The sequence below is a fragment of the Methanomassiliicoccales archaeon genome, assembly GCA_035527755.1.
Taxonomy (GTDB): domain Archaea; phylum Thermoplasmatota; class Thermoplasmata; order Methanomassiliicoccales; family UBA472; genus UBA472.
The window spans coordinates 55,741-113,411 of record DATKZX010000008.1; the positions used below are offsets into that span (position 1 = coordinate 55,741).

The window sequence follows — 57,671 nt, forward strand, 5'->3', positions numbered from 1 at the left end:
CTTTCTAGGCCAAGTCCTTAATAATTACTGGGGCAATAATAGCTGGAGATAACAATGGTGGACCTTAACATAATAGAGGCGGGGCTAGTGGTCGGGGGGCTTGTAGCCATAGCCAGCGCTTGGTATGGGCGGAAGGAGAGCTCCTCCTGGGACGAGGTGCTCATGTTCCTGGGTTTCATAGTGGGCGCGGCCATGATCGCCATAGGTGTCCTGGCCTGGAGCGCTGGGGAGTATGATTTCTCCACCAGGTTCATCTTGATATTCCTGGGGTTGTCCCTTTTCCTAAGGGCCATTAAGGGGATAAAGCTGGCAGCATTGATCGCCCTGATCGTCGGCGGTGCCGTTGGTTATGGACTTTATTGGTTGTCCATGGCATACGAACTGGAGTTCCTCAGCACCACCGTCATATTGGTCATAGCGTTCGTCGTGCTGATCATCGTCTACGTGATCTTCAAGTTCGCCGAGGACCTGATGGACATGGGCGGGTTCATATTGGGCTTCCGTCCACTGCAGTTCGTAATGGGACTGGCCGCATTGGTTGAGGCCACCCTATTGCTGGCCAATTACTCCATCTGGTACTTCCTAGGCTGACCTCCGGCACCATAAACCTTTAAAACGGGGAGTGTTATTGCGGACCGTTCGGGCCCGTGGCTTAGCATGGATATAGCACTGGCCTTCTAATCCCTGATAACAGGGGAGAAGTAAGTCAGTGGTCCCGGGTTCGAATCCCGGCGGGCCCGCCACACGTAGAAAAGGTTATTAAATACCCATTGAATCAGGGCTCCTAGTCTGGTGGATTCAGATGAAACGAAGTTCACGCGCCTGGAAGAAGAAGGGCAAGCAGCGCTGGAAGTGGCGCAAGAAGAAAATGAGAAGACGAAAGCGGGCCCAGAAGATGCGCAAGCGCTAAATCTGACTTGTGGGGGTATGGGGTAACACGGTATCCTCGCGGGCTCCAGTTAATATGGAGTGATTGCTAACGGGTTTGCTGATCCGGTGATGAATAACTGGAGCGATGACCTGTTAATTCGCGTGGGGTAGCTCCCCACGTAGTGGAAACCCGCTGATCTGGGTTCAAATCCCGGTGCCCCCACCTAATCCTTTTCGTCTTCAATCATATTCCTGGTCTTAGGACCAGTGAAACCTCATTTTTCTGATCATTCGTAGAAATGAATCGAAACTCTCGTCAGAATTTTTTGACAAATGAAATCATAATATCAAAAATCGTAACAATAATTGAAACATTAAATAAGACCGGGATAATCCTGGCGCATTCTAAGGTGCACTACATGATCATCGGTTTACGGGCGAGGAGTTGAATTCCGATGATACGATGTCTGTACGTCGACGACGATTCTTTTCTCCTGGAGGTCGCCAAGGAGTTCCTGGAGATCGAGGGGGATATTAAGGTCGAGGTTGTTTGTTCTGCAAAGGATGCCTTAAAGATGATGTCGGGTAACACTTACGACGCAATTATCTCCGACTATCAGATGCCAGATATGGATGGTATCAACTTCCTCAAACAAGTACGGGGATCAGAAGACGGAGTGCCCTTCATCCTGTTCACAGGACGCGGTCGAGAGGAAGTGGTCATCGAGGCTCTGAAGAACGGGGCCGATCACTATATCAAGAAAGGCGGGGACCCACTGTCCCAATATGCCGAATTGGCCAATCTGGTGCGGCAAACAGTGCGCCGAAAGGAGGCCGAAGAGTCCATTCGTTTCAACGCCTCACGTTTCAGGGCGCTCATAGAGAACACCCGTGACCTGGTGACCATCATAGACTGGTCTGGCTACATCATTTATTCCAGCCCGTCCACTCGGAAGGCCCTCGGATACACCACTGAGGAATTCAAGGGGAGCAGCATTTTCAGCTACTTGCACCCAGACGACCGTCACATGGAAAATATATTCATGTACAGTGCCCAGAAGGACCAGTGCGGTCTACCTGCAGAGTTTCGTCTGCGAGCAAAGGATGGTGCATACCGCTGGTTCCAGGGCAGCGCCAGCGGGTATCTGGAGGAGAAGAATATTGGGCAGGTCATACTTTATGCCTGGTTCATAGACGAAAGGAAGAGCTTGGAGTTAGAACTTATCGCTAAAGACCAAGCCTACGAGAACCTTATGGAACAGATTGATGAGATGGTGTTCCGATTGGACGAGATAGGACGTTTCATATCGGTAAACCAGGCAGTTTGCCGTTTCTTTGGAAGGACAAAGGAGGAGCTAATAGGTGTCCACGCTACTGATATCGCTTCCTCTGGAGGACAGGATGCCATATTCTCCGTCATAAGGGAAAAATTTAGTGGACAGCACGCAAAATCCCGGCACGAGTACTCGGTGATCAACGCTCTAGGGGAGAAGGCGATGATCGAGGTGACCTCATGGGTGATCATCTCCAAAGGGTTGAAAGGAATATTGGGGGTAGCCGCTCCCATGAATAAGACGACCGAGTGATGCAGGTCCGATCATCAATTAAATATGGATTAATCGATATCGAGCTGTGATCATGCGCAAGGACGATCCATTGTTCGTCTATGTGGTCAATCAGACCATGCATTGGTTCATTATCGGACTCACCCTGCCGATCATTATCCTGTATATGATCAGCAAGGGCCTGGACCTGTTCCAGGCCGGTCTGGTCCTGTCTGTCTACTCGGGAACCGTCATTCTCTTGGAACTGCCTACTGGAGGGTTGGGCGACGCCATCGGTCGAAAACGGGTCTACATGTACTCTCTCGCCATGTCCCTCGTATCCGGGGTGGTGCTGTTATTTGCCAGCGGACTACTTTGGTTCGTTCTAGGTTTTGTTTTCTATGGAGTGGCCCGAGCCCTGTCATCAGGTTCAATGGACGCATGGTTCGTCGACGAGTTCGGGAAGACGAAACCTGCGGGAGATCTTCAGACGGCCTTGGCCAAGGCCAACATCTTCATTCCACTGGGGATCGGGGCCGGCTCGCTCATAGGTGGTCTTCTACCCATGTTGACCTCGGACCTCGCAGAGAATGTAAGTTGGATGAACCGTTATTCCGTGAACCTTCTGCTGTTGATCGTTATGGTGCTGGTGCAGATGGGTCTGACGATCACATTGGTCCGGGAGACGACCTTAAAGGAGGGGGGTAGAAGCCTTTTACAGGGATTCAAAACGCTTCCCCAGGTCCTGTCCGATGCCCTGGCCTTCGGCATACGGGATCGTTTCACACTGGTGCTGATGATCTCATCCCTCTTCATGGGCTTCGGCCTTCTTTCTGTGGAACTTCTTTGGCAGCCACAAGTACTCGGTCTCATGGGAGATCCCACTGAAACGTGGATATTCGGGGTCCTGGCCGCAGGATATTTCTTCGCCTCGGCCTTGGGAAACATGGTGGCTACCCGGCTCGTTCCCTGGTTCGGCCGGGACCATCTCCTGTTATTGACCATCGTCCGAGCGGTCTCCGGCGCGACCCTGGTGATCCTGGCCTGGCAGCAAGGCTTGCTGGAGTTCGCCATAGTATATCTTCTTCTATACCTGATATTCGGTGTAGCTAGCTCTCCCCATGCCGCGGTGTTCAATGCCAGGATACCCAGTGAAAGGAGGTCCACTCTGATGTCCTTCGAGTCCCTGATGCTTCAGAGCGGCGGTATGCTAGGTTCTTTATTCATCGGCACCTGGGCCAAGTTGGCGGGCATTTCATCCGCCTGGACAGTGGCCGGGTTGATACTACTGCTCTCATCGTTGACTTACGGCTACCTTTATTGGGTCGGTAAAAAAGCAAAGGGCCGATCGATGCAGTTAATGACGAGATGAGAGGGACCATTGCCTCCTGGGAAATGCGGAGAACCCTGATTTCCAAGTACGTTTCGATCATTGGTCCAAGTTCATCCCATTAGAACGACTTCTTTTACTGGAATGGAAAATGTCTCGGAGAAACCTATTAAATCAATAGTGTTCATGCCACTTTGAAAGGAGAATTCCTTTGGGTAAGAAGAAGGTGTCTAATAACCAGGTGAGGGGTATCTCCCGTAAAAGAATGGATATTCTGGTCACCATGTCGGAGAGGGAGGCATTAGCTGGGAACATGGTCAGGGCTAAACGCTACATGGAGCTGGCCAGACGCATATCCGGGCGGAACAAAGTGCCCATGCCTCTCCGGGCAATGTACTGTCACCGATGTTTTACGCCTTTAGTCGCCGGTATCAATTGCCGGGTGCGATTAAGGGAAAAGAAAGTATGCACGCACTGTTTAGAGTGCGATTCGATCAAGCGGATCCCGTACATTCGGGAGATCAAGGAGAGAAGGACATGCCGCCAAGAACAATAAGGGAAGTAAAGAGGGTGGGGCATGGGTTGCGACCCACCGTGCACGTAGGCAAGGAAGGGATTACCGATACTCTTATCGATGAAATAGTGAAACAGATAAAAGGACGCAAGGTGGTCAAGATCAAGCTCCTCCCCAGTGTGGAGGAGGACCGCAAGGTGGTGGCCATAGAGCTCGCCGATCGCTCCCATTCGGAGTTGATCGATGTCATCGGCCACACCATCCTATTATGCGACCGTCGCTATCTGCAAGGCAAGGGAGACACCAAGCTTACAGAGTGATATTATGTTGGACGCCAACGTTATTAGGGGCGACCCTGAGGCCATCCGAAACATGCTTCGCAGCCGTAACTACGGCGACGAAGTGCTGGACCGATTCTTGGAGATCGACGCTAGTTGGAGGGTCAAGGTGGAAGAAGGCAATCGCCTCAGGAAGATGAGGAACGAAGCTTCTTTACGCATCTCCAAGCTCAGCGGGGCGGAGAAGACGGAAGCGGTGATGGAAATGAAGGTAGTCTCCTCTCGCATTAGCGAGCTGGATGCCATCATAGCTGAACTGGAAGAGCAGAAGAACGAATCCATACTGCTTTTTCCCAACATTCCTCATATCTCAGTACCGATTGGCGACAGTTACGAGAAGAACATCGTGGTGTCCGAGAACGGGAAGGAAAGAAAATTCGATTTCCCGCTGAAGGACCACATAGCACTAGGCGAGGATCTGGACATTATAGATTTTCAGAGAGGAGTGAAGATCGCTGGTAGCGGCTTCTTCGTCCTGAAAGGGGACGGAGCTCGCATGGAACGGGCGCTGATCAATTACATGCTGGACCTGCATCACGGGCAAGGATACACCGAGATCTTTCCTCCGGTGATGGTCAATCGGGCCGCGGTCATCGGAACTGGTCAGTACCCCAAGATGAAGGACGACATGTATTGGTGCGAGAGGGACGATCTTTGGCTAAACCCGACCGCCGAGGTCCCGGTCACCAACATGCTGCAGGACGATATTCTGGCAAAGGGTGACCTCCCCATCTATTACACCGCTTATCTGCCCTCTTTCCGCAGGGAGGCCGGCCGACACGCGGAGATGAAGGGAATGATCCGGGTACATGAGTTCAACAAGGTGGAGTTGGTCAAGTTCGTTCTACCCGATGGTTCCTACCAAGAACTGGAAAGCCTGGTGAACGACGCACAGGACGTACTGCGCGGATTGGAGCTTCCCTTCCGTACTTTGCTGCTATGCACCGGGGACATGGGTTTCGCTTCGGCCAAGACCTACGACCTAGAGGCGTACGCTCCAGGGACCGGTAGCTGGTTGGAGGTATCCTCATGCAGTTGCTTCACTGATTTCCAGGCCCGCCGTGCTCGGATCAAGTACCGGCCGGAACAGCATCTGAAGAGCGAGTTCGTACACACCCTCAACGGTTCCGGACTGGCATTGCCTCGAACCATGGTGTCTATAATGGAGAACTATCAGGACCGCGCAGGCCACATACGTATCCCAGATGTGTTAAGGCCTTACATGCAAGGGCAAGAAATAATAGAATAGAAGAGTAAACGGTTTAAAAACGGCTGGTAGCCGTCTTACTTTTTCGCCTTTTTGGGCGCAGCCTTCGCGGGCTTCTCTTCTGCTTCCGCCTCTTCCTCAACCTCTTCGCCCTCTACTTCCTCTCCTTCTTCCGTCTCTTCATATCCTAGGAAGTCAAAGAGATCCTCTTCTAGGCCCTTCAACACTTCAACGGCCTCTTCCTGTTCGCCTTCCTCAAGAAGGTCGATGACCAGGGTTACCTGGTCTAAGAAATCCTCCAGGGTGCAGTCGAGCTCCTCAATTAGATCGTTCAGGCTAACCATGTTTATTACCTCAAAATCCAATATCATTTGCCCCTAGATAAGACATGGGGTATCATACTTAGACAACGGGCGATGCTGGGACCTCCTATCGAACCATAAAATCACACATCCAGGTACTCTCCCGACGAGTTTTTTCTAGTCCATTCGTCATCATTCCCGGGACATCATCGATCATGTGACCATCTCGTGAACGCTCGCTCTGCATATCCAAATGTCAACCATACTTGTCGATGGCACCTGTAACATGGGCAGAGCGTAACCGGGGACTCCGCATATGGCAACTCCTCCTTGCAACCCCCAACCAGCGCTTCTTTCACCGAACAATACGTTCAAGGAGGCCAGATTCGCCTGGATGGATGTGACGTATTGCACCTCCAAATTCAACCCGGGAACTGAAACAATATCCGGCAGACCCACCGAACAGAAAGTGGATATGCCGACCCAGATATCATCATTTGATGGGGGTTCGATACCCACGACCCGAAAGGGGTTCCCGAATCCGTGGATCAAAGATGCGGTGGAACGGCCAAGACGTTCCAACATCTCTCCCAAGGTGCCGCAATGCACTGAAAGGTCCATGCGCAGTCCCGTCTTCATCGCCGATGTATAATCGTTCACGCTCACCTCCACAAACAGGCCCATTTCCACTTCCCTTTCCAATATGTCGGCGGCCAAACGTTCTATGATGTGCAGAACGGTGCTCGATAGCGTATCAGCGAGGGTCTCCATGGACGGTTCCCCGGAAGAAAGCTGGGATATCGATTCGGTCACTGCTGAAACGAAAGCCTGTTCAAACGTGGTGAGGTCGAGGCGTGTGAACGGGTCCTTGCCGTTACTACGACCCTCCGTACCTTCCCGGAACTCCCAGCGGTCGGTACCGTCCTGAGTTCTCTGCCAGGTACGCTCATCGTTCCAATAGTCCGTGGCGAACGGAGTGCTATCGATCCTTCGTCCGTTTTGGTCCCGAAGGACGATGCTTTCCTCCGCTGGGAAACCGTTGGCTTGATTGTCCAGGGCCTGACCCTTGAAATAGTATACAAATCGGCCGTGGGGGGCGAGGACCGCATCCCCTATAGACCCCAATGCCTGTGCCCCGTGGGATGTCTGGAGGGTCCATCCTGCTAGATTGATCATCTCATCGGTCGGGTTGTACAGTTCCACCCATTCTCTCCCGTAGTCCTCCCCCATTGGATTGAGTTCATACTCGTTGATGACCGGTGAGTCACACCTTCCATCTAGCATTTTCACATACACTCCCGCATCCACGCTCCCTTTTAATCCTGGTAAGGGAAGCGGTATGTTGGACAGAAGAGCGCTCACGCCCGGGATGTCCGAAAGTGCAAAGGACAGTTCTTGATAGCTAACGATCTCAGGCATTGTCAGCTCAATACAGGCGCCCCTCACGATACCCCTGACCTCCACCATGTGACGAAAGACGTCCATGAACGGGTCCAGCACAATATGTACGGACCAATCTTCGGCGTTCAGGGAGGCGTTGCTTAGGAAACCGAACCCGAACGATCCTTTGATCAGACGGGAGGTGACGGAAATAGAACATTCCCCCACTCGATAAGAGAGGGAGAAAGAGGCAGGGATGCTAACATCTTGGAAGGCCATATCCGTGGGATCGGTCCTGATGACCAGGTCGAGCCCGAACAAATTAAGGCGGCATGTCCGTTCACCCAAGAGACCGGCTGCGGCCTCGACCGCATTGGCCGTTGGACCGAGGACCACAGCGCGGACGAACTGCTGCACCTTTTCAACCAGTTCCTGAAGATAATTTGATAGAGCATCAAGAATTTTTGTCCCCATGTCCAATAGACGTTTCACCGCGTTCTCGAGAAGGCGATATACCTTTTGCAGCCCAGAGGACACCGCTTCGATCCCGTCCAATAGCGGCCGGAATATCTTTTCCAAGATCGTGGCAACGTCACCGATGAGCGTGTTGGTATTTTGGTAATGCACACCTAACAATGGTTGCCCGGAAAGGATGGAGATCGTTTGATAAATCGTCAGAGGGACCTGTCCCTCGAGGGTCAGTGGCATGCTCGCCCCGAGATCACCACCGGGGGATAGTTTGATGCCGACATTGCCTGAGCAAACCAGTCCCCAGACTGACTGGAACGAGGCCCATTTCTTCTCTAGCAGGTTGGTGTCATGAGACTGGGGGAACGATCCTTCCTGGCCGACGTATGAAACCGGGTCGGTAAGGAGAACGGTCGGTCGGGTCCCCACATCTTCGAACGATAGATATTCCATTTCCACATCCAGGGTCTCCTGGTAAGAACGCCCCATCTCATCGGTCAAATCGAAATGATCATCGCGAGGGATGGGCACCTCCATGAAATCATCCCTCATCCCCATTCCTTTTGATATCTCGTTCATCAGTGATCGGACATCATCCGAGATAATCATTCCCAGTCCGATCAATGGGTCGCCCATGGCCACAATGATGTCGACCATAAAGGAGGACCGATGGCCGGATATTGTCGACCTATAGCTCATCCCGTTCAGGAAATTATCCGTCAGGGAAGCGGCATTAAGTTCATAGGCATCGACGATACGATCCATCATCGACCAGCCTTCATCCAGGAAAATGGCCTGTTCGATCGAATGGAAATTCTCTTCCCATGGAAGGTCCAGCCCAGGATTCGACGATCGCATTTCCGTCAACAACTGTCCTGCAACCGATCTCGCCACATCATCCAACGAGGAATCACGGTCCAGTATCTCGTACTTCCTTTCAAGGAATAGTGATTTGGTAGCCTCTGCCAGGTGATCGACCGTATCGACCTGTTGTTCCCCCGCTCCAATGGCTGGCCTCAGCCACTCATCCTTTCGCTCCAATGCGTCCAGAAGTACGGAACGGATCTCATCCAGAAAGGTCATGCCATCCGTCGGGTCCAGGATGAGACTGTCCGGTGGTAGGTACATGTTGCGGGAAACGCTCTCCGCTATGATCATCAATCTCTCCCGCATGGAATCGATCAGCTCCTTGGTGCTCTTCTCATATTGTTCGCGGAAGTCGCCCCATCCATCCCAATCGAGCACGTCCACAGTTGGGAAATCCATCGAAACCATGCCCTGCACCGGTAGTATCACCGACTGACCGTCTGCGGTGATCAGCTCCAGGTTGCGCGTGGGAACGATTATCCGATCATCCGGGATACCGGCGTTCAAGTAACGGTAAAGAGTGTCCGGCAGACCTGCGATCTCGAACTTGCCCTTTATCCAATCTTTGTACTGGTCCTCCAATAGGTCGGTACCACTGATCCATTCTATGATGTCGTTCAAACCGAATTCGAACGCTTCTTCCACATCCTCCAATATGTTCGCGGCGTCGACCAATTGGAGGTATTCCATCCATCTCAAGATCGTTCGGTCCATGGATGCATATATGGTCTGAGAGAAGACGGCGCCCCAATCAAGCTCGTCGCAACCATACAATCCTAAGAATAGGTCAACGGGGTCGATCGCCCCTCCCATTTCCATATACCCTCTCACATGATCCCAGGACGCTTGGGGGGACATGTGGTCGGTGAAGATCTCCAAACAAGGGTCAGCTGTTCTGAAGATCTGGTATTGTAATATTACCAAACCTAGGTTCAGGGCGTTCAACACATCCCTTTCGGTCACCATATCATCAATCCCCTGGCCTATTGATGAACAGGCGGTGCCCCAACCCTGTAGGGAGCGATAAGTGGCCAGAGAATCCAACATGCCACGGGCCATACAGGTCAGGTCTCCCAGACCGTTGCCGACCGTGGAATCGAAGGCGGCCATACGATCCTTCAGCAAAGGCCATGGCACCTTAACATCATTAGAGGCCGGAAAAACCCTGGTCAGGTTACCATCATTGGTCGATACTTTCACTTCGAAATTCCCGTTCAAACCGACATAGGCCGGAACAAACTCTCCCTGCCAACCCTCTCCGAGATCGACACAGTTAGACAAGGAAAGGCGGAGGAATGAGAGTCGAATATCGCTGATATTTACCTCGATCCTATAATTGCCCCGTTCCTGTGGATACACTCCATGGGCCGATCTATCCAGTTCTGATATGAATCCCGACCTCATCTTACACTCGTTCGTTGTGTCGCCAGAACATGAACGGACCACCGCTTGGAATGCCAACATGTCGATCTTTACCTTGGCCGATAGGGAGAGATCGTTCATCTCCTCCAGCTCTTCCACAGTCAGATCCACATTCTCCGACCGATCGTTCAGGTCTGACATTGCCAAGGCTGATAAACTGGAAAGGACCACCAATACGATAGCTATCATGGAGAATGGTAATTGCCCTCGGCGGTCTCGGGAGAGCTTTCTATCTGTGTATCGGACGAGCATCGACATTGCCAATGCCCAGGGACATAAAAATGAACAGAACTACAATCAGATTACGCCTAGTTCTCCTCTTTGACCATGTACAAGAAGTTCTCCAAATGGGCGGCTAGGAGCGGATTGTCCGAGAAGCCGCACAGGTCCAGCTCGTCCGAGGCGATCATGGCCCGGGTGCTGTCGGAAATGACATCTGTGGCTATCAACGACTTTCGGCGGAATACCTCGGTCGCCTCCGGTACTTTGATCGAGGGTACGGTGATTATGGTCACACGCACACCCCGTTTGACCGCGTCCTTGAATCGGTTGGAAAGTTCATTTCGGATATCATGCATCTTGGGGGAGGATATCACGAATGTTTTTTTGGACGATTCGAGCAGCTCCCCGATCTTGCTCAACACCTTCTTCTTACCGTGAATGGTATAGACCAGTTCCGGGGTCCCTCTTTCACTTAGCAAGCCTTTCACGGTGTTCAATTTATTGAAAATGCCATTCAGGTCGTTCATCGCCCGGGCGCGTATCTCCTCCAATGGTACGGGGTGATATATGGTCGGTCGACCCCCGGTCTCCTCCACGAATTTCTTTTCCCTTAGCGATAGTAATGCTTTGTATGCGGAGGTGCGTGGTATCATGGCCAACTCCGCGATGTCCTCAGCGGTCCCATGACTTTTGAGTATCAGTGCAACGTAGATGCGAGATTCATAGTTACTTAACCCAATATTCCCAAGAGCGGCGGCGATTTGGGTATATTCTTTCTCAATGTCCTCTATGTCCAGCCGAAGAAGGTCAATGATATTCATGGCGTAATATGTAGCGTTTACAGCTACATAAACATTATATTGACACATCGAAGTATATGATCGGGATGCAATAATGATTGCAAAAGAGAGTTCATTGCCAAAGGGACTGCCGAAGCAGACGCAATCCCTTTGTCCAGAGTGCAAGAAGATCATCATAGCCGACATATTCGAAAAGGACGGTAAGGTGTTGATCGAAAAGACCTGCCCAGAGCACGGTCATTTCAGTGACATCTACTGGTCCGATGCTGCGATGTACAAAAGAGCAGAGCTGTTCGCTTTTGATGGTGTTGGGGTGGAGGATCCGTTCATTAAAAATGCCACGGTCTGCCCCACCGATTGCGGTCTATGCAATCTACATCTAAGCCACACCTCTTTGGCCAACGTGGACCTTACGAATCGCTGCAACATGAAGTGCCCTATATGTTTCGCCAACGCCAACGCCGCGGGATACGTTTATGAGCCGACTATCGAGCAGATAGAGAAGATGTTGCGCACCCTGAGGGAGCAGAGACCCGTTCCCTGCCCAGCGGTCCAGTTCTCAGGCGGAGAGCCCACCATCTACCCTCACTTCATCGAGGCCATAGCGAAGGCCAAGGAATTGGGTTTTGCCCAGATCCAGGTGGCGACAAACGGTATCAAATTCGCGGAGGACTTCGAACTGTTGAAGACCGCGGTAGACGCTGGTCTGAATACCATTTACCTGCAGTTCGACGGTCTCCGTGAAGAGATATATATCGCTGCAAGAGGCCGTAAATTGCTAGATGTGAAACTAAAGGCGATCGAAAACGTTAGAAAGCTGGAAAAACCCCCGTCGATAGTCCTGGTTCCCACCATTGTAAAGGGGATCAACGACGACCAGATCGGGCCCATATTCCGTTTCGCTTTGGAGAATAGTGACGTCATCCGTGGAATCAACTTCCAGCCTGTAGCCTTCACCGGGAGGATCAACAAGGAGGACCTGGTCAAACAGAGGTATACCCTGACTGACCTTGCCATTGACCTGGAAGTACAAACCCAGGGACAGATCGTCAAAAACGACTGGTACCCTGTGCCTAGCGTCGTGCCTGTTTCTACCTTGGCCTCCGCCATCCTCGGCGTACCGAAGGTCACCTTCACCACCCACCCGCATTGCGGATTGGCGACCTACCTGTTCGTTCAGGACAAGGACCACGTGGTGCCCCTGACGCACTTCGTCGATGTAGAACCGTTGTTCAGGGATCTGTTCGAACTATCAAAAAAGACAGAGAAGGCCAAGGTCAAGTTCCCTTCAAAATTGAAGGCCTACGCTCTGCTCAAGAAGTACATCCACGAGGATAAGATGCCGGAGGGTCTGGACGTAATGTCGTTCCTCAAACTGCTCTCCGAGGTCATGGGTGACGAGTCGAAGGATTCCCTGTCTAAGTTCTCATGGAAGATGATATTCGTTGGTGGAATGCATTTCCAGGACCTGTACAACTATGATATTGAAAGGGTCAAGCGCTGTGCCATCCATTACGCTGTGCCAGATGGGCGAATCATACCGTTCTGCGCTTACAACGGTGGCCCGACCTTCCGAGAAGAAGTGGAGAAGAAGTTCTCGGTGCCGATCGATGAGTGGAGACGGACCAGAGGGACAGAGCACACGTAGAGGTGTTGATCATGATCGTTAGCACAGAGAAATGCATGCATTGCGGTGCCTGTGTGGGTTCATGCCCTCAGAATGCCATTTTCCTGAACGAGATAGTCCTAGAGTTCAATGAGAATTGCAATAAGTGTGGCAGATGCGTCCGCATTTGCCCCGTGGGAGCCCTAAGGATGGAGGCTAAGAAATGAAGACCGATTACGATGTCGTGGTCGTAGGCGCTGGCCCAGCTGGCAGTATGACCGCTAAACACGCGGCCAAAAAGGGCGCTCGGGTACTGATGATCGAGAAGCGCCAAGAGATCGGGGCTTCCCTAAGATGCGCCGAGGGCGTGAACAAGAAGGGACTGGAGAAGGCCGGCGTTCCCGTGGACCGCCGCTGGGTCTCCACGGATGTTTCCGGTGCCAAACTGGTATCTCCAGGTGGGCATGTGTTCCGCATCGATGAGAGACAGGCCGGCAACGAGGTGGGCATGGTGCTCGAGAGACACCTCTTCGATAAGGCCATGGCCGCTGATGCCGCCCGAGCCGGAGCGGAGATATGGCTCAAGACCTCGGCCGTGGACGTGATCAAGGATGGCGACAAGGTGGTAGGAGTAAAGGCTATGCGCGAAGGCGAGCCTATAAAGCTCACCGCCGGCTGCGTGGTCGCTGCCGATGGTTTCGAGTCCCAGGTAGCCCGATGGGCCGGGATCGACACCTCCCTGAAGGCGGGAGATATAACCACCTGTTACCAGTATCGCATGGCCAATCTTAAGACCGAGCCAGATTACTGTGAGTTCGTTATCGGTTCGGTCGCTCCCGGAGGTTACGTCTGGGTATTCCCCAAGGGCGACGACACCGCTAACGTCGGCATAGGCGTGCTAGCCTCCATGCTAAAGAGGCCAGGGGAGGTCAAGGCCTACCTGGACGCCTGGATCAAAAAGGACCCACGTCTGAGCTGCGGACAGCCTCTGGAGGCTATCGCCGGGGGTGTCTCGGTATCCCCGCCTGTGGAACGCTCCGTCATGAACGGACTTATCCTGGTCGGGGACTCTGCCCGTATCATCGACCCTATTACTGGGGGTGGCATCGCCAACGGTCTGCTGGCCGGCATGCATGCGGGTAACGTCCTGGGTGAATGTGTCGAGGCCGGAGACTTCAGCGAGAAGGCGCTGATGCCCTATGACGTACTGTGGCGCAATGACCTGGAAGATCGACTGTGGCGCAACTGGATGGCCAAGGAGAAGTTCCTGACCCTTTCCGACAAAACACTGGATGGGGTCATTGAAACGCTGGCTACTGCCAAGGTGGACAAGATGTCGGTGCATAATATCCTCATCGCCATCAAGGAGCGCCACCCGGAACTGGTCAAAGAGTTCGAGGATCTGATCTAAACCATTTCCCCTTTACTTTTTATTTATTCGTTCTTAACACCTGGCACGTCGGTGACGACGGTGTAGGGCTTCCCGCCCTTGCTCCTGATGATCTCCATTACCTTTTCCGGCCTATCGGTCAAGGCGATCATGCTACCTCCTCCCCCAGCACCGGTTAGCTTGGCTCCATACGAATATGGTAAGGTCGCGGAGACCATTTTATCTAATTCGGGGGACGACACTCCGAGAATTGCTAAAAGTTTGTGGTCCCTGGTCATCGTCCGTCCCAACGATTCCAGATCGCCTTTGGCCATTTGCTTCACCCCCTCAAGGGTCATCTGACCAATATCCTCGATCACCTCCCGGGCAAAGGTGCTGTGGTCGACGTATCTCTTAACCTTGGCCACCATGGGGCCAGTTGGCGCCGAACGGCCGGTGAATCCGATGACCAATGTCATATTTGGAACTTTAAGATCGTGAACGCACCATCTTCTGGTGTCACAGGACATCTCCCAAAGGAGGTGATCGCGTCGCTCACTGGTGATGAGTATTCCATGTCCGTGGGCACATGTGGAGGTATCTATGGGGCTGGCCCTTCCCTGGACCTCGCTCTCTACTTCGAACGCCTCTCTGGCCACGGTCTCCTCGTCCCAGTTACCCTTTGAACGGGCCAACGCCGCCAATAAGGCCACCGTCACCGCGGCGGAAGACCCCAGACCAGAACCGGAGGGGAAATCCGAATCCGTGGCCACGGCCGTGGGACCTGCATCATGCTTGGCCAGGCAAGCCGATACGTAGGAATAGTTATGCGCGGTCAGGGGCATACCGTTCAAACTGGATATCGATGCCGACCTGATCCTGCAGCGCATGCGAAGATCGATGGCCACGGAGGCGGCCGGTTGGCCGTACACCACGGCGTGCTCTCCCAGCAGTATTACCTTGGCCGGGGCCGAGGTCCCCCAAAGGCGACCGGACATCCTTAGACCTTCAGATACCGTATTTTCGGGCCATGGCCTGCATGGCCTCGTCCGGGCTCTTTCCATCAAGCTCTTTCATGCCGGTCCCCCACCATTTTTCCTCGAACTCTACCAGGTCTGCCTGGAAGATCTCAAGGACATCCACATTGGCCTCTTTATTGACCAAAGCAAGTTCCAGGTTGTGGTTCAAGCTTTTACACAGGTCCTCACCCATGAAATCTGGTATCACATCCAATATCAGGTCCAGCAGGGCGTTGGTCAAGGACATGAAGAGTCGTTCCCTCCTCTGCGGTGTGGGTATGGATTCCTTCATCACGCTCTCAGACATGGGGCCGTACCACATGTCCCGGATGATGTATGACCGTGCCCCCCAGTATTCTTCATCTCCGCATTCGGCACAGTTACATTCATCATCGTCGCTATGTAGGATTCCCTCGATGTGAGCTTTGGCCTCGTCCATAAGTTCGTTGGGCGACTGGTTCCTCAAGAAATCTTTCTTTGAACCCCACCAAGTATCTTCGAATTCGGTAAGTGTTTCCATCAAGGCCCGCTCGTCGTCGAAATTATCCCCCTTGGCCTCTAGGAACTGATCTCGGAAAAGTGCAAGAAGATCGATGTCATACTCTTTATTGACCACGGCTATGGCCAGATAATCGTCCAGATTCTCTTGGAAGATGTTTAGAATTTCCTCGGGCAGGTTCATACCAACCCTTTCCAGCACGGCGTTCGTTACGGTCAGGAAGAGCACCTCGTCCATATCTTCCTTGGAAACCTGCTCGGTTCTCAGACCTTCTATGATATCTTTGAACATGAGATCTTTGAACATCAGTGTACGGATCGGGTTCTTGTCGAACAACGTCGGCTCCTTAGTTCTTTCCAATTCAGGCACCGCCTCCGATCCCTTGTTCTTGCCACTCTTTGCCTTTTTTTCAGTAGCTCCTTTCTCAACCATGTTGAACCCTCCATGTTCGGTTCCTTACCACCGTGGCAAAGGACCTGTGTTATAAACGGGACAGAGTCCCCAAGGATATAAATTCATGGCGCCGGACCTAATATGGTTCGTTACCGATCGAATTATCTATAAATTGATGAGAACGTCAAATTATCGACGATAATAATAGAAAATAGTATATTATTCTATTCAGATTGTAAAAAGCACGTCCAGAAAGATATTAGTATGATTCTAATTAATTTTAAACCAATTATTTAGGAGTAAAAATCATGAATTGGATTGCGCTTGTCAATGTATTGGCAGGGTTGGTACTAGCGATTGCCTTTTTAGAATTGATACCAGCACTTGGTAAATACTTGGTCCAACTGGCTAAATGGTTGGGTAGGTTCCAGGCAATAATTGGTGTGATCGCCATCATACTTGGTATTGTTGCATTGTGGGATGGCTCGGAGCTGCAGGGGATCGTGGCACTGATCGCCGGCTTGGTCCTGGCCATGGGAATTCTTCCCAGCATTCCTGCCTTGGGCAGGTCCCTGGAAAGGCTAGCCAAGTTCTTGGGTGGATTCCAGACCATAATCGGGATCATCGCCATCATCGTTGGTATCTGGGGCCTGTTGTAAACCTTCAGGGGCTCTGCCCCGCATTCAATTTTTTTCTTCAAACCGAACGGGGTACAGCTCACTTACATCTTACTTGCCTTCAACGAGAACAACATAGGTACGTTGAAATCCTTCTCCGGCAGATACCAGTAACCGTCCTCCCTCAGCTCCATGGCGGGGTGCATGGGGAAGAAGCAACAGGGGAACTCATGCATGAAGTCGATGATCAGACCCTCGTCAACCAGTGCATTGATTATCTCTGAGACGGGGTGCATCCATTCGTAACGCCTCTTGTTCTTGAACTCGTGGCCCGAATCGATTATGGGGACATCGTCGTCGAACATGAGCGGGTTCTTAGAGAAATACGGGTACCCAGCTTTGAAGTGCTCCCTGCAGTTCTCATCGATGATGTTACCGAAGGGATGGATATCTACAATGTAGAAGAACCCGCCCGGCCGCAGGTATTTGACGATCAGACGTGCCCAATCATCCAGATCCGGAAGCCAGCATATTGCCCCATAACTGGTGAAGATAATATCGAACTGCCCTTCGAGGTTGCGCTCCAGGTCGTAGATGTTGCTTTCGATGAACGTCGCCGGTATGCCGATCTCAGCGCTCAGTTCCCGAGCCTTCTTGATAGCTTCAGGGGAGAAATCCACCCCCGTGACCCGGGCCCCTTCCCCGGCCCAGGAGATGGAGTCCATTCCGAAATGACATTGCAGATGCAGAAGATCCTTTCCAGCGACATCGCCCACCTCTCGGACCTCAATCGGTAGAAGGGATGAGGCTCCCGATAGAAATCCGTCCACATCATAGATCGGGGATTTAAGGTTGGCATCGACCTTCTCGTTCCATCTCTTCTTGTTGATGTCCATAAGTGGGTCTTCTTCCCGGGTCATTTATCTCACCAGTTAATTCGGAATTTAAATTCTCAAAGTCCCTCATCCCATAAAACGGCTTCCTTGGAAGATGCTATAGAACGAGAATTTTAAGATCAAAGATCGACCGAGAAATTATTAAATCATCTCATGGTCCTATAAAAGGAAAAGGTGGGGGACAATAAGATCCATGGGGGCCTATGCTGCCTTGACGTTTTTGGTGCTGGCTATGCTCTTTTTACCAGTATCATACCTCTGCTTTCGGCGGAAACGCCCATTTACCCATTGACAAATGGCGGTCAACAAAGGAACGCCTATCTTAAGGCTGATCCGGAAAATGGGGGCTGGGACATCATATCGATGACGTATATGGGTGATCGGGGGAGCTGGCCAGTAATCGGGGCGAGCGGCACTATCTACATCGCCCTTCTATCTAGGATCGATGTCATTGAACCGAATGAAACTGTACTGTGAAGCAGACCTTTGGAACACTACCGATATGGTTCCAGAATCGGATTGGCCCCCGATGGGACCTTGAGACTATTTCCCTCTTCGAACTCAATACTGTCCCTCAACCCGGACGGCTCCACTAGATAGGCTGTCAACGTACCGGGTATGAATCCGTTGCTGAGCGAATTGATCATCTCGGCTTACGGGACGGTATACACAAGCATCGACTACCGTTCTACCCCTGAACACACGGGAGGACTTGCGGCCATCGATTCCAATTGGACATTCTGATCGACAATAGAAAAAAATGGTGCGAGGGACCGGATTCGAACCGGCGAACCTCTGCAGGAACAGATCTTGAGTCTGTCGCCTTTGGTCGGCGCAAATGGCGCCATTGACCGAGCTTGGCTACCCTCGCGGTGAGGCCGGATAAAAGTGCCGACCTTAATAAATGTATTCGAGGCTACGCCGTGGTGATCTCGGTTCGGCCATTCCCTACCAATACGGTATGTTCGGTCTGTGAGACCATGCCGTTCTGGATCTCGATAAGGACTGGATATGTGGAGATGACCCCATGGCGGTGCAGTACTTTGAGCAAATGGGCGGAGTTGTTCTCGAAGCGATCGCACCAGCGTTCACAGAACGGTAGTGTGGTGAACTCCTCCTTGATCCTATCGAAGAACTTTTTAGCATCTTCGTCACGTAATGGTCGGTCACGCAGCACCCGGTAGATGTTACCCGATTTACCGTTGGACACCTGTCCCTGACCATCGGTGGCAAAAGGTTCGATGGCCAATAACATGTTCTCTCTAACCTTGGTCAGAGATCCATCGTCGATATTGGGCACTGATAGCCCCGCGTGGAGATTATACCTCTTCATCTCATGTCCACTAAGGTTGACCACGGGTCGATACCCGGTCTCTTTAATGCTGCGTTCGATTACCCCGCCGATAGTGCCGACGGAGATGCCATCCTTGGCCATCTCCATGGCCAGTTCAAGTCCCCTTTCGGAGGCCATGATAAGTTGTTGCCAGTTACGAGTACCCACTTCCACAGTGGTTGCCGTGTCACCAAGATATCCATCGACCTGTGCCCCCACATCCAATTTGACAAGGTCGCCATTATCGAACGCTATGCAGTCAGCTGAATTCGGGGTAAAGTGTGCCGCAGTGTCGTTCAAGCTGATATTGACCGGGAACGCTGGGCTACCTCCATGATCCATTATGTGGAATTCCATGCGTTCGGCCACATCACGGAGCTTCACTCCGTTGGCCACCATGGACCTCCCTAGCTCCCTGGCTTCGGCCGACAATCGCCCAGCCTTACGAATGCATTCCAGGGCGTGATCATCTAACAAGTACATCTTCGATCTTCTCTTTAGAAATGGCGCCATATCGGATGATCTCTACGGTCCCGTCGATAATCTGGACGATGGTGGATGCCTTCCCTATCTTGCAAGGCCCGCAGTCCACATATGTAGCCACGCTCTCACCTAGGTCGGCTATAGCGGTCTCTACATCGGTCGGATTTGGGTGTGAATGCATGTTCGCACTGGTAGATATGATAGGTCCGAACTCGTCGATCAGACGCAGGGCGAAGGGATGGTCCGGTATCCTGATGCCGACCTCTTGAAATGACGCAGTGATGATATCTGGCAAGATCGGTTTCTTCTTCAACAGAAGGGTAAGGGGTCCAGGCAGGAACGCCTTTGCCAGACGGTGTGCGTTCTCGTCCAGCTCAGCCACCTCTTCGGCCATGGTCATATTGTTGACCGCCAAGGATAATGGCATGTCGAACGGACGTCTCTTGGCAATGAAGACCCTCTTGACCGCAGTCTCATCGAAAGGATCGGCACCCAAGCCATAGAGCGTCTCGGTGGGATATACCACCAATCGTCCGAATCTGAGCATCGAGAGCACATTCTCTAGGTCATGCTTGGATACGCTGCATTCGGCACATTTTGCATCCTTGCATTTTATTATGTCCATTCAAGACTCTCCCAAATAATTTAACGCTTCCAAAATGGTTTCACTCGCTCGACTCTGGCAGAAATCGCCATGTCCTGGATATATCTCCTGCGGAATCAACGATAAAAGCTTTTTGACCGAACCCACAAGCTGTTCGAAATTACCGCTTGGCAGGTCCCACCGTCCGACCCCTCCTACGAAGACCGTGTCGCCGGATATCAGTATAGCTTTTTCTTTTTCCCAGAGGCAGATTCCTCCAGCAGTATGGCCAGGGGTGGAAAGAACCTCGAACTCTGAACTACCAGTGCTTAGAAGTTCTCCACCGTGAAGTTCTGTGACCTCTACCGGTTTCCCGGCCACACCGAACATCGAGGCAAGGGTTTGTTGGCCATCGCCCTCCCTGATGGGGCAGGCGTCTTCGGAATGCACTAGTACTTCAGCGCCCAGCTCATCGGCCAAATCGGCAGCACCACCTGTATGGTCGTAATGGCGGTGCGTCAGGACAATTCGTCTTACTTTGTTCTGCTGAACAGTGTAGGACAACCATTTCATTACGTCTCGATGGTGCATGCCGGTGCCGGTGTCTACGAGGATAGGATCCTCACCGGTTAGAAGATAGATATTGGAATCGAAGTCCATCCCAGCTAGGCATCGGACAACCATCAACTTTCGATAAAAGGTGGTATTATATAAACTTTTGAACGCGTATATTTATTTAAATAATAACCACTGATCGAACAAGTCAATAATAGGTATTAGGACCATATTGGGAAAGGGGGCGGGATGAACCTATTAGAGTCCGAAGCGAAGTATCTTTTTCGAAAATACGGGATCTCAACTCCGCACGGTCTGGTCTTTCACGACCTAGAAGGGATCGAGGGATCGCTTGCCAATCTGAGATTTCCATTGATGGTTAAGGCCCAGACCAGCCAAGGGGGCCGTGGCAAGGCGGGTGGGATACGTACCGCCCTGTCGCGAGAGGAAGCCCTCGAATGGAGCGAGCGAATACTGAACATGCAAGTCGCTGGAATGAAGGTTCACGCCGTGCTGCTGGAGGAGATGATCGATGCCGCCAAGGAGATGTATCTGGCCATCGCGATAGATCAGATCACTAGATGCCCAGTACTACTTGCTGGATGCGCCGGTGGCATGGACGTTGAAGGAATGCCGGCAAAAACAATCAAGCGTTGGAGCCTAGATCCCATGGAATCGATGCCCTTTTCAGTCCTAGAACAAGCCTCTCACTTCCTGGTCCGGAATGGTCCAGGGTCTATGGAGGTACGTTCGACAATAACTTCGATGTGGAGGATTTTTCGTCAGATGGACTGCGAACTGGTTGAGATCAATCCTCTAATGATCACCGAATCTGGTAAGGCAATAGCAGCAGACGCCAAAGTGTCTATCGATGATGAGGCGCTGTTCAGACATCCAAATATGGCCGTCAAAGCGAGTCGCGATTTTACGGAACTGGAGAGACTAGCTAAGGATAAAGGCTTTCAATTAGTGGAGCTCCCGGGGGACATTGGCGTTCTAGCTAATGGTGCAGGGTTGACCATGGCGGTATTGGACACACTGCAGCGATTTGGGGGGCATGGCGGGACGTTCCTCGATCTAGGCGGGACCGATGATCCCGCAAGGATATCTGAGGCCTTGGGTCTTCTATCATATGATCTCGCCCGCGGAAGGATACGTTCCATCTTAGTATGCATCTTCGGCGGCATTACCAAGTGCGATAGCGTGGCCGAGGCTCTAATGATGACCGTTATCGATAGGAACGTCAAGGCTAGGACCGTGGTCCGCTTGCGCGGCAACAACGAGGAGGACGCGGTAAAAATTCTTTGTTTAGCCGGTTTCAACGTGCAACTGGATCTAGAAGAAGCCTGTATGCAATCGGTGAAGGTGAAAGGATGAATGGTTCGGCCCTGTTGAACGCGCACAAGATAATAGTGCAAGGGATCACTGGTCAGCAGGGTTTTCATCACACACAACAGATGTTGGAATATGGCACCGATGTTGTTGCCGGGGTCACTCCTGGAAAAGGGGGAAGGTCAGTTAATGGGGTCCCGGTGTTCAATTCCGTAGCCAAGGCAATAAAAAGTACCGAGGCGACAGCTAGTGTAGTTTTTGTTCCTTCCACTCATCTCAAGGAAGCGGTCGTGGAGGGGATCGAGGCCGGTCTGGAGGCCATGGTGGTGATCACGGAAAGATCACCAATTCACGATTCAATGGATTTCTTGGCCTTGGCCAGGCGGCATAATGTGGCTATTCTGGGTCCGAATTGCCCAGGGTTATGCCTGGTTGGAAAAAGTAAGGTCGGCATCATGCCCAACAGAATCTTCCTGAGCGGAGGCCTTGCGATCATCTCTCGAAGTGGCACTTTAACATATGAGGTCGTGCAAGCATTGAGCAATGCTGGACTGGGTCAGGATGTGGTCATGGGGTTGGGAGGCGACCGGCTCCTGGGAACCGATATGAAGGAAGCGGTGGAGATGGTATTGGAGAGAAACCCGGTCGGGATCGTAATGATCGGAGAGATAGGTGGGCAGATGGAAGAAGAGGCATCAATATTGGTTAAAAAGCTTGGTGCTAGTAACATCTTCGCTTACGTTGCCGGTGTTTCTGCCCCACCCTCGCAACGAATGGGCCACGCGGGGGCCATAATCACCCATGGAAAAGGGTCCGCCAGGGATAAGATCAAGGTGCTGGAGGAATCCGGAGTTGTCGTTGGAAGGTCGATCGGTGAACTAGTGAACTTGATCTCAAAATGGTCTTTTATCAAGGGTTGAGCTTTGAATATACATATAATATAGCAGAGATTTAGCAAACCTTATGAGTAAGCATACTCTAATAATAGAATAACGGTGAGAGAAATGGTAGCCACCTAATACTGGCTGCAATAAGAAACCGTTATATAATGGAAGTGTGGTAGGCGGTTTCACTCGCGAAGTAGGCGAGTTTGAAGCATATCCGTACACAGGGTAATGCTTAAATACACCCTCAATTATTGGGGGACTCACCACGTTTCAGCCATGTGCTGAAATGACGTGATTGTGTTCATGCACCCGGTAAGTAATTCTTATCGGGGAAGCGGAGGAGAACGTTCGGGAAAATTGGAAGAGGTCCTAGCGTTCGTTGATACCAATCATACGCAACCTGGACGTTTGTTAAGCCGACAGTGCAACAAGCGGCGTTGCTACGCCGCCTGGGGAATGGCTCGGTTCGGGTGCCGAAGAAGGTCGTGCCAAGCTGCGATATGCGTCGGGTAGGTGCAAGGAGCCTATGATCCGACGATTACCTAATGCGACTTCGTATTCTAAGGAATGATCCGTAAGGATCGGGAACGCGGGGGATCGAAACATCCTAGTACCCGCAGGAAAAGAAATCAATCGAGATACCGTGAGTAAAGGCGATCGAAAACGGTACAGGGCAAACCGAATCCCTATCAGTAATGACGGGGAGATGTGGAGTTATGGGCCCAGTTACATCCTTAAGACCAACCAGAGATCTGCTGGAACGCAGTACCATAGAGGGTGAAAGTCCCGTATGGACAAATCAAGAGGATGAGTTCTGGTGTCCCTGAGTAACGTGCGTTGGATATCGCGCGTGAATTTGGGAAACATTCATTTCCAACCCTAAATACACCCCGAGACCGATAGCGCAATAGTAGCGTGAGTGAAAGCTGAAAAGTACCCTTAACGGGAGGTTCAAAGAGCCTGAAACCAGGCGGCTATAAATTGTATGGGCATGAAAGGGAAACCAGTGTTCATACGTCCGTTTCGAAAAACGGGCCATGGAGTTCTATTCAATGGCGAGGCTAAGAGGTTCATCCTCGGAGCCGAAGGGAAACCAACAAGTCCGCAACCGCAAGGTGAGGGACGAGGTGTGCTCGCCTGGAGTCATTGGAGGGATACCCGAAGCCAGTTGATCTATACCTGGGTAGGTTGAAGCCTTTCGAAAGGAAGGTGGAGGACCGAACCGGTAATGATGTGCAAATCTTTCGGATAACCTGGGTATAGGGATGAAAGGTCAATCAAAGCTGGAAATAGCTGGTTCCTCCTGAAACTAATCGCAGTTAGACCTCGGTGGAGGTAGATCGTGTGGTAGAGCACTGATCGGGGGCTTAGGGGAAGAAATTCCTCGGCCCCCTGTCAAACTCCGAACATGTGATCACCGTAGAAGCCGGGAGTGAGGGCATCCGGGGTAATCTTGATGTCCATCAGGGAATAAACCCAGCCAATAATTAAGGTCCCCAAGTTTCGGTTAAGTGTAACAACAAAGGGCGTCTGTAGTCCAAGACAACTGGGAGGTGAGCTTAGAAGCAGCCATCCTTAAAAGAAAGCGTAACAGCTCACCAGTCGAGATTATAGGCCCCGAAAATGGACGGGGCTAAACCGAACACCGATATTATTGAGCACCGCAAGGTGATCTGGTAAGGAGGTGACGTGCGTGGGTAGAAGCTAGGCCGTGAGGTCTGGTGGACCGCGTTCGTATAAGGATCATGGTAGGAGTAGCAGCAAAGAATGGTGAGAATCCATTCCGCCGTAGGGGCCAGGGTTCCTCGGCAATGTTCGTCAGCCGAGGGTTAGCCGATCCTAAACTATTACTTAATCGGAAATAGTGAAAGGGAAACAGGTTAATATTCCTGTGCCGTGTCAGATTTTGCGTCATTCTTGACACATCGGGATAAATAGAGCAATCTTGTCTGGTTGTTCAAGTGTATAAACTGGGGAAGAACCGTAATGGTGTGAACCCGGTGAAAGCGCGAGTAGGAGGACGAAAGTCCTCTTCTGTTCATTCCTGGTGTCCGTGAAAATTGGATGACTTACACCTGATGCGTTCGTACCAAGAACCGACACAGGTGCCCCTAGATGAAAAGTCTAAGGCGTGTCGGCCTAATCGATGCGAGGGAACTCGGCAAATTAGCCCCGTAACTTCGGGATAAGGGGTGCCAGCCATGAGAGTGGCTGGTCGCAGTGACAAGGGAACTCCGACTGTTTAATAAAAACACAGATCGCTGCAAGTCCGAAAGGATGTGTATAGCGGTCGAAGCCTGCCCAGTGACGGTATCTGAAACTCGGGTTCAACCGAACGAAGGACCGTTAAACGGCGGGGGTAACTATGACCCTCTTAAGGTAGCGTAATACCTTGTCGCTTAATTGGCGACTTGCATGAAGGCCCAACGAGAGTTCTACTGTCCCCGCATCGAAGCCGGTGAAACTAACAGTACTGGCGCACAGTCCAGTATCTTCCACCTGAAAGCGAAGACCCCATGGAGCTTTACTGCAACCTGTTGTTGTGATATGAATTTTGATGTGTAGGGTAGGCGGGAGACGTTACCCAGGAAATGCCGCTAGGTATTCTCCGAGTCAACGATGAAACACCGCCCTTCAGACTTCGTACCACTCACTTCGTTAGAAAGACACCAATAGGTAGGCAGTTTGGGTGGGGCGCCACGCGCTCGAAAAAATAACAAGCGCGCCCAATGGTCAGCTCAGGCAGGTCAGAAATCTGCCGGTGAATGCAAGGGTAAAAGCTGGCTTGACGCGGATCCGGATAACAAGGATCGGCGATACGAAAGTAGGGCCTAGCGAACCAATCAACCTTCTGAATGGGGGTGATTGATGACAGAAAAGTTACCCTGGGGATAATTGAGTTGTCGCCAGCAAGAGTTCATATCGACCTGGCGGCTTGCTACTTCGCTGTCGGCTCTCCCTATCCTGGCGGTGCAGCAGCTGCCAAGGGTGGGGTTGTTCGCCCATTAAAAGGGATCGTGAGCTGGGTTTAGACCGTCGTGAGACAGGTTTGTTGCTTTTTGGTGGAAGTGTATTGATGCCTGACGAGAAGGACCCTTGAGTACGAGAGGAACGGGGGTTCGGTGCCTCTAGTCAATCAGTTGTCCGACAGGGCATGCTGAGCAGCCACGCACTACTGGATAAGAGCTGAAAGCATCTAAGCTCGAAGCCACCTTGAAAAAGAGGCATCTTAGGACGCTCATAATTGATGAGCTTGATAGGACCGGGATGTACGCATCGAGGGCAACCGAGATGTTCAGTCCGCGGTTACTAACGTCTTTCGCCGCTGTGGCACTGACTACTTACATTAATTGTAAGCTTTGGCTTAACCGTTAAACGGGTTGCGTGTGTAACCTCTTCCAATAAAATTTCTTATTTCTAATAGGATCAGGTGGAAATCGTTGCGTTTTAGTATTGTAATATTTTTATCAGCGTGAGCTTTGTGAAAATATCAAATATATTATCAATATTTATGATCAAGATCACGTAGAAGATGGTTGCGTATTTTAGATGATAATATTGAGCAGCGAAAGCTCTAAAAAATCTTATGAAGTTCATCAATAGGAGAAGATGGTGTTGGTGGCAGTAGGAAATTTATCTCTTATCTCCTTGAGATGCGGGTAGAAAATGCGCATCTCATCCTCCTTCTCCGGCTCCCGATCAATGAACTTGGATAGTACTTTTACCTCGATCTTACCTATTATCTTCCAGTAACCATCACCATAGGTGGGGTCGGTCATAAGAAAAATGGGTAATTTTAATCGGGAAAGATCATCCTCGTCTAAAAACCTGGCCAACAATTCAAGCTCGGTTCTCTTGATGTGATAGGTATGGCCGTCCTTTCCCTGATAAATTGGATCTTTCTCCTCAAGCAATACTGCCAAGGACCTTCGTTTAGTGGGCACGTGCTGGTTCATATTGATGAACATTCGCTGCATCGCCCGCTCGTTGAATATGTCGCTCATTCTGTACTTTCTTTCTATCCACTGGCTGAAATATACAATTTTTGTAGCAGGGCCAAATCCCGGGACAATCTATAATAACGATATGCTGGATATTCAAAAGCTGATGTATGGATTGCGTAGGATCGAGGTGTTTACATGAGCGAAATGTCATTGCATGTGAAAGAGATGCTTGGCAGCCATCCCTGTTACAATGAAAAAGCCCACAAGACCTTTGCCAGAATGCACCTCCCGATAGCTCCCCGGTGTAATATCCAGTGTAATTACTGTAACCGAAAATATGATTGCATGAACGAATCGCGTCCCGGGGTCACAAGCGAGATACTTTCTCCGGAGGAAGCAATTCTTAAGATCAGATTGGTCAAGGAAAAGATCCCTAGTTTGAGCGTCATTGGAATCGCCGGTCCGGGCGACCCGCTAGCTAACGAAGAGACCTTCACCACCTTGGAGATGGTCAAGAAGGAGTTCCCTGAGCTGACATTGTGCCTTAGCACCAACGGACTAAATCTCCCCAAATCGGTGGAGAGATTGAAGAAACTGGGAGTAAAGTTCGTGACCGTCACCATCAACGCCGTGGATCTGGACGTGGGAGAAAAGATATACGATTTCGTCATCTGGGATGGCAAAGTTCTACGAGGCCGAGAGGCAGCGGAGAGATTGTTGGCCAATCAGCTCGAAGGTATCAAGATGTGCACCGATGCGGGCATACTAGTTAAGGCCAACATCGTCATGGTGCCCACCATCAACGCCGATCACATACCCGAGGTGGCCAAGAAGGTGAAGGAACTGGGGGCTTACATCGTTAACATAATTCCACTCATCCCAGTGCCTGGAACCAAATTCGAGAAGATGCCTGCTCCGACACCAGAGCAACGCAAGAGTTTACAGGACCTGTGCGAGGTCGACATTCGTCAGATGAGGCATTGTCGGTTTTGCCGGGCAGATGCCATCGGGCTATTGGACCAGGACCGTTCGGCGGAGTTTGCCCACATCACATGTGGCGCCAGGGAGTCACCGGAGGGTGGACCCGTAGGCATCCAGATGGAAGGACGCACCAAGTACAGGGTGGCCGTGGCCTCCTCGAACGGTATTGACGTGGACCTGCATTTCGGTCATACGAAGGAGTTCCGCCTTTATGATGTGGAAGAAGGCAAGATAACGTCGGCTGGAACGGTTCTCACTGACCCCTTTTTAGATGAATCGATGTTCGGTGAGAAGCACCGCACCAAGATAGAACGGATGGTCTCCATGCTCTCAGGCGCTGACATCGTGGTGACATCGGGTTTCGGGGAGCGGGCCGAGGTGGAGATCATGGCCAGGGGAATGCACCCCTATCGAAAAGAAGGGCCGATCGACGAGGCCATACGATGCGCGGTTTCCGATCTTTTCGAGCAAAGGGCAAAAGTGTTCGAGTGATGCCATGAAAGCGGCCAGGTTGCTCATCGAATGTCTTGAGGCGGAAGGTGTTTCCAAGATATTCGGTATACCTGGGGAGGAGAACCTGGACATCATGGACGAGATCTGTTCCTCCAAGATCGAGTTCGTTCTCACAAGGCACGAGCAGGCCGCGGCGTTCATGGCCGGAACTGTTGGGAGACTGACCGGGAGACCAGGCGTTTGCCTAAGTACGCTGGGACCAGGGGCCACCAACCTAGTGACCGGGGTAGCGGACGCGTTTCTTAGCAATTTACCGTTGATCGCACTCGTAGGGCAAGCTGGTATTGCCAGGAGGCACCCGCCGCATAAACAGGTCCTTGACCTCATGACCATGTTCCAGCCATTGACGAAGAGGTGCATCGATGTCGATCGTCCCGATAGAACGGCATCGGCGGTTCGTGAGGCGTTCATCATGGCCACAGCCGAAAGGTCGGGGCCGGTGATGTTACAGCTACCGGAGGACGTCATGAAAATGTCGGTTGGCGTCATCCCCGAGGTCCAGGTGAACCACTTTTTGCCACCTGGGGAATTGAGCGCCCTTGATAAAATTCGTATCGCTCTGCTTTCATCGTCCAATCCTTTGGTCATTGTAGGCCACGGCGCCGTTCGCAGCAATGCCGTCGAAGAGGTGCGATCTTTCTGCCGGACCTGGAACCTGCCCACTGCCTGCACTTGGATGGCCGCGGGGGTGATGCCGTACGATGACCCGTTGAGCCTGGGGACCATCGGAATGCGCAATAGCGACCTGGTCAAGGACTGTTTCGAACCTGCTGACCTTGTGCTGTTGGTCGGATATGACGCGACCGAATTTCAGCCTCAGTATTGGAACAAAGGTAAAAAGAAGACGCTGCTGGTCATTGGAGAAGGAGGTCCGGGGGAGGCCGAAAATTTCCAGATGGATATCACGGCGCTGGGTGATCTCAAGGGAAAGCTCTGTATGTTGCAGGACGGAGCGGTCCCGAAGAGCAATTGGGCGGAGGGCGTTCGCCTAATACTTCAAAGAGAGACGGAGGTCTTGGAGCAGGGACCCAAGGGTGTGGTCCAAGCATTGAGGAGGCAGCTCGGACGTCGGGACATCTTGGTGAGCGATGTCGGAGCACACCTTATCTGGCTGGCAAAGTACTATCCAACATATGAGGAGAACACGCTTCTACTGCAGAACGGTTTGATCTCCATGGGGGTTGCTATACCGTCAGCGATCGCGGTCCGCATGATCCACCCCGAAAGAAAAGTGGTGGCCGCGGTCGGGGACGGTGGCTTCCTGATGTCATCGGCAGAGTTGGAAACGGCCAAGCGCATGGGTGTGAACTTTGTAACGGTGATATTCAACGATGGTGGGTTGGGGCTCATCAGGGAGAAGATGCAGCGCGGTTTTGGCCGAAGCTCCAACGTGGACATGGGCTTTCCTGACATCCCGACCTATGCCCGTTCATTTGGCGCCGAAGGCTATTCCGTAGAGGAAGAAAAATTCGAAGATGTGCTCCAGGACTGCCTGGAACGAGACGCATTAGCGGTTATCGATGTGAAGGTCGATTATTCCCACAACTGCCGACTGTTCTGATGACCATTGATTATATATCCGGCATTGCGTCGATCTTATGGGAATAAAATGGCGATAAAAAAGGCCACTTTTGCCGCGGGTTGTTTCTGGGGGGTCGAGGCCAAATACCAGAAAGTGAAAGGGGTGCTGCAGACCGAGGTCGGTTATATGGGTGGGCGTACCGAGTCGCCCACATACCGCGATGTCTGTACCGACAGGACCGGACACGCCGAGGTTGTTCAGGTCACGTTCGACGATTCCGTGGTAAACTACCAGGAGCTACTGGACATATTCTGGCGCTGCCACGACCCAACCCAGAAGAACCGTCAAGGGCCAGATGTGGGGAACCAGTACCGAACCGCTATCTTCTATCACGATGAGGAGCAGAGAAAGAAAGCTGAGGCCTCTAAATCAGATTTGGACGGATCACAGATGTTCCCTCGTCCGATCGCTACGGTCCTGGAGAAGGCCGGGACATTCTGGCGTGCCGAGGAATATCACCAGAAGTACTTCCAAAAGAAAGGACTGGATTCTTGCCACATATGAGCGCGGAGTATATTTGGCGTACCATTTCCTGTTGTAAATAACAATATTCTTATAACGACTTTCGAATAACGCCAGTCATGACCGGCTCAGAGTTCGACCTCCCGTTCTTCCTGGAAAATGGGTTCAAGCGCAGGTGCTGCCCAAAGTGTAATAGGCACTTCTGGAGTCTCGGTGACCGGGAGACATGCGGTGAGCCGCCTTGCGAAGAATATACGTTCATAGGCAATTCTCCGATGAACCAAAGTTTTACGCTGCATGAGATGCGCGAGGCCTTCCTGGGGTTCTTCGAGGAGAACGGACATGGGCGCGTCAAACGCTATCCGATCGTGGCCCGATGGAGGGACGATGTATTCTTCACCCAGGCTTCCATATATGACTTCCAGCCCTGGGTGCTGAACGGGGTGATCGAGCCACCGTTCAATCCGTTGACCATATCCCAGACCTGTGTACGATTCAACGACATAGACAACGTGGGCAAGACCGGCCGTCATTTCACCTACTTCGAGATGTGCGCCCACCACGCGTTCAATAAGACTGGTAAGTTCATCTATTTCAAGGACCGCACAGTGGAACTGTGCCATAGGTTCTTCAGCGAACGATTGGGCACCGACCCCAACAAGATGATCTACATCGAAGAATGGTGGGAGGGGGGCGGAAACGCCGGCCCCTGTGTAGAGGTCATTCTGGATGGGGTGGAGGTCGCTACCCTGGTGTTCATGATGTACCGGGACACCCCGGACGGCCGCGTGCCCATGGACATGACCGTCGTGGACACCGGTTACGGCCTGGAACGCATGACCTGGGTATCTCAAGGCGTTTCATCGGCGTATGAGGCGGTCTTCGGACCCGTCGTAGAGTGGTTGAAAGAGCTGACCGCGGTCATGCCAGACGATAACGTGCTTACGGAGTACAGTAAAGTGGCCGGTGCGACCAACATGAAGACCGCGGCCGATGTACGACGGATCAGGGAAAAGACCGCTGACCGCATAGGGATCAGTTACGATGAACTGATGAAGACAATATCCCCCCTGGAAGACATCTATGTCATCTGTGATCACTCCAGGGCGCTCATGCTGATGCTCAATGATGGTGTCGTTCCCTCTAACGTACGCGAGGGCTATTTCGCCCGCATGCTGGTGCGACGCGCTCTGCGTTCCATTCGCTCCTTGGACCTGGACATCCGTCTGTCAGAGGCGGTGGGCCGACAGATCGACCATTTCCAAGGTACGTTCCCCGAGCTGGTCGAGAACCGCGATGACATCCTTAACCTGGTTCAGGTGGAGGAGGACCGCTACTTCGAAACTTTGGGTCGGGGAAAGGGGCTGGTCGGACGTCTGGTCAAAGACCTCAAAAAAGGCGAGAAGCTCTCGGTGGAGAAGCTCATCGAGCTGTACGACTCCCATGGTCTCAACCCGGAGATAGCCAAGGAATACGCTCCGGAGAAGATCGACGTCCCTGACAATTTCTACATGCAGGTGGCTGCCAGGCACGAGAAGCCCGAGGGAGCCATCATCATGGCCAAGGACCGGCCGGAATCCATGCCGGAGACCCGCATGCTGTATTACGAGGACCCGGAGCTCACCGAGTTCGAAGGAACGGTGATCGCGGAGATCGATGGCGGCATCGTCCTCGACCAGACGGCCTTCTATCCCGAGGGTGGAGGCCAGGAATGGGACCTTGGCATACTAGACGGAAAAAAGGTGTGCCGGGTCATCAAGATCAAGACCACTGTCGTTCACTTCGTGGAGGGTGGGAATCCTAAAATAGGGGCAAAGGTCAGAGGAAGCATCGACCTGGAGCGGAGACAACAGCTGATGCGCCATCACACCGCAGCACACCTGATAAACGGCGTTGCCCGCAACCTGTTCGGGAATCACGTATGGCAGGCCGGGGCGCACAAGGCCGTGGACCAGGCTCGTTTGGACGTCACTCACTATGAGAACCTCGACACCGAGCAGCGCGATATGCTGGAGAAAGAGGTAAACCGGGTAGTGCTGAGGGACATCCCCATCAATATACAGTTCATGCAGCGGGACGAGGCCGAGATGAAGCACGGATATCGGTTATATCAGGGAGGGGCGGTCCCAGGTAAGATCATAAGGGTTGTAGAGGTCGTCGGGCTGGACTCCGAGGCATGTGGCGGACTTCACTGCAGCCACACGGGAATGGTGGGACCGGTCCGTATCGCCCGCACCAAGCGCATCCAGGACGGAGTTGTGAGAATAGAATATACTGCGGGTATGGCCGCCATCGCCGGCATGCAAGCGGACAAGGACCTGGTGGAAGATATGGGTGACATGCTCAACGTTCCGGGGGAGAAGGTGCCGGAGATGGTTCTGAAGCTCGAGGAAGAGATCCGTGAGCATCGTAAAAAGGTAGATCAGCTGTCCGCAATGATAAACGAGCTAAGCATCCGGGAGCTGGTCGATTCCGCGCCGAAGGTAGGAAATGTGAGGGTGGTGGTCCACGAGGCTCTGCCAGGGGAGGACCCGGAGGACATGTCTATGAAGTTGGCCGCCCTGCCTTGCACCGTGGCGGTGATCGGGATCCGGGGAGACAAGGCCAAATTGTTGGTGGCCTGCTCCAAGGACGTCGATCTGGATTGTCGAAAGGCCTTGATGGGCATAATGGCAATAATGGGCGGCGGGGGAGGAGGTAAGCCGGACTTTGCTCAGGGTGGCGGAGGTGATCCTCTGCGTCTGAAGGACGCATTGGACCAGTCCTTGGACATACTTAGCAAGGAATTGGTCCACTAAACCACTTTCCAATGACCACTTTTCTCAATAGGGTATTTATACCTGCTTGGGATTGGCTTGTTTGACAGAATCGATACTGTTGAAGGAGTTCCTCATCAGAGGGATTTGTTCCCGGACCGGTAGCCCTATCCGGAGATGGGAACTGCAAGGCACGCGCTTGAGCGTGAGGCGCACTTCGCGAGGGCAAGACTCGATTCGCGATCACCAGCGAGGGATACTCTTGGCTGAAGCGAAGAACACTAAGACTGAAGAGAAGGAGAAGGACGACTTCAGGTACATTGTCCGTATAGTGAACACGGACATTGATGGCAACAAGCCTACTGTGGTCGGCCTGCAGAGCATTAAAGGCGTTGGAAAGAGAGTGGCCGAGATAGTGGTCAAAAAAGCGGGAGTGGACCGCTCGACCAAGATCGGAGCTGTGGACGAGGCCAAGGTCGCCGAGCTGACCAATCTCATTTCCACCTATTCCGATTATGTGCCTCATTGGGCATGCAACCGCCAACACGATTACGAGACCGGTGAGGACCATCACATTTATGGTACCGAAGTTGACATGGTCTTGAAGGATGACATCAACCGCCTGAAGATGATCAGATGCTACCGGGGAGTACGCCACGAGTCTGGACACAAGCTCCGCGGCCAGCGCACGAGATCGAACGGCAGGAAGGGATTGACCTTGGGTGTTTCGAAGGTTAAACCCCAGCCGGCGAAGAAGTAAGGAGGTCTGAAAATGGGTGATCCTAAATTTCCAAGAAGGAGCTTCGACACTCCATCACACCCCTGGCAAGGGGAGCGCATCAAGGAAGAGGCCATACTGGTCAAGCAGTACGGCCTGAAGAACAAGAGGGAACTGTGGAAGGCCAAGACCATCCTCAGGAACCTTCGCAAGCAGTCCCGTGAACTCCAGGCTCGACTGAGGATCGGGGAGCACCAGGCTAAGATAGAGACCGAGAACTTGTTGCGCAAGTGCGCCAAGATCGGTCTGCTGCCAATTGACGGCACCAGGCTGGACGACGTGCTGGGTCTTTCCGACGTAGCCTTGCTGGACCGCCGCCTTCAGACCATGGTCTACCAGAAGGGGTTGGCCTCCACCGTGGGACAGGCTCGCCAGTTCATTGTGCACGGACACGTTTGCATCGATGACCAGAAGGTCACTATTCCCGGGTATATCGTCACCCGCAAGGACGAGGAAATGATCATGATGAATCCCCTGTCCCCGATCGCGGACGATATGCATCCTCTGAGGCAGGCCCAAAACGAGGCCAACGTGGCCAAGGCTCACAAGGAGGAGGCCGCGGAATTCAAGAAGGAAATGAACGAGAAGAAATTCGTCAAGCATGTTCCTAAGGATGTAGTGGAAGCCGTCAAGGATGTCGAGGATGTCCCGGCCGAACTTCCGACCGAGGAGGTGGACTGATGGGCAAGTGGGGTATAGCGAACGTATTCGCCAGCTACAACAACATCATAATCACCTTGACCGACGTCACCGGTGCCGAAACCATAACCAAGTGCACTGGTGGCATGGTGGTCAAGGCGGCCAAGGACGAATCATCCCCCTACGCAGCCATGAGGGCAGCGGAGAGGGTCGCTGAGATAGCCAAGGAAAAGGGGATCGATGGCATACACGTCAAGGTGCGCGCACCTGGCGGTAACGGGTCCACTTCCCCCGGTCCTGGTGCTCAGGCGGCGATAAGGGCACTGTCCCGCGCCGGGCTAAGGATCGGACGCATTGAAGACGTGACTCCCATCCCACACGACGGTACCAAGAAGAAGGGTGGACGCCGGGGTAGAAGGGTGTAAAGGGGCGTTCTATGCACGTCAAGATGTTAGAGCTGATGGAGACCAGGGCCAAGTTCCTGATCACCGACGCCAGCCCGGAGAAGGTCAACGCCCTCCGCAGGGCTTTGATGATGGACCTGCCCAAGATGGCCATCGACGACGTGGAGTTCCTACTTGGTTCCATCCGGGACGAGGAAGGGAACGAATACGAGAGCGTCAGCCCGGTCTTCGATGAGATCGTGGCTCATCGTCTCGGATTAGTACCCATCCCCACCGATCTGGAGCTTTTCGGCTTCAGGGACCAATGCTCCTGCGGCGGCGAAGGCTGCCCCAACTGTACCATCATGTACAAGCTGGAAAAGCGCGGTCCATGCGAAGTGTACTCCGGGGACCTGGATTCCCTGGGTGGCGACGCCTACCGGCCTAATGACGAGCTTATCCCCATTGTCCGTTTGGGTGAGAGGCAGGGCATATTGGCCTATGCCACCGCTGAACTGGGCATCGGGCGCAAGCACGCCAAGTGGCAGGCGACTCACGGAGTGGGTTACAAATATTATCCCACCGTGACCATCGATCAGGACAAGTGCGACAACGGTGGAAGCTGCATCAAGGTCTGCCCCAAGCAGGTGATGAGCTTCAAGGACCGCAATGTCCAGGTGATCGACAACGATGCCTGCGTTTTGTGCGGAGATTGCATCAAGGTCTGCCGCACCAACGCCATCTCCGTCGAAGGTTCGGAGGAATCGTTCCTGTTCGAGTTCGAGACCGATGGGTCCTTGAGCGCCCAGGTGGCTTTGGCTAAGGCTCTGGAATCATTGGAGAACACCTTCGATGAGTTCAGAGAAAAGATCGCTTCTCTGGAGATCTAAAACCACATGATCAAGGTGGCCGTCAGGCCACCACCATTCCATTTTTTCTGCAATTAAAGATACTGACAGACAGGGACTCGACAGGATCAGAAATCTTCCAGTTTCGAGGTCGCCTTGACCGTACTGGCCTCGGTCTCCTCCGGTGGTCTCAGCTCAACAACTGTCGTCACCACTTCCCCACCGTCCTCACTGAACAGGTCCAGGGTGGTATTGCTATTTCCTGCATCCTCCTCCCCTTTCTCACCGAATATGGAAGTGATGGAGCCCTCGATCAATCGTATGCGTTGCTGTGTGTACTCCGAAACCCCATAATCTCGACCGATCTTGCTTGTGACGTTCAGGTACTTCTTTACGCTGGCCTCATAGACGGTAAGGTTCAATTTATGGCCACAGTAGCAATGCCCGCTCAATGGCACCCGACGGTAGCTTTCGCCGCATTTGGTGCAGCGAAACTTCTGTCCTGAGAAGCTCTTCAGGTTGCCAATGAGGTCTGGAAGAAAATGTTTGGTGATGACCCTATGGACCACATCGGACTCGTCTACAGCCCGCAATCTTTTTGCCAGTTCGACCTGGGCGGTCATCTTGTCCATCATGCTATCCAAGGTCTTGTACGCCGATTCCGCGGGACCTTCGGCAATGTCCATGGTGTCATGGGTCATGCCGAATCCTTCGTACTGCAGCAGGGACTTGATGCGATCGGAGACCATGTCCATCACCCCCTGTACCTCCCGTGGGTGGCGAAACTCCACGCTGGCGCGGTAGAACTCCAGGGGGTATTCCCAATGGACATCGATGTTCTGGGCCTCCTTGTCCACTTCGTTCGGGTCCAGGCGAATGGCCAAGACCAAGGGGGCGTCCATCAGACCACCGCGACCCTTTGGTAGGTAAGAGCGGGAGAAATTGAGCAGACCGTCCATGAGGAGCATGACACTATCCTCATCACCATCGGCATTACGCCTTTTAGCCGCATGAAAGAACGGGTGTCCGAAGCAAACGCTGGCCCGGGTGAATCCGATGATGCGGCAGAGTATCCCTCCCGATGTGTGAGGGGCGAGTCCGATGCCAAGATGACCGACGATATCCTCTTTGGTCAGTGCGTTGTAATACCTGGGCATGCTGTAGAACCTCTCCAGCAGGTCGTCCAAAAATCCGGCAACCCTCACCAGGAATTCCCCGCAGGAGATCGATGGCACTATGTCCTGCACCTTCAGCTCGCAGAGCTGCTCAGGATCATTCAAGGGTTGGTCGAACACATCCCTTTCGTATCCGAGCTGGTGGGCCTTCTCCACGCTCAACCCGATCTCACGAGGTCGAAAATGTGTAAGAGGTATGTCCGTCAGGTCGAAACGGATGGTGCCGTCCTTGTTGACGTAGATCTCATATTTCCTCCGCAAGATCCCCTTCTCCAAAGGTTCTGGGCAACAGTCCTTAGATTGGAGCTCTCGCACCCCTTTGAACTTGGGCAGTATGGAACGCTCTCCCAAAATCCGTTTGGCCTTCTCCAGTTCTTCCTTCACATTCACAGGGACCACTTGAGGCGCGCCCACCGAGACGGTGTGTCCGCCGCAGGGGCATCGGTAATACACTCGGAACTCTCCGCATTGCTGGCATTTCCTGACCCCCAGCTTGACGGTGACATTGTCCTTTTCAGCAGCTTTTTCCATGAGGCGCTGATTTCCGCCGGAGAGACCAATCGGGAAGATGGTGTGCGAAGGGGTCTTCATCCCCCGGTCCTTGGCCTTTTCAGGTCTGGCCATGCGGGAGCCTATGCGGGTCACCGAACGGGGATTGACCTTAACCCCGGTGCATCGGGAAACAGCATCCATCACCGTCTCACCTTCCAAGATCGTCTGGTCGGAAATTCCGTCCGTTCCTAACAATCCCAGGCCGGCCAGCAAAGGTTTGGCATATCTCTCCAATTGCACTTCCCCTTCCCGAACCACGTGTAGCGCCCCCAGAAGTTCCAGGGAGCGTTTGGGGGTTAGGTCCAGTGGGATATGCAGCAACGTGCCATCCCAGGTCCCGTTCTCCAGAACGAACGTACGCAGGGCCAGCAGTTCCGCCATTGGAAGATCGTACCAGAAGAGATTGAATTTAGGATGTAGCGGGACACCGAACTTTAACGAGGTGGCCAAGGCCTCATCGAAGTCCCGCGGGTCCTCCCAACCGGGGGGCAGCTCTCCTTCGTTAGCACCCCTAAGCTCCGCGCGGTGCCACTCGATGTCATAATCCCCGGGTACAAGCACATGGTTGTTCTCCACGAACTCCCCGAAAGGCAGTAGTATCTGCCCCACGTCAATGATCTCCTCTACCCTTCCCTTGAACGGCAGAAATTCCTGCACCGTGTTAGTTTGGACCAGATCTCCATTCTCCAGCAGCAGTATCGGTCCTTCAAGACGATCGCAAGGGGTCACCGCCCCAGCCTTTCCAGGCCTTTCGATCTTGATCTGGGTGCCGATCGCCAAAAAATCATCCAGGGCGAACATGGTGGCTGGACTGATAGCGATGGCCGCCAGACCGGTGGTCCTTCCTCTTCCGTATCTAAGTCTGAAACCACCCGGACGCGAGGGGTGGCCTATCACCGGTCTTCCGGCCACGATATCCTTGAGATACTTGTAATCGGGGGATATCTTGCCCTCCTTCCCCTCCTTCCCCTCGCCCTTCTTCATCCTGATATAATCGCCCAGGAAGTCCCATCCTTCCAGGCCTAGTTTTTTGACGTGCTTCTCCAGCTTGGGGGCTTTGAGGCAAAGGCCTTCGGCGATCACCAAGCACACCCCACCACGAACGCAGTTGGTCTCGATCCGAGGAAGATTGCGGTAGCCGGAGATCTCCTGGTCCTCGGTTCTTTCCCCGTCCACACACACCGGGCAGTGGCGGTAGATGATCTCGATCTCCTCGTTGTTAGGAGTGTACTGCAGATGCTGGCATTGTCTGTAAAGAGGGATCTCCTCCTTCAAACGCTCCACCTCGCCGTGCGTTGGATGATACACTCCGATACCAAACTCCCTACGCACCACGTCAGCTATGAGCACGCTCATGGCCTGACCGGTGCCTCCGGCAGCCCTTATAGGGCCGTTGAAGAACAATGAAAGATACTCGGAACCGTCATCGTTCTGGTTGATCTTGACCCCAGCGATGCCGACGATAGGTGCCACCAGGATCCCCTCGGTGAGAACCGATAGTCCGACGCGCACAGCGCGTTCAATGGCCATCTCCCTGCCTTCCTGGGCGGTGACAGCTTCCCGGGCCAGTTCCTTGGCGATGAAAAGTGACACCTCTTCCCGGCTCTCGATGCGGCGGGATATCTCCCTAATACGCTCCGCCACGCCTTCAACATGCCAGTCAGAAAGCTGTTTTTCTACCCGGTCTGCTAGGTCCTCGGCCTGTGGGATCTCTACCTCAAGACTAGGGTCCAGTCCTTTGGACCGGGCCTCAACGGCCATGGAGTAGCAGCGCTCGTTCTCTCGAAAGAGCTCGGAAAAATAATGGCGCATTGACTTGCTGCACGCCAATTCTTGCAAGGGCACCCCGTTCAACTTAAGGAGAGGGAAAAATAAAACATTTGCCCTCAGAACATTGGCTCTGGTTTTTCAAGGTGCTTGATGGAATCAAGTAAGGCGGTCATCACTTCTTCGACCCCTTGACCGGTGGCCGCGCTCATCTTGAGCCGGTCTGAGCCGGAGTCCAGGATGTCCAACTTGTTCTCCACGATCAGGATGGGAAGATCTGGGAAGGTGATCCGCACCGATTCCAGCAGCTTCATCTGGCTTTCCATGTGATAACCGCAGGTCTCCGTAGGATCAAGGATGAACAATATGGCGTTAGCCAGGTGCTTCAAGGCAGTGATGGCCTGCATCTCGATACGGTTGCGTTCCACCAGCTCTCGGTCCAGAAGGCCGGGGGTGTCGATCACCTGATAGCGGCGTGTTCCTACCTGATGCATACCGACCGCGATCCCCTTGGTGGTGAACGGATAGGGAGCCACCTCTGGCTCGGCAGCGGATATCTTTGATAGGAACTGGCTCTTTCCCACGTTGGGAAAGCCGGCGATGACCAAGGTGAGAAATTCGTCGTTGAAGTCCGGCACCTTACGGAACTCGTTTCGAGCAAATGTAAGGAACTCCAGATCGGGCGATACCTTTTTTACGACCGATGAAGCGCGGCCGTAGAAGGCCTTGCGAAAAGTATCGGCAGATTGCACCGATGAGGAGGTCATGACCTTGCTGGTATACTGTTTCTGCAGTTCTTTGACCTTGCCCGCCGCCCAATCTAGGTTGGACAAGGATTTCTTCAGTTTGTCCACCCCCACGGTGACCTCGATCATCTCGGCCAGGAAATCGTCCCTGTTGTTGATGCTTGGGAAGACCTTGACATACTTGTGCAATGTCGACGAGATCACGTCCGTCGCGGAAGCTATTCGAGCCATGGACTTGCGCTTGACCATGTCCGTCTTGACAGGACCTTCCTTGTCAATCTTGTTCAACTTACGGAAGGCCTTATCTAAGATCTCCTCCGAAGTGAGAATGGTGGGAATGCGTTTCCTGAGATTGTGCACGATTCGTCACAAAGTAAAGGTAGTTTATAAAATATGGCTCATAGTATGATTTTTGAGCTCGAAACAGGGCCGCGTCTGTTTCTAAATGGTAGGGAGATAATGGATGCGGAGTATTACCGCACACTCTCCGCGGTTCGCTCCGCAGGGGTACATGAGGCGGAAGTCCTGTTGGGGGTATCGTCCACCACCGTTCGACGGCGGTTGCGAAAATTGGAGGAACGACTGGGTCAGCCAGTCGTCGAGAACGGTCAGATCAATCAGACTGGATCGGACCTTCTCAAGCAGATGGAAGATCGGACCAGTCAGCTGGAAGAACAACTGGTCAACCTTTGGCGCAAGCCTACGCTGACCTGTGATGGATTGGTCATTTCCAATAATAAAATATTACTTGTGCGCCGCGGTAAAGAACCGTTCAAAGGGACCTACGCTCTGCCTGGAGGTATTGTGGAGTACGGGGAGAGCACCGAGCATTGCGTGGTACGTGAGGTGGGGGAGGAGACCGGTCTACGCACCGAGGTAGTAGGTTTACTGGAGGTTTCCTCGGTCCCGGGCCGCGATCCCCGTGGCCATTTCATTTCTCTGCTTTATGAGCTGAAGGTCGTCGGCGGCGAGCTAGCAGGAGGTGATGATGCGGACTCGGCCGAGCTTTTCCCGCTGGATGAGCTACCTCCCCTGGCCTTTGACCACGGACAGCTTATAAAGGAAGCTCTGGAGAAAGTAACGCAACATTCTTTATAATCGCCTGGATGAATATAGAGAACGATGGGGCAGGACGACCTGGACCAGACCATCCTTCGTATCTTACAGGACAATGGTAAGATCAGCATTGAAGAGATAGCCGATATGCTGGGCCGTTCACCCTCGACCGTCCGGGACAGGATCCGACGAATGGAGGACGAACGATTGATTTTGGGATATTCTGCCATCGTAGACCTGGAACAATTGGGGGTGGACGCCGAGGCGGTGGTCTTCGCCGAGATCGACATCGGGTTGGAGGGCAAGGCCATCAGCGCTCTTTTGTCCATGAGTAGTGTCAGCGAGGTCATGAAGGTGACCGGGGAGCCGCGCCTTATGTTCCGGGTAAGGGCTTCCGATCGCAAGGAATTGTTGAGGTATCTGGATAAGAACATACGTCCTTTGGGTTTCCGGCGTCTGGATGTAAGACTTGTTCTGGACCGCACTGTGAGATACCCCGGTTTCGTTTGATGGCATTGTCTTAATTATTTGGCATTTTGTAACCTCACCAGATGCAGACCGCCACACTATTGGCCTTGCTTATCTTCCTGTTCACATATTCCCTGATATCGATACGCAGGGTCAGGGGCGTGAGCATCGACAGACCGGCGGCAGCTCTCTTCGGAGCGGCATTGATGATCATCTTCGGTCTATTGCCAGTGGAACAGGTCCTGGGAGCGATCGATCTGAACATCATCGCTCTACTGCTGGGAATGATGATCATCGTCTCTTGCTTGGAGATAACCGGCCTGTTCGAGCGAATGTCCTACCTCATAGTAAGTAAATGCCGGGACCAGTTCACCCTCTTATGGGTGATGATGGGCATCACCGCATTGCTGTCGGCGCTCATCCTGAACGATACCGTAGTGCTGATGCTCACTCCCATAGTCATCAAGGTCTGTCGTTCCATAGAGACCAATCCAGTGCCATTCCTGATCGGTGAGGCCTTGGCGGCGAACATAGGGAGCGTGGCCACGGGGGTGGGGAATCCTCAGAACGCCTATATCGTCATTCAGTCGGGGATCACCTTCCCCGACTTCGCATTGGCCTTGACGCCTTTGGCGGTCATATCATTGATTATCGCGGTGCTTACGGTGGCCTTGGTCTTTAGGAAGAACGTTTTCGATGGGAAAATAGGGGAACCCAGGGTCATCGACCGCACCCTATCTCTGAAAGGGGTGGCCAAGCCGAAATTGGAAGCCCCGTTCTTTTTGGTGATGCTCGTCCTCATCGCGGTGTTCATCGGTTTCGTCATCTCCCCCTGGTTGAAAGCCCCCATATCCATCATCGCCTTCGTGGGGGGATGTTTCCTGATGTTGTCACTGCCTCTGATAAAGAAGGACACCGGTACGACCCTGATACTGCGCGGCGTCGACTGGACGCTTCTTTTATTCTTTGTCGGTCTTTTCATTCTGCTCAAGGGGGTGGAGACATCCGGGCTGATGACGCTCCTGCTCGATTCCTTCGAGGGCATAGGTGCGGGCGTAGCGGGGGTGACCGGGCTGACGATCGTTTCCGCGGTGCTCTCAAATTTGATCAGCAATGTACCTGCGGTCATGCTGCTGGCCCCGACGATCCCGGCGGGCAATGACACCTTGTGGTTAACGTTGGCTTCCAGCTCCACACTGGCCGGCAACGCCACCATCCTGGGGGCTGCGGCCAATATCCTAGTCGTGGAGAAGGGATTGGGGATGGGGGTAGAGGTTCGTCTTTGGGACTTCGTCAAGGCAGGGGTCCCAGTGACCCTGATCACCCTGCTGGTGTCCATTCTCCTTCTGGGAATATGAAAATCAGGAAAAAGGTTTGGAAAAAGGTGAGAGTTGTCAGATGGTCGCTCTCATCATGGAGGTCTATATCTTCTTGGTGCAGAACCACCAATCGTAACAATCCTTGCCCTTACCGACGTTCTTCTTCCTCTCCATAGCGGTCTTATAGTCGCTGGGTGGAGGAATGATCACCCGGTCGTGCAGGAAATCGTTGTTAGGCCAGTTCTCCGGGGCGGCCACATGGTTCTTGTCGGTGAACTGCAGTGCCTTCAAGGCCCGCAGCACCTCGTCGATGCTCCTTCCGACCTCCTGAGGGTAGTAGATGATCAGGCGTATCTTTCCGGTGGGGTCAATGATGAACACGGCACGTACGGTGTTCATACCGCGGCTAGGATGCACCATGCCCAATCTTATGGCCACCTTTCCTATGTCATCAGCGATGATGGGGAAGGGGATCTTGACGTTCATGTTTTCCTCGATCCACTCCACCCATTTGATGTGGGAGAAGACCTGGTCAATGGACAGGCCGATCAACTTAGCCCCGACATCCTCAAAATCGCAGTTCTTCTTGGCGAAGGCTATGAACTCCGTGGTGCACACCGGGGTAAAGTCTGCCGGATGGCTGAACAGGATCATCCATTTGCCAGCGAAATCCTTGGGGATGTTCATCATTCCATGAGTGGTCTTGACCACCATGTCAGGGAGCGGATCCCCGATCAGGGGCATCCCTCCACTAAATTCTTCTTCCATTTCGCACATTGATATCACTGATTGTAATACCCACCCCCGCATTATTTAATGATTATTTTCGGTCCACTGATATGAAAAACGAACCCAGTATCCTTTTTCCGGTACACTTCGACACGTCATTCTAATAATTTATCCTATTTGGGTCATGCTAATCCTATAATGGAAATAAATTTCAAATATGCAAACATCCATTGGATAAATCATGACACTAGCCACTGACCTTTCGCTGGCATTCATCGTCATCGGGGTGCTAATGCTCCTAGTGGAGCTCAGCTCACCTGGGTCGTTCCTATTGGTGCCGGCCACTGTGCTCTTGGCATTAGGGGGCATAGGGCTACTGTTCCCTGACCTGTTACTGACATGGTGGTCCCCCTTGGCGGCAATTATCATAGTTGTCCCGACCACGTTGTTGACCATCAAGCTCTATCAGCGATTAGCTCCGCCTGCACCGCCGCAGACCACAGTAGCGACGTCGCTGATAGGCATGCGGGGCATTGTAGAGGTCGAGGTGAACCCCGACACACTTCGGGGGAAGGTCCGCATATCCAATGCCATCTGGAGCGCCACCTCTGATCGTACCATCATGGTCGGCAAGAGCGTCAAAGTAGTTCGGAGCGAGGGAGTCCACGTTACGGTGGAAGAGGTCTAATGATCAAATTAACGAGGAGATAATCATGGCAATAGGTCCTGAAATATTGGGTTTGTTGATGTTGGCAATTATAGCGGCCATCGTCATAGTGGTAAATGGAGTGAAGATCATCCGGCCTTACGAGCAGGCCATTTACATCAGATTGGGAAGTTATATCAAGATACTCAATCCCGGGTTCAATTATGTAGCACCGCTGATAAACGAGACGGTCAAGATCGATCTCAGAACAATGGTGCTGGACGTTCCTCGTCAGGAGGTCATCACCAAGGATAACTCGCCGGTGAACGTTGACGCCATCATCTATGTGAAGGTGGTAGATCCCAAGAAAGCCTTCTTCGAGGTCACCGACTACCGGTTAGCCACCGTATATCTGGCACAGACCACCCTTAGGTCCATCATAGGTGACATGGACCTAGATGAGATACTCTCAAATCGTGAGAAGATCAATCTGAAGCTCAGGGACATCTTGGACGAAGCCACCGATCAATGGGGTGTCAAGGTGGAAGCGGTGGAGATCAGGGAGATCGACCCTGCCCCGAAGGTCAAACAGGCCATGGAGGAGCAGACCTCCGCCGAGCGACTGAGGAGGGCGGCCATATTGAAGGCTGATGGTGCCAAGACCGCCGCCATCCTGAACGCCGAAGGTGAGAAGCGCTCCCGTGTTCTGCAAGCCGAGGGTCTGCGGCAGTCCAAGATCCTTGAGGCAGAAGGTGAGCGGTTGGCCATCATTCTGGAAAGCCAAGGTGAGGCTCAGAAGCTCAGGATATTAAGCGTGGGCGCCAGCACATTGGACGCCAAGGCTCTGACGGTCCTATCATTGGAGGCGGTCAAGAAGCTGGGGGAGGGGCAGGCCACCAAGATCGTGCTGCCTTTCGAGATCACCAGGCTGGTGGAGGGCATCTCCGAATACATTGGCGGGTCCAAGAAGGTGCCGGAGCGCGAGATATCCAAGATGGAGGACATAGAGAGGTCTATCGGCACGGCGGAGCACATGTTAGGTCCGATCCCCACTCAAGAGGAGCTTCGCATGGACCAAAAGAAACTGGAAGAGGACATGGCCAAAGACCGTCGGGAAGCCGAGAAAATAAAGGCCCAGAGCCGATCCAGTGGCTGAACCTCTTTCAAACCATTTCCTTTTTTTAATTTTTATAACACGAAGGGTTCCCGTTGGATAATAATATCCGACTAGGGTCGGTGTCGCTGCACTTGACGGAAGATGATGTAACCACACACAATGATCGCGACCATCATGATCGGCATCAGATATATCCAATCCCAGCCCTGGTCCAGGGATCTGATGTCGATGGCGTAAAGGGTGGTCAGGGCGACGAGCTCGGCTTGATCCTGTAGCTGGTCCTTGTTGATCCAATCCGTGTCCTGGACCCCCGATATGGAATCGGATGGGGTGTGAATGTGACCACGTATGGATCCGGTCGAACTTTCATATATGGTGATGGGGTAGGAACAGAACAGCATGGAGCTCACGACCCCCTGTACACCATGGAGGTCCAGGTCCTCTTGCCAATACCAATTATAGGTCTCGGCGACACCAGCGGGGTTCAGGAAGGAAGAGTGATCCGAACCAGTGATGTCCTCCACCACATATGAGCTGTTCAACTGTTGCGCCGCAATATCTGCCAGTGAACTTAGGTCAAAGTCCCCTGAAGGACCCGGGTCCGTTACCTGCAAGGTCTGAGAACCGATGCAGTCCACTATGAGGGCCGAAACAATATCGGCCATTTCATCACGGTGGGCGTTCACATAATTGATGGAACCGGCCAAACCAAGCTCCTCACCCGCAAAGGCAATGATCCGAAGACCATGCTGCATTTCAAATTTCCCGGAATCCATGGCCTGCTGGACCATCCTGCCTATCTCCAACAACGTAGCTACGCTTGCGGAATTGTCGATGTAGCCTTCACACATGACCGTGTCGTAATGAGCTCCCAGAATAACGTACTGGCTCGAGCCGGAGGATGATGGAATGTCCGCGATGATGTTGCGATGCTGACCTTCTGTGATCCGCGATCGTATCTCGATACTCACCCGGAGCTCGGAATTGTTATGGGCAAGTTCTTTCAACATATGTCCCTGGGTATAATTGAGCGAACCTACGGCGATGTTCAGGTCCCAGAACACCGGGCCAACGATACCGAGGGGCCTCCCTCCGGTGGACGACTGGGAGTACTCCTCGGCGTAGCTCATCCAAGAATACCAATAGAAGAATATGATAGCTACCGGAGGTTCGGACTCCAACTTCTCCTTGAACACCTGTTCCCAATTAGGTGACCATCGGACCTCTCTTCCCATCATAAGGACCTTTCCGGTGGTGTTGATGGAATTCCAGGTGTCCCTGTCGATGGGCATTCCCCCGACCTCTGAGGAATAACTGATATGTGGCAGGGGTAGAGTGACCAATTCGTAAAGGGCCCCATCAACGGGGGTGGGCATACTATACCCATCGGCATTGAACGACTCCAATTCCAACGCGTCTTCGGTAGTAGATATGTTTCCGTCAATGTCGTAGAACATGGTCGGTGAAGATAATAGGTTCCAGATAGGCAGATCAAAGCTCTCTTCATGAACCTGCAGACCGTAATCCTGGAACTGGTCTCTGATGAGGTCGGCGGCCTCGTTCGCTCCCTCCGACCCGCTCACGCGATACGCGTTATGGCTAGACGAGATCGTGCACAATCGTTCGGTCTGATCGATGACGTTCTGACCATCCCAGCTTTCGAGTATCTCCGAGGTGATATCCACTGGATCACCAGCAGCTGTCCGACTTGACAACGATAAGCCCAGTCCTGACGAGAACACCAGTAATGAAGCCATCAATAAGGCTGGTAGGCATCTTCCATCCATGGGATCATATTTTCATTATTTGTGCGCTATATTACAATATTGAACGATAGCTGCGTCCGATTCAATTTATCATATGACCATCGGTACCCGATAAAAATATAATATGGGTGGTGAGGGGGACCATTCTCGTCACTTCATTTTTCCTTCTGGGATCTTGATCGAGAATACGCAGCTATCGTCCCCGGCAAGTACGCTTTTCAGTACGTCCACTTCAACTGGCTCATCGAATATGACATCCCAAGGTAACTTGGTGAAGCCCGCGCTGCAATAGCAGAACGATGAGGATATCTTTGGCATACCCTTCTTGATCGCCGATCTGACCAGGGGACAATGGCAGTAATGATATCTGCGTAATTGGGGGTTCCTTTCGGTGTAAAACCGCTTGGGATCAAAAGGTACCTTTTCGCAGATTATACGGTCACCTTTGCGGATGCCGGTCTGCAACCTCTGGTCGGAGACAACGTGGTCCACGAACTCTTTGGTGACCTCCTGCTCATACCAGACCTTGCCCGTCCGGAGGCAGTCCTTTAGCTCCTTGACCAGATCCTGATGCTCTTTGATCAGGAACTCGTCCAGGGAGGAAGCCTCTTCGAACCTGGCCTTCTTTCCCGAAAACGATTCTTTTGGTATCTCATGATAGTTCCAAGTGAGTACGGACCGGCATTGATCGGGAGTTAGCTCGTTCTCCATGCGCTCTATTATCCGGTGGGTCAGATGAGGATATTCTTCGGGAGGTGTTCCGAGGGGCGGTTTATCGAACCCGAAGAACACCGCCTCCTTGCGGCTCTCTCCCATCATCTCTCCCATCCTCCTCTCCATCAATGGGAGGATGTCATAGGAGTTCAGGATGGTGGCTAAGTGGATGAAAAGGTCTGGTCTGTCACAGAAGGCGCAATATCTGGCCACAGCTACGAGATTATCAGGAGAATTCTCACCCTTTTCGATCAGCTGGGCTAGAAAATCGTTCATGAGATCGATTTCACAGTCATCGATGCAGTGATCAAAGGAATCGATGTATCTCTCGAAATCCTTGACGTTTGTGACCATTGCCCCGATCCGACCTGCCTCGACCTTCTTCCCCTTGAGATATTCCTCGTACCCTTCTTTGACCATTTATACCCTGGAGAGTGTATCGTCCTACTGGGGAATATCATTTGGCATTCTCCGTTGATAAGCAAAATTTGGAAATGGTGGATGATCGAAGGTGGATCGTTCAGTTTTATAATGGGTTATTACCCCTGTTATGTTTCTAATGCATCGCTCCCTTTGGTCATCGCGACAGAGGTCCGCGCCTCTAACAGATAAGATCGTGATGAAAAATCGCTATGGGCCACTCTGCCTACAATGAACGATCTCGTTCCCACAGATCCACTTGGATAAGGATCTTAAGAAAAAAGTGGACGGGCCGGGATTTGAACCCGGGACTTCCTGCTTGCAAAGCAGGCGATCTTCCGAGCTGATCTACCCGCCCAGTGTGGCCGCATAAATGAAATATAAATAAAAAGGTTTCGTGCTCAGCGGCATATCGCACCGTTGGAGGCCCCACCGACCATACGGCGGTATTTTGCCAGCACCCCGGTAGGATGCCTATCGACCAGCTTCACCTTGGCCAGGCGTTTTTCGATCTCTCCTTCCGGGACCAATAGTTCGATCTTTCGCCCGGGGATATCTATGGAGATACGGTCACCATTCTGGATGGCGGCGATCGGTCCTCTGTCAAAAGCCTCCGGGCAGACATGTCCGATACACGGTCCCCTGGTGGCCCCCGAGAAGCGTCCATCGGTGATGAGCGCCACTGAATCTGACAGACCCATTCCAGCAATGAGACTGGTGGGGGAGAGCATCTCAGGCATGCCTGGTCCTCCTTTCGGTCCTTCGTATCTGATGACGACCACATCGCCTGCCTCGATCTTCCTAGCGGAGATGGCGGCGTGTGCGTCCTGCTCGGAATCAAAGACCTTGGCCTTACCGACGAAGGTCATCATCTCCGGGGAGACAGCGGCCTGTTTCACAACCGAGCCTTCCGGAGCTATGTTACCGTAGAGGACCGCTATGCCCCCTTCCTTGTGGAACGGGCGTGAGAGTGGCCGGATGATCTCCTCATCAGTTATTATGGCTCTATCTGCGACCTCCCTGATGCTGATCCCGTTGACCGTCATCTCGTCGTATAGCTCGTTCCGCAAACGCTTAAGCATGCCGGGGACACCGCCGGCCTTATCAAAGTCCTTGATGTAATATGGGCCGCTCGGTTTGATACTGGTAAGATGAGGGACGTTCCTGGATATCTCATCGAAATCCTTAAGGTGGACCTCCAGGCCGAAATCCGCAGCAATGGCCGGTATGTGCAGGGCAGTATTGCTTGAACCCCCGATGGCCATGTCCAGAATGATGGCGTTCATCATGGACCCCTTTCTTACGATCTTGCGGGCGTTCATTCCTTCTTTTACAAGTTGCACTATTCTTCTGCCGGTCTCCCTGGCCAACTCTTTCTTTCGAGGATCGGTGGCCAGCATGCTGCCGCAACCGCTGATGCTCATGCCCATGGCCTCGGTCAGGCATGCCATGGTGTTGGCCGTGAAAAGTCCGGAACAGGCTCCCTTTCCCGGGCAGGCGCAACGTTCGATCCTTAGGACCTCCTCTTCGGCCATCTTCCCTGCCTTGTTGGCACCCAAGGCTTCGAACACGCTCTGTAGGTCGAGCGGGCGGCCATCCATCTCCCCTGGCTCCATGGCCCCACCGGTAAGAATAATGGCTGGCAGGTCCATTCTTCCGGCAGCCATCAACATGCCAGGGGTGATCTTGTCACAGTTTGTGACACCGACCCAGCCGTCCATGCAATGAGCCTGCACCATGATCTCCACGCAGTCGGAGATAACATCGCGAGAGACCAGAGAATAGCGCATTCCCGAGTGTCCCATGGCCACTCCGTCGCATACGCCGGGTACTCCGAAGGTCAGGGGTACCCCTCCCGCCTCGATGATACCTTGGCGGACCTCTTCGGCCAGTTCATTAAGGTGGATGTGACCTGGAACTACGTCGTTCCAGGAGTTGGCGATACCGATGAGCGGTTTCTCCATATCTTCATCGGTCAGACCGGTGGCTCGCAATAGGCTGCGCTGTGGGGCCCGGTCCACCCCTTTCTTGACCGCATCGCTACGCATCGGCCTTGGGTATGCTCAACCGGATAAAATAAGTTCTCGGCCTAAATGTCACCGAACTCGATGTTTTCATCGGTGAACCTTCTCCGCAAGCTGTCCAGGTAATCGGTGACGATCTGATCGCGTCTGGCGATATCCCTTATCCAGATCTTGATCTCGACCAGAACCTTCTCTCCCTGAATATCCTTAATTATGATACTGGGGGCGAAGGTGGACATATCGATCCTCTTCTCCAGATATCTTCGGACGCTGTTGAGCTCGAATATCTTGGATACCTTCTTCTGCTCCTCCTCCCCCACGTGCGGAAGTATGTAGAGATTGTTGTAGGCCACGTCCAATACGATGACCTTGATGTGGTCAAAATTATGCAGAGAACGTAACCATACCGGAATGCGTATGGCCACGAAGCCGGCACGGGAATAGTTGATCACCTTGTTGGTGACCATAAAGGAGTTGGGAACGTACAGCAACCTGCCGTCCAAGTCCTTGAGGACCGTGTTCGTAAGGTTTATGTCCTTTACCCTGGCCATCCCGGTCAAGGGCAGGCCGGACACTTCCACCCACTCATCGACCCTGATCGGGCGAATGACCGAAAGAAGCAATCCGGCGAACGCGTTCATGAGTATCTGCTGGGAGGCCAGAGCGACCCCCAGACCTAATATGCCTAACGATGCTAGTAATGCGGCCAGGTCCAGTCCCAGTATCTCCCAGAATCCCAGGTAGACACCTGTAGTCAGAACCGCATACTGATAAATCCTGGCGATGGCCTTGGAATGATTATGTGCCAGATGCTCGTCCAATAGTCGCCTCACCAATATGTTGGTCCCCTTCGCTATCAGGATCGTGACCAGCGCTATGAGGACGAATGCGATGAGATCGGTGACGGACACCCCAAAGATAATGACCTCTTCCATCCTGGTTATGTAAGAGCGTCCGATTTAAGTTCCTTGCGTTCAATTAGGTTTTAGACCCGCCTTATCCAATCGGTCAAGGACCTCGTTCAGTATCTCCGAGATGATATTCTCTCGCAGCTGGATCTCTCTTATCCATATCCTGATGCTTAGCATCGTCCTGAGCGTCGTGACCTCGCTCACGAACACCTGTGGAATGAACTGGTCCATGTCGATCCTGTTGCCTAGGAGTTGCTTCAATTTTAGGATTCCCAAAGCGGTCTGTAAGGCGGAACGTTCCTCCCCCTGAACGTTCGGAAGGACCTTTTCGTGATCTTCCAGCACCTGCAAGATAAGTTCCATCACCAGTTTTCGATCGGCATCGATCGGAAGCGGAAACGGAATGTCGATCCTGACGAATCCGGATTGGGTGTAGTTGATCACCCGCGAGGAGATCAGAATTGAGTTGGGCACGATGGTGATACGACCGCCTGGGTCTCTGAGCGTGGTCTTGGTCAAGGATATGTCCACTACCCTTGCCGCCCTATTGCTAGCTACATCAGTGATCTCGATCCAATCTTCCATCTGTATACGGCGTTGGACCGCAACCATTATTCCTGCCACGAAGTTCTGAATTATCTGCTGGGACGAGAACGCGATGGCGATACCGAGGAGGCCCATCGAGGCCGCGAGGGCGGCGGTGTCAAGTCGAAGGCCGTAAAACACTCCGTATCCAACGCCCAGAAACAAAATGACATATTGGGCCAGATTGGCGAATATTTTAGAGATTTTTTTTCCTGTTCTAAGGTCCAAACCCCTTCTGACCAAAGCGTACGTACCTCTGGCTAGGGCCATTGTCAGGATCAGTATCCCGATGAAGAACAACACATCATAGATGTCGATGCCGAAGATCGTGGGATTGGCCACGGTAACGATTATAGGATATCGATTACAAAAACAGTAAGGTCAAAAATGAGAAGATATTTGGTAAAGGATTTTGATCTCAGGACCTGAGCACTATCTCGATGTTGACCCCGTCAGGGACTTGGATCCTCATCAGTTGCCTCAGGGCCCTTTCATCCGCATCCAGGTCGATGAGGCGCTTGTGTATGCGCATCTCCCACCTGTCCCATGTCTCGGAGCCCTCTCCGTCTGGGCTTTTACGGCAGGGTACCTGCAACCTCTTGGTGGGCAGCGGAATCGGTCCGCGAATAGCCACACCGGTGCGGGTGGAGATCTGCTTGATCTGCATACAGACACTGTCCACCTTCATAGGGTCGGTGCCGCTCAATGATATCCTTGCTCTCTGTGCCATAGGTTAATCCCCAAAATGGAAAGGGTGGAAAAGGGTTTACATCTCCTTCTTTTCAACATCGATGCACATACCAGCGGCCACTGTCTGACCCATATCGCGGATGGCGAACCTGCCCAGCTGTGGGAAGTCCTTCGCCTTCTCGACGACAAATGGCTTGGTAGGCATGACCTTGACGATCGCGACATCACCGGTCTTAAGGAAGGTGGGGTTCTCCTCTTTGACCTGTCCGGTCTTGGGGTCCATCTTCTTCATCAGTTCGATGAAAGTGCAGGCGACCTGTGCGGTGTGGCAGTGGAAGACCGGGGTGTAACCGACCGGGATTGCGGTTGGGTGGTTCAGGACCACGATCTGAGCCACAAATGTCTTGGCCACGGTGGGCGGGTTGTCGATCGGGCCGGCAACATCTCCCCTCTTAACATCGTTCTTGGCTATGCCCCTAACGTTAAAGCCGACGTTGTCGCCGGGCTTGGCAAAGGGCATAATCTCGTGATGCATCTCAATGCTCTTGACCTCTCCAACCTTGTTGGATGGCATGAAGATGATCTTCATTTCTGGCTTAAGAATTCCAGTTTCGACACGGCCGACAGGGACGGTCCCGATGCCGGTGATGGTGTATACATCCTGGATAGGCAGGCGCAGGGCCAGACCCTCTGTGGAGGCCGGTAGCTTCAGCTTGTTGAGGGCTTCAAGCAAGGTGTCTCCCTTGAACCAGGGCATGTTATCGGACCTCTTAGCGCAGTTGTCGCCCTTGTAAGCGCTTATGGGTATTACGGGGATGTCGTCCAGTTTAAAACCAACGGACTTCAATAGTGTGCTGATCTCCGCTTTAGCCTTGTTAAATGCGGCCTCGTCGAAGGCGGGCTTGACGGCATCCATCTTGTTGATGGCTATGATGATCTGCTTTACACCCAAGGTCTTGGCAAGGAAAATGTGCTCCTTGGTCTGGGCCTGGGGCCCCTCGATACCGGAGCAGACAACGACGGCGGCGTCGGCCTGGCTGGTACCAGTGATCATGTTCTTGACGAAGTCCCTGTGACCGGGAGCGTCGATGACGGTGAAATAGTACTTGTCAGTATCGAAACGCTTGTGAGACACATCGATGGTCACACCGCGTTCCCTTTCTTCCTTCAAGTTGTCCATGACCCAGGCGAACTCAAAGGTCGCCTTTCCCTTCTCGTCAGCCTGCTTTTTGAACTTTTCGATGACGTAGGGGTCGATAGCACCGGTGTCTAACAGCATTCTACCGACGGTGGTAGACTTCCCGTGATCTACGTGACCTATGAACACCAAATTCATGTGAGGTTTGTCAGCCATTTGTTTCCCTCCATTTTTTTTCTATATATATATGAGTTGGTTGCCTCTCGATATTATTCATTCTATATAACGGTTTTTCAAGCTCAGCCGGAATAGTAGCCTGCGTCGTAGGGCTGTGGGTGCAGTCCCTTTCTCTTTCGTATGTCGCCTACTACTTTTTCCTGCAGCTCTCCAGGGAGATTTACGAACCCTGAGTTCTCAGTAGACCACAAGGCCTTTCCCTGAGTGGCTCCACGGATGGCGCTAGCGAACCCGAACATTTCCGCAACAGGTGCCTTGGCCGTTATGATGGTGGCGTCATGTTCCTGACGGATGTCTTCGATGATCGACCGGCGTCCCTGCAGTTCGCGGGTCACATCGCCCATCATGTCTTGTGGGCAGTTGATGAAGACCTTCGTCATGGGCTCCAGCAGGACCCTTCCGGCCTGGCACATGGCGCCATAGATGCCGGATCGAGTGGCTGGGATGACCTGCCCAGGACCGCGATGGATGGAATCCTCATGCAGTTTAGCATCTACCAACATGATCTTCATGCCGGTGACCCTCTCGCCAGCCAATGGACCGAGGTTCATGGCCTCTTCGAAGGCCTGCTTGCACAATTCCATCGTCTCATGGAGATTCTGGATACCCTTGGTCGTGTCGATCAGAACATTGTTGTTCTTGAAGCACACGACGCCCTTTGCTTGGTCCTTGTCCAAACCTAGGTCTGAAAGCTGTTTCGCCAGGGCCTTCGGGTCCTTTATCTTGCCTTCGGTCTTGATATCGCCGGCCTTGATGGCCTCGATGACCGCTTCCTCTAAAGGTTCGACGACCATGTAGAACTTGTTGTGCTTATTGGGGGACTTGCCCTCGAACGGGCCCCCCCGTCCTTTCACATGCTCGCGGTAGACCACAATTGGAGCAGAGGCTTTGATCTCCACTTTGTAGTCGTTCACTATGCGATAGTTTGTGATCTCAAGGTGGAGCTCGCCCATGCCGGACAGCAGATTCTCTCCGGTCTCCTGGTTAATCTGTATCTGAATGGACGGGTCTGCCTTCCCAACGGTCCTCAGTACATCGACCAGCTTAGGCAGGTCCTTCATATGCTTAGCCTCTATGGCCACGGTGACCACAGGTTCGGTGTAGTGGGATATCTTCTCGAAAGGCTCCATATCCTTGTCGGAACTGCAGGTGGCGCCAGAGATGGCGTCCTTCAGTCCGGACAAAGCGACGATGTTCCCAGCCTCCACTTCTTCCACGGCGATACGGTCTGCACCGACGCTCATGGCCACGGTCTGCACCCGGTTAGGGTTCGGCATTCCTAGAATGAACATCTCCTGTCCGCGCACGACCTTGCCGGAGAACAACCTTCCCATGGCAACTTCGCCTGCGTGGGGGTCCATGACTATCTTGGTGCACATGAACGTGGTGGGACCTTGACGGTCACAGGTCATCATGGCCTTACCCACCACGGAGTCAAGATCTCCCTTCCAAATGGTTGGGATACGGATCTTCTGGGCTTCAAACGGGTCGGGCACATGGGTGATGACCATGTCCAAGAGCACTTCATGAACCGGGGACTTCTTGGCCAGTGTCTTCTGGTCCTCGTTCTTGCAGAAGTTGTAGACGTCTTTAAAGGAGATGCCGCTCTTCTTCATGTAAGGAACGGAGATGGCCCAGTTGTTGTATGCGGAGCCGAAGGCGACGCTGCCGTCCTCGACCTTTACCTGCCATTTCTTCCTAAGGTCCTCTGGCAAATTGGCCATGATCCTCTTGTTGACCTCGGTGATGATCTGAACAAAGCGCTGCTGCATCTCCTGCTCGGTGACCTTCAGTTCGTTGACCAAACGGTCCACCTTATTGATGAATAGAACCGGCCTGACCCTTTCTTTGAGGGCCTGGCGTATGACGGTCTCGGTCTGAGGCATGATGCCCTCGACCGCACAAACGAGAATGATACAACCATCCAAGGCCCTCATGGCCCTGGTGACATCTCCTCCGAAGTCTACGTGACCAGGGGTATCTATCAGATTGATCAGGTAATCCTTACCATCGCCGTGCCAGGTGTGAACCATCGAGGCGTTGGCCGCATTGATGGTGATGCCACGGGCCTGTTCCTGCTCGTCGAAGTCCAGCATCAATTGTTTGCCAGCGAGGTTCTCCGACATCATACCCGCCCCGGCGATCAGATTGTCGCTCAGGGTGGTCTTCCCGTGGTCGATGTGCGCGGCGGTGCCTATGTTCCTGATGAATTTTGGCGTCAGCATGATCTGCTGAGCCCTCTTGATATTGTCCTCTTTTCTGCCCATGATACCAACCTCAATATCAACGTGCCGAAGAGGCTACCCTTTCGATCTCTTCCTTCTTGGCCACGGAAAAGCTGTTCATGTCTCCCTTGGAGGCTAAGATAAGCTCATCGGCCAAGCAAAGTTCGATAGGCTTGGTATTCTTGAACGAGGAGTTCACCGATCCCTTAGAAATGTTACGGAGGGCTATGTCCAGCCGGCGCGACGGACCTACATCCACCGCTTTAGGGACTGAAATACCACCGAACTGCAGGCGAGTGATCTCCTCCCTCGGGGCTGCATTCTCCAGAGCATCGACCAGAACCTGTATGGGGTTCTTCTTGGTGCGTTCCTCTATGATCGCGAAGGCCTTCCTAGTAACGTTGTATGCCTTCATCTTCTTACCAGTGAAGACCTCGGTCCTCATCATGTTGTTGATCAGGCGTTCAACGATGTTGACCTTGGATTTGCCGAACCACTTGTTGGCGTGACGAGCGGAGGTATGTGGTACGGCGGTAGGGGTCAAGTCAATGTACTTGGCCAATCCTCCATCTCTAACCGTGACCTCACTGCTGGCGTACTTGCCGAAAAGCAGGATATTATCAAACTTGAAACTGCTCTCATCCACGAGAATCACCTAACTGGCTTCTCTTTTCTGCCCCTAACCAATTCGTTCAGGGAGACGTTGTTCACTTGTATGACCTTAAACCTGACGCCTGGAATGTCACCATATGAACGACCCATCCTACCTCCGATACCTTCCACAAGGACCTCGTCATGCTCATCGATGAAGTTTATGGCGCCGTCCCCAACCGCGAAAGCGGTGATCTGGCGGCCGTTCTTGATCAATTGAACCTTGACGCATTTTCTTATGGCGGAGTTTGGCTGTTTCGCTTCGATACCGACCTTTTCCAAGACGATGCCCTTTGCCTGGGCGGCGCCCTCTAGCGGATCGGATTTTTCTTTGAGCTTCAACAGCCTTCTCTTGTAAGACCTGTCGCTCCATCGAGCCTTTTGCCGATCATTCCTCAGCTTTCTGGCAGTGTATAATCCTCTTGCCAAGTATTTCACCTCAAATTCAGGAGCAGGCCCTCTATTACCGATTTTGTATATAAGAATATGGGATTGTAAGCAGGACTCAGAATATATGCTGGACACGAGCGGCTGGAGGCTTTCATCCTTGACCGGACTAGGTGATGTAGGATTGCTTCTTGTCAGGCGGGATGGGTCTCAGGACCCTCACCAATCGGCCTTGGGAGTCGTAACCATATACCATATAATAAAACAACCACCAATTGTTGAGCTCCAACATCATCATCCTGACCTTCATGGCATCGGCCCGGGGCGCCATTACCACCAACCTCAATTTCTGCTGCAGCACTCGACGATACTCATCCATGCGTCCTTTTTCCTTCCATGAGGTGGTGGTCTCCACGAATTCTCGGCCGATGAGGTCGCCCTGGAAGAAAAGGTCGATCTGGCCTACGCCGTCTGCATCTTCGGAGAAATGAGTCGCTATATCCGGATGCGGAAGCTCCGTCTCGATCTCCTTCATCCTTCTCTTGGCGACCTTTAGGATGATCTCGTCCACCATCAATTTCAAGGGAATGAAAGGGGGTGATATAATTTATCACTTAACGCGCGCG

At 52.7% G+C, this 57,671-nt stretch carries 49 protein-coding genes, 4 tRNA genes and 1 rRNA gene; 28 read left to right on the forward strand and 26 right to left on the reverse strand.

Annotation, left to right across the window (positions count from 1 at the left end):
* Positions 1-54 precede the first annotated feature (54 nt).
* The 8 genes from VMW85_03510 (at position 55) to serS (ending at position 5,845) form a co-directional block, all read left to right on the forward strand.
* Positions 55-591: a hypothetical protein gene (locus VMW85_03510; protein ID HUT27101.1), complete on the forward strand. Its 537-nt coding sequence runs from the start codon at positions 55-57 to the stop codon at positions 589-591.
* A gap of 50 nt (positions 592-641) precedes the next feature.
* Positions 642-743 (forward strand) — tRNA-Arg (locus VMW85_03515).
* A gap of 178 nt (positions 744-921) precedes the next feature.
* Positions 922-1,093: transfer RNA gene (locus VMW85_03520), tRNA-Trp, on the forward strand.
* Between the two features lie 232 nt (positions 1,094-1,325).
* Positions 1,326-2,456, forward strand: a complete 1,131-nt coding sequence (locus VMW85_03525; GenBank protein HUT27102.1) for a PAS domain S-box protein — start codon at positions 1,326-1,328, stop codon at positions 2,454-2,456.
* Between the two features lie 52 nt (positions 2,457-2,508).
* Positions 2,509-3,786 carry an MFS transporter gene (locus tag VMW85_03530; GenBank protein ID HUT27103.1) on the forward strand — a complete coding sequence of 426 codons (1,278 nt, stop codon included), beginning with the start codon at positions 2,509-2,511 and terminating at the stop codon, positions 3,784-3,786.
* Positions 3,787-3,955: 169 nt separating this feature from the next.
* Positions 3,956-4,300, forward strand: a complete 345-nt coding sequence (locus VMW85_03535) for a hypothetical protein (GenBank protein HUT27104.1) — start codon at positions 3,956-3,958, stop codon at positions 4,298-4,300.
* Positions 4,282-4,578, forward strand: coding sequence for a YhbY family RNA-binding protein (locus VMW85_03540; GenBank protein ID HUT27105.1), 297 nt, complete (start codon positions 4,282-4,284; stop codon positions 4,576-4,578). Before VMW85_03535 ends, VMW85_03540 begins: the two co-directional genes overlap by 19 nt.
* Before the next feature lie 4 nt (positions 4,579-4,582).
* Entirely contained in the window at positions 4,583-5,845 is a 1,263-nt protein-coding gene (gene serS / locus VMW85_03545) for a serine--tRNA ligase (GenBank protein HUT27106.1), read from the forward strand.
* A 35-nt stretch (positions 5,846-5,880) separates the two neighbouring features.
* On the opposite strand, the gene VMW85_03550 is transcribed toward serS, so the two are convergent.
* From VMW85_03550 to VMW85_03560, 3 genes are all read right to left on the reverse strand, one after another.
* Positions 5,881-6,147, reverse strand: coding sequence for a hypothetical protein (locus VMW85_03550; protein ID HUT27107.1), 267 nt, complete (start codon positions 6,145-6,147; stop codon positions 5,881-5,883).
* 171 nt (positions 6,148-6,318) lie between these two features.
* On the reverse strand, positions 6,319-10,494 hold the full coding sequence (locus VMW85_03555) for a lamin tail domain-containing protein (protein ID HUT27108.1): 4,176 nt from the start codon (positions 10,492-10,494) through the stop codon (positions 6,319-6,321).
* 56 nt (positions 10,495-10,550) lie between these two features.
* On the reverse strand, positions 10,551-11,285 hold the full coding sequence (locus VMW85_03560; GenBank protein HUT27109.1) for a helix-turn-helix domain-containing protein: 735 nt from the start codon (positions 11,283-11,285) through the stop codon (positions 10,551-10,553).
* Between the two features lie 73 nt (positions 11,286-11,358).
* On the opposite strand from VMW85_03560, the gene VMW85_03565 reads away from it, so the two are divergent.
* The 3 genes from VMW85_03565 to VMW85_03575 are packed head-to-tail and all read left to right on the forward strand — an operon-like array spanning position 11,359 to position 14,281.
* A complete protein-coding gene (locus VMW85_03565) occupies positions 11,359-12,912 on the forward strand; it encodes a radical SAM protein (protein ID HUT27110.1) in 1,554 nt (517 codons plus the stop codon).
* Between the two features lie 11 nt (positions 12,913-12,923).
* Positions 12,924-13,097 (forward strand): 4Fe-4S binding protein, encoded by a 174-nt coding sequence (locus tag VMW85_03570; GenBank protein HUT27111.1) that lies wholly within the window; start codon positions 12,924-12,926, stop codon positions 13,095-13,097.
* Positions 13,094-14,281: an NAD(P)/FAD-dependent oxidoreductase gene (locus VMW85_03575; protein ID HUT27112.1), complete on the forward strand. Its 1,188-nt coding sequence runs from the start codon at positions 13,094-13,096 to the stop codon at positions 14,279-14,281. Before VMW85_03570 ends, VMW85_03575 begins: the two co-directional genes overlap by 4 nt.
* A 23-nt stretch (positions 14,282-14,304) precedes the next feature.
* Here the strand turns inward: VMW85_03575 and mvk are convergent, their stop codons facing one another.
* Complete coding sequence (gene mvk / locus VMW85_03580) at positions 14,305-15,237, reverse strand: mevalonate kinase (protein HUT27113.1); 933 nt, start codon at positions 15,235-15,237, stop codon at positions 14,305-14,307.
* A gap of 10 nt (positions 15,238-15,247) precedes the next feature.
* Positions 15,248-16,189: a hypothetical protein gene (locus VMW85_03585; GenBank protein ID HUT27114.1), complete on the reverse strand. Its 942-nt coding sequence runs from the start codon at positions 16,187-16,189 to the stop codon at positions 15,248-15,250.
* A 269-nt stretch (positions 16,190-16,458) separates the two neighbouring features.
* Here VMW85_03585 and VMW85_03590 point away from each other — a divergent pair, with 269 nt between their 5' ends.
* Positions 16,459-16,809: a hypothetical protein gene (locus VMW85_03590; GenBank protein HUT27115.1), complete on the forward strand. Its 351-nt coding sequence runs from the start codon at positions 16,459-16,461 to the stop codon at positions 16,807-16,809.
* Positions 16,810-16,871: 62 nt separating this feature from the next.
* On the opposite strand, the gene VMW85_03595 is transcribed toward VMW85_03590, so the two are convergent.
* From VMW85_03595 to VMW85_03615, 5 genes are all read right to left on the reverse strand, one after another.
* Positions 16,872-17,687 carry a class I SAM-dependent methyltransferase gene (locus tag VMW85_03595; protein ID HUT27116.1) on the reverse strand — a complete coding sequence of 272 codons (816 nt, stop codon included), beginning with the start codon at positions 17,685-17,687 and terminating at the stop codon, positions 16,872-16,874.
* Between the two features lie 737 nt (positions 17,688-18,424).
* A tRNA-Leu gene (locus tag VMW85_03600) sits at positions 18,425-18,534 on the reverse strand.
* Between the two features lie 45 nt (positions 18,535-18,579).
* The gene (gene map / locus VMW85_03605) at positions 18,580-19,509 is read right to left on the reverse strand and encodes a type II methionyl aminopeptidase (protein HUT27117.1); all 930 of its coding nucleotides are present in this window, start codon (positions 19,507-19,509) and stop codon (positions 18,580-18,582) included.
* A complete protein-coding gene (locus VMW85_03610; GenBank protein ID HUT27118.1) occupies positions 19,463-20,104 on the reverse strand; it encodes an L-threonylcarbamoyladenylate synthase in 642 nt (213 codons plus the stop codon). The genes map and VMW85_03610 overlap by 47 nt, the downstream gene beginning before the upstream one ends.
* The gene (locus VMW85_03615) at positions 20,105-20,746 is read right to left on the reverse strand and encodes an MBL fold metallo-hydrolase (protein HUT27119.1); all 642 of its coding nucleotides are present in this window, start codon (positions 20,744-20,746) and stop codon (positions 20,105-20,107) included.
* Positions 20,747-20,866: 120 nt separating this feature from the next.
* Between VMW85_03615 and VMW85_03620 the strand changes: the two genes are divergently transcribed.
* The 3 genes from VMW85_03620 (at position 20,867) to VMW85_03630 (ending at position 26,168) form a co-directional block, all read left to right on the forward strand.
* Entirely contained in the window at positions 20,867-21,994 is a 1,128-nt protein-coding gene (locus tag VMW85_03620) for a succinate--CoA ligase subunit beta (protein ID HUT27120.1), read from the forward strand.
* Positions 21,991-22,869 carry a CoA-binding protein gene (locus VMW85_03625; GenBank protein HUT27121.1) on the forward strand — a complete coding sequence of 293 codons (879 nt, stop codon included), beginning with the start codon at positions 21,991-21,993 and terminating at the stop codon, positions 22,867-22,869. The genes VMW85_03620 and VMW85_03625 overlap by 4 nt, the downstream gene beginning before the upstream one ends.
* Positions 22,870-23,264: 395 nt before the next feature.
* Positions 23,265-26,168, forward strand: a 23S ribosomal RNA gene (locus tag VMW85_03630).
* A 264-nt stretch (positions 26,169-26,432) separates the two neighbouring features.
* Here VMW85_03630 and VMW85_03635 read toward each other — a convergent pair.
* Positions 26,433-26,840, reverse strand: coding sequence for a DUF61 family protein (locus VMW85_03635; GenBank protein ID HUT27122.1), 408 nt, complete (start codon positions 26,838-26,840; stop codon positions 26,433-26,435).
* Positions 26,841-27,005: 165 nt separating this feature from the next.
* Here VMW85_03635 and nifB point away from each other — a divergent pair, with 165 nt between their 5' ends.
* The 8 genes from nifB to VMW85_03675 all read left to right on the forward strand — a co-directional run bounded on the left by nifB (position 27,006) and on the right by VMW85_03675 (position 35,764).
* Positions 27,006-28,253: a nitrogenase cofactor biosynthesis protein NifB gene (nifB, locus tag VMW85_03640; protein HUT27123.1), complete on the forward strand. Its 1,248-nt coding sequence runs from the start codon at positions 27,006-27,008 to the stop codon at positions 28,251-28,253.
* 4 nt (positions 28,254-28,257) lie between these two features.
* Positions 28,258-29,835, forward strand: a complete 1,578-nt coding sequence (locus VMW85_03645; protein ID HUT27124.1) for an acetolactate synthase large subunit — start codon at positions 28,258-28,260, stop codon at positions 29,833-29,835.
* A 48-nt stretch (positions 29,836-29,883) separates the two neighbouring features.
* The gene (gene msrA / locus VMW85_03650; GenBank protein ID HUT27125.1) at positions 29,884-30,360 is read left to right on the forward strand and encodes a peptide-methionine (S)-S-oxide reductase MsrA; all 477 of its coding nucleotides are present in this window, start codon (positions 29,884-29,886) and stop codon (positions 30,358-30,360) included.
* 77 nt (positions 30,361-30,437) lie between these two features.
* Positions 30,438-33,116, forward strand: a complete 2,679-nt coding sequence (gene alaS, locus VMW85_03655) for an alanine--tRNA ligase (protein HUT27126.1) — start codon at positions 30,438-30,440, stop codon at positions 33,114-33,116.
* Between the two features lie 220 nt (positions 33,117-33,336).
* Complete coding sequence (locus tag VMW85_03660) at positions 33,337-33,834, forward strand: 30S ribosomal protein S13 (GenBank protein ID HUT27127.1); 498 nt, start codon at positions 33,337-33,339, stop codon at positions 33,832-33,834.
* A 12-nt stretch (positions 33,835-33,846) separates the two neighbouring features.
* Positions 33,847-34,533 carry a 30S ribosomal protein S4 gene (locus VMW85_03665; protein ID HUT27128.1) on the forward strand — a complete coding sequence of 229 codons (687 nt, stop codon included), beginning with the start codon at positions 33,847-33,849 and terminating at the stop codon, positions 34,531-34,533.
* Positions 34,533-34,916, forward strand: a complete 384-nt coding sequence (locus tag VMW85_03670) for a 30S ribosomal protein S11 (GenBank protein ID HUT27129.1) — start codon at positions 34,533-34,535, stop codon at positions 34,914-34,916. Before VMW85_03665 ends, VMW85_03670 begins: the two co-directional genes overlap by 1 nt.
* An 11-nt stretch (positions 34,917-34,927) precedes the next feature.
* Positions 34,928-35,764 carry a DNA-directed RNA polymerase subunit D gene (locus VMW85_03675; protein HUT27130.1) on the forward strand — a complete coding sequence of 279 codons (837 nt, stop codon included), beginning with the start codon at positions 34,928-34,930 and terminating at the stop codon, positions 35,762-35,764.
* A gap of 86 nt (positions 35,765-35,850) precedes the next feature.
* Here VMW85_03675 and VMW85_03680 read toward each other — a convergent pair whose 3' ends face one another.
* Positions 35,851-39,288, reverse strand: coding sequence for a DNA polymerase II large subunit (locus VMW85_03680; protein HUT27131.1), 3,438 nt, complete (start codon positions 39,286-39,288; stop codon positions 35,851-35,853).
* Between the two features lie 47 nt (positions 39,289-39,335).
* Positions 39,336-40,322 (reverse strand): GTPase, encoded by a 987-nt coding sequence (locus VMW85_03685; protein ID HUT27132.1) that lies wholly within the window; start codon positions 40,320-40,322, stop codon positions 39,336-39,338.
* Positions 40,323-40,421: 99 nt separating this feature from the next.
* Here VMW85_03685 and VMW85_03690 point away from each other — a divergent pair, with 99 nt between their 5' ends.
* The 3 genes from VMW85_03690 to VMW85_03700 are packed head-to-tail and all read left to right on the forward strand — an operon-like array spanning position 40,422 to position 42,844.
* Positions 40,422-41,060 (forward strand): NUDIX hydrolase, encoded by a 639-nt coding sequence (locus VMW85_03690; GenBank protein ID HUT27133.1) that lies wholly within the window; start codon positions 40,422-40,424, stop codon positions 41,058-41,060.
* A gap of 24 nt (positions 41,061-41,084) precedes the next feature.
* Complete coding sequence (locus tag VMW85_03695) at positions 41,085-41,528, forward strand: Lrp/AsnC family transcriptional regulator (protein ID HUT27134.1); 444 nt, start codon at positions 41,085-41,087, stop codon at positions 41,526-41,528.
* Positions 41,529-41,569: 41 nt separating this feature from the next.
* The gene (locus VMW85_03700) at positions 41,570-42,844 is read left to right on the forward strand and encodes an SLC13 family permease (protein HUT27135.1); all 1,275 of its coding nucleotides are present in this window, start codon (positions 41,570-41,572) and stop codon (positions 42,842-42,844) included.
* Between the two features lie 63 nt (positions 42,845-42,907).
* On the opposite strand, the gene VMW85_03705 is transcribed toward VMW85_03700, so the two are convergent.
* Positions 42,908-43,549 carry a peroxiredoxin gene (locus VMW85_03705; protein HUT27136.1) on the reverse strand — a complete coding sequence of 214 codons (642 nt, stop codon included), beginning with the start codon at positions 43,547-43,549 and terminating at the stop codon, positions 42,908-42,910.
* Between the two features lie 226 nt (positions 43,550-43,775).
* On the opposite strand from VMW85_03705, the gene VMW85_03710 reads away from it, so the two are divergent.
* Entirely contained in the window at positions 43,776-44,222 is a 447-nt protein-coding gene (locus tag VMW85_03710; protein HUT27137.1) for an NfeD family protein, read from the forward strand.
* Positions 44,223-44,247: 25 nt separating this feature from the next.
* Complete coding sequence (locus tag VMW85_03715; GenBank protein ID HUT27138.1) at positions 44,248-45,336, forward strand: SPFH domain-containing protein; 1,089 nt, start codon at positions 44,248-44,250, stop codon at positions 45,334-45,336.
* 71 nt (positions 45,337-45,407) lie between these two features.
* Here VMW85_03715 and VMW85_03720 read toward each other — a convergent pair whose 3' ends face one another.
* From VMW85_03720 to VMW85_03775, 12 genes are all read right to left on the reverse strand, one after another.
* Positions 45,408-47,084 carry a M28 family peptidase gene (locus VMW85_03720; protein ID HUT27139.1) on the reverse strand — a complete coding sequence of 559 codons (1,677 nt, stop codon included), beginning with the start codon at positions 47,082-47,084 and terminating at the stop codon, positions 45,408-45,410.
* Positions 47,085-47,213: 129 nt separating this feature from the next.
* The gene (locus tag VMW85_03725; GenBank protein HUT27140.1) at positions 47,214-48,197 is read right to left on the reverse strand and encodes a DUF6144 family protein; all 984 of its coding nucleotides are present in this window, start codon (positions 48,195-48,197) and stop codon (positions 47,214-47,216) included.
* Between the two features lie 284 nt (positions 48,198-48,481).
* A tRNA-Ala gene (locus VMW85_03730) sits at positions 48,482-48,555 on the reverse strand.
* Between the two features lie 43 nt (positions 48,556-48,598).
* Positions 48,599-50,245 (reverse strand): dihydroxy-acid dehydratase, encoded by a 1,647-nt coding sequence (gene ilvD, locus VMW85_03735; protein ID HUT27141.1) that lies wholly within the window; start codon positions 50,243-50,245, stop codon positions 48,599-48,601.
* A 41-nt stretch (positions 50,246-50,286) separates the two neighbouring features.
* On the reverse strand, positions 50,287-51,156 hold the full coding sequence (locus VMW85_03740; protein ID HUT27142.1) for a mechanosensitive ion channel domain-containing protein: 870 nt from the start codon (positions 51,154-51,156) through the stop codon (positions 50,287-50,289).
* A gap of 39 nt (positions 51,157-51,195) precedes the next feature.
* Positions 51,196-52,059: a mechanosensitive ion channel domain-containing protein gene (locus tag VMW85_03745; GenBank protein ID HUT27143.1), complete on the reverse strand. Its 864-nt coding sequence runs from the start codon at positions 52,057-52,059 to the stop codon at positions 51,196-51,198.
* Between the two features lie 76 nt (positions 52,060-52,135).
* Positions 52,136-52,447: a 30S ribosomal protein S10 gene (rpsJ, locus tag VMW85_03750; GenBank protein ID HUT27144.1), complete on the reverse strand. Its 312-nt coding sequence runs from the start codon at positions 52,445-52,447 to the stop codon at positions 52,136-52,138.
* A gap of 36 nt (positions 52,448-52,483) precedes the next feature.
* Positions 52,484-53,761, reverse strand: a complete 1,278-nt coding sequence (tuf, locus tag VMW85_03755; protein HUT27145.1) for a translation elongation factor EF-1 subunit alpha — start codon at positions 53,759-53,761, stop codon at positions 52,484-52,486.
* A gap of 83 nt (positions 53,762-53,844) precedes the next feature.
* Positions 53,845-56,049 (reverse strand): elongation factor EF-2, encoded by a 2,205-nt coding sequence (locus tag VMW85_03760; GenBank protein HUT27146.1) that lies wholly within the window; start codon positions 56,047-56,049, stop codon positions 53,845-53,847.
* Between the two features lie 16 nt (positions 56,050-56,065).
* Positions 56,066-56,662: a 30S ribosomal protein S7 gene (locus VMW85_03765; protein HUT27147.1), complete on the reverse strand. Its 597-nt coding sequence runs from the start codon at positions 56,660-56,662 to the stop codon at positions 56,066-56,068.
* Positions 56,659-57,087 carry a 30S ribosomal protein S12 gene (locus VMW85_03770; GenBank protein HUT27148.1) on the reverse strand — a complete coding sequence of 143 codons (429 nt, stop codon included), beginning with the start codon at positions 57,085-57,087 and terminating at the stop codon, positions 56,659-56,661. Before VMW85_03770 ends, VMW85_03765 begins: the two co-directional genes overlap by 4 nt.
* 127 nt (positions 57,088-57,214) lie before the next feature.
* Entirely contained in the window at positions 57,215-57,619 is a 405-nt protein-coding gene (locus VMW85_03775; GenBank protein HUT27149.1) for a hypothetical protein, read from the reverse strand.
* Positions 57,620-57,671 lie beyond the last annotated feature (52 nt).

What these genes read in the sequence shown, in the direction of transcription:
- VMW85_03710 (HUT27137.1), top strand. Translation starts at nt 43,776, where the DNA reads ATGACACTAGCCACTGACCTTTCGCTGGCATTCATCGTCATCGGGGTG.
- VMW85_03555 (HUT27108.1), bottom strand. Translation starts at nt 10,494, where the DNA reads ATGCTCGTCCGATACACAGATAGAAAGCTCTCCCGAGACCGCCGAGGG.
- VMW85_03550 (HUT27107.1), bottom strand. Translation starts at nt 6,147, where the DNA reads ATGGTTAGCCTGAACGATCTAATTGAGGAGCTCGACTGCACCCTGGAG.
- VMW85_03560 (HUT27109.1), bottom strand. Translation starts at nt 11,285, where the DNA reads ATGAATATCATTGACCTTCTTCGGCTGGACATAGAGGACATTGAGAAA.
- VMW85_03675 (HUT27130.1), top strand. Translation starts at nt 34,928, where the DNA reads ATGCACGTCAAGATGTTAGAGCTGATGGAGACCAGGGCCAAGTTCCTG.
- VMW85_03760 (HUT27146.1), bottom strand. Translation starts at nt 56,049, where the DNA reads ATGGGCAGAAAAGAGGACAATATCAAGAGGGCTCAGCAGATCATGCTG.
- ilvD (HUT27141.1), bottom strand. Translation starts at nt 50,245, where the DNA reads ATGCGTAGCGATGCGGTCAAGAAAGGGGTGGACCGGGCCCCACAGCGC.
- VMW85_03510 (HUT27101.1), top strand. Translation starts at nt 55, where the DNA reads ATGGTGGACCTTAACATAATAGAGGCGGGGCTAGTGGTCGGGGGGCTT.
- VMW85_03635 (HUT27122.1), bottom strand. Translation starts at nt 26,840, where the DNA reads ATGAGCGACATATTCAACGAGCGGGCGATGCAGCGAATGTTCATCAAT.
- VMW85_03575 (HUT27112.1), top strand. Translation starts at nt 13,094, where the DNA reads ATGAAGACCGATTACGATGTCGTGGTCGTAGGCGCTGGCCCAGCTGGC.
- VMW85_03715 (HUT27138.1), top strand. Translation starts at nt 44,248, where the DNA reads ATGGCAATAGGTCCTGAAATATTGGGTTTGTTGATGTTGGCAATTATA.
- VMW85_03525 (HUT27102.1), top strand. Translation starts at nt 1,326, where the DNA reads ATGATACGATGTCTGTACGTCGACGACGATTCTTTTCTCCTGGAGGTC.
- VMW85_03645 (HUT27124.1), top strand. Translation starts at nt 28,258, where the DNA reads ATGAAAGCGGCCAGGTTGCTCATCGAATGTCTTGAGGCGGAAGGTGTT.
- VMW85_03720 (HUT27139.1), bottom strand. Translation starts at nt 47,084, where the DNA reads ATGGATGGAAGATGCCTACCAGCCTTATTGATGGCTTCATTACTGGTG.
- VMW85_03620 (HUT27120.1), top strand. Translation starts at nt 20,867, where the DNA reads ATGAACCTATTAGAGTCCGAAGCGAAGTATCTTTTTCGAAAATACGGG.
- rpsJ (HUT27144.1), bottom strand. Translation starts at nt 52,447, where the DNA reads ATGGCACAGAGAGCAAGGATATCATTGAGCGGCACCGACCCTATGAAG.
- nifB (HUT27123.1), top strand. Translation starts at nt 27,006, where the DNA reads ATGCTTGGCAGCCATCCCTGTTACAATGAAAAAGCCCACAAGACCTTT.
- serS (HUT27106.1), top strand. Translation starts at nt 4,583, where the DNA reads ATGTTGGACGCCAACGTTATTAGGGGCGACCCTGAGGCCATCCGAAAC.
- VMW85_03695 (HUT27134.1), top strand. Translation starts at nt 41,085, where the DNA reads ATGGGGCAGGACGACCTGGACCAGACCATCCTTCGTATCTTACAGGAC.
- VMW85_03615 (HUT27119.1), bottom strand. Translation starts at nt 20,746, where the DNA reads ATGGTTGTCCGATGCCTAGCTGGGATGGACTTCGATTCCAATATCTAT.
- mvk (HUT27113.1), bottom strand. Translation starts at nt 15,237, where the DNA reads ATGTCCGGTCGCCTTTGGGGGACCTCGGCCCCGGCCAAGGTAATACTG.
- VMW85_03625 (HUT27121.1), top strand. Translation starts at nt 21,991, where the DNA reads ATGAATGGTTCGGCCCTGTTGAACGCGCACAAGATAATAGTGCAAGGG.
- VMW85_03540 (HUT27105.1), top strand. Translation starts at nt 4,282, where the DNA reads ATGCCGCCAAGAACAATAAGGGAAGTAAAGAGGGTGGGGCATGGGTTG.
- VMW85_03530 (HUT27103.1), top strand. Translation starts at nt 2,509, where the DNA reads ATGCGCAAGGACGATCCATTGTTCGTCTATGTGGTCAATCAGACCATG.
- VMW85_03705 (HUT27136.1), bottom strand. Translation starts at nt 43,549, where the DNA reads ATGCCCCTGATCGGGGATCCGCTCCCTGACATGGTGGTCAAGACCACT.
- VMW85_03690 (HUT27133.1), top strand. Translation starts at nt 40,422, where the DNA reads ATGGATGCGGAGTATTACCGCACACTCTCCGCGGTTCGCTCCGCAGGG.
- VMW85_03610 (HUT27118.1), bottom strand. Translation starts at nt 20,104, where the DNA reads ATGGACATAATAAAATGCAAGGATGCAAAATGTGCCGAATGCAGCGTA.
- alaS (HUT27126.1), top strand. Translation starts at nt 30,438, where the DNA reads ATGACCGGCTCAGAGTTCGACCTCCCGTTCTTCCTGGAAAATGGGTTC.
- VMW85_03665 (HUT27128.1), top strand. Translation starts at nt 33,847, where the DNA reads ATGGGTGATCCTAAATTTCCAAGAAGGAGCTTCGACACTCCATCACAC.
- VMW85_03740 (HUT27142.1), bottom strand. Translation starts at nt 51,156, where the DNA reads ATGGAAGAGGTCATTATCTTTGGGGTGTCCGTCACCGATCTCATCGCA.
- tuf (HUT27145.1), bottom strand. Translation starts at nt 53,761, where the DNA reads ATGGCTGACAAACCTCACATGAATTTGGTGTTCATAGGTCACGTAGAT.
- VMW85_03670 (HUT27129.1), top strand. Translation starts at nt 34,533, where the DNA reads ATGGGCAAGTGGGGTATAGCGAACGTATTCGCCAGCTACAACAACATC.
- VMW85_03775 (HUT27149.1), bottom strand. Translation starts at nt 57,619, where the DNA reads ATGGTGGACGAGATCATCCTAAAGGTCGCCAAGAGAAGGATGAAGGAG.
- msrA (HUT27125.1), top strand. Translation starts at nt 29,884, where the DNA reads ATGGCGATAAAAAAGGCCACTTTTGCCGCGGGTTGTTTCTGGGGGGTC.
- VMW85_03595 (HUT27116.1), bottom strand. Translation starts at nt 17,687, where the DNA reads ATGACCCGGGAAGAAGACCCACTTATGGACATCAACAAGAAGAGATGG.
- map (HUT27117.1), bottom strand. Translation starts at nt 19,509, where the DNA reads ATGGCGCCATTTCTAAAGAGAAGATCGAAGATGTACTTGTTAGATGAT.
- VMW85_03725 (HUT27140.1), bottom strand. Translation starts at nt 48,197, where the DNA reads ATGGTCAAAGAAGGGTACGAGGAATATCTCAAGGGGAAGAAGGTCGAG.
- VMW85_03570 (HUT27111.1), top strand. Translation starts at nt 12,924, where the DNA reads ATGATCGTTAGCACAGAGAAATGCATGCATTGCGGTGCCTGTGTGGGT.
- VMW85_03590 (HUT27115.1), top strand. Translation starts at nt 16,459, where the DNA reads ATGAATTGGATTGCGCTTGTCAATGTATTGGCAGGGTTGGTACTAGCG.
- VMW85_03565 (HUT27110.1), top strand. Translation starts at nt 11,359, where the DNA reads ATGATTGCAAAAGAGAGTTCATTGCCAAAGGGACTGCCGAAGCAGACG.
- VMW85_03700 (HUT27135.1), top strand. Translation starts at nt 41,570, where the DNA reads ATGCAGACCGCCACACTATTGGCCTTGCTTATCTTCCTGTTCACATAT.
- VMW85_03585 (HUT27114.1), bottom strand. Translation starts at nt 16,189, where the DNA reads ATGGTTGAGAAAGGAGCTACTGAAAAAAAGGCAAAGAGTGGCAAGAAC.